This is a genomic window from Candidatus Electronema sp. JM (genome assembly GCF_048287415.1).
GTDB lineage: Bacteria > Desulfobacterota > Desulfobulbia > Desulfobulbales > Desulfobulbaceae > Electronema.
The window spans coordinates 1-56277 of the sequence record NZ_JBLWEN010000043.1; the positions used below are offsets into that span (position 1 = coordinate 1).

The 56277-nt window shown below is 52.7% G+C and carries 51 protein-coding genes, 2 tRNA genes and 1 pseudogene (1 of these 54 only partly in view); 17 read left to right on the forward strand and 37 right to left on the reverse strand.

What is annotated here, in order from left to right; all coding sequences use genetic code 11:
* The 4 genes and pseudogenes from ACNKH6_RS08835 to tviB all read right to left on the reverse strand — a co-directional run.
* Positions 1–336 (reverse strand): annotated as a pseudogene (locus tag ACNKH6_RS08835) (hypothetical protein); the annotation flags it as partial.
* Positions 337–792: 456 nt separating this feature from the next.
* Entirely contained in the window at positions 793–1107 is a 315-nt protein-coding gene (locus tag ACNKH6_RS08840; RefSeq protein ID WP_417915192.1) for a hypothetical protein, read from the reverse strand.
* 318 nt (positions 1108–1425) lie between these two features.
* Positions 1426–1674, reverse strand: a complete 249-nt coding sequence (locus tag ACNKH6_RS08845; protein ID WP_417915193.1) for a hypothetical protein — start codon at positions 1672–1674, stop codon at positions 1426–1428.
* A 1375-nt stretch (positions 1675–3049) separates the two neighbouring features.
* Complete coding sequence (gene tviB, locus ACNKH6_RS08850; RefSeq protein WP_417915194.1) at positions 3050–4327, reverse strand: Vi polysaccharide biosynthesis UDP-N-acetylglucosamine C-6 dehydrogenase TviB; 1278 nt, start codon at positions 4325–4327, stop codon at positions 3050–3052.
* Between the two features lie 451 nt (positions 4328–4778).
* Between tviB and ACNKH6_RS08855 the strand changes: the two genes are divergently transcribed.
* Positions 4779–5459: a hypothetical protein gene (locus tag ACNKH6_RS08855; protein ID WP_417915195.1), complete on the forward strand. Its 681-nt coding sequence runs from the start codon at positions 4779–4781 to the stop codon at positions 5457–5459.
* Positions 5460–5597: 138 nt separating this feature from the next.
* Here ACNKH6_RS08855 and ACNKH6_RS08860 read toward each other — a convergent pair whose 3' ends face one another.
* From ACNKH6_RS08860 to ACNKH6_RS08875, 4 genes are all read right to left on the reverse strand, one after another.
* On the reverse strand, positions 5598–6272 hold the full coding sequence (locus tag ACNKH6_RS08860) for a radical SAM protein (protein ID WP_417915196.1): 675 nt from the start codon (positions 6270–6272) through the stop codon (positions 5598–5600).
* On the reverse strand, positions 6269–6640 hold the full coding sequence (gene queD, locus ACNKH6_RS08865) for a 6-carboxytetrahydropterin synthase QueD (protein WP_417915197.1): 372 nt from the start codon (positions 6638–6640) through the stop codon (positions 6269–6271). The genes ACNKH6_RS08860 and queD overlap by 4 nt, the downstream gene beginning before the upstream one ends.
* A gap of 287 nt (positions 6641–6927) precedes the next feature.
* Positions 6928–8100 carry an RtcB family protein gene (locus tag ACNKH6_RS08870; RefSeq protein WP_417915198.1) on the reverse strand — a complete coding sequence of 391 codons (1173 nt, stop codon included), beginning with the start codon at positions 8098–8100 and terminating at the stop codon, positions 6928–6930.
* 79 nt (positions 8101–8179) lie between these two features.
* Positions 8180–8575, reverse strand: a complete 396-nt coding sequence (locus ACNKH6_RS08875) for a ComEA family DNA-binding protein (RefSeq protein WP_417915199.1) — start codon at positions 8573–8575, stop codon at positions 8180–8182.
* Between the two features lie 280 nt (positions 8576–8855).
* Here ACNKH6_RS08875 and ACNKH6_RS08880 point away from each other — a divergent pair, with 280 nt between their 5' ends.
* The 6 genes from ACNKH6_RS08880 to ACNKH6_RS08905 all read left to right on the forward strand — a co-directional run bounded on the left by ACNKH6_RS08880 (position 8856) and on the right by ACNKH6_RS08905 (position 12330).
* Positions 8856–9287 (forward strand): transposase family protein, encoded by a 432-nt coding sequence (locus tag ACNKH6_RS08880; protein ID WP_417915244.1) that lies wholly within the window; start codon positions 8856–8858, stop codon positions 9285–9287.
* A gap of 172 nt (positions 9288–9459) precedes the next feature.
* Positions 9460–9536 (forward strand) — tRNA-Ile (locus ACNKH6_RS08885).
* Between the two features lie 172 nt (positions 9537–9708).
* Positions 9709–10545: a Nif3-like dinuclear metal center hexameric protein gene (locus tag ACNKH6_RS08890; RefSeq protein ID WP_417915200.1), complete on the forward strand. Its 837-nt coding sequence runs from the start codon at positions 9709–9711 to the stop codon at positions 10543–10545.
* Between the two features lie 43 nt (positions 10546–10588).
* The gene (locus ACNKH6_RS08895; RefSeq protein ID WP_417915201.1) at positions 10589–11404 is read left to right on the forward strand and encodes a zinc ribbon domain-containing protein; all 816 of its coding nucleotides are present in this window, start codon (positions 10589–10591) and stop codon (positions 11402–11404) included.
* Positions 11401–11817: a ribonuclease HI family protein gene (locus ACNKH6_RS08900; protein ID WP_417915202.1), complete on the forward strand. Its 417-nt coding sequence runs from the start codon at positions 11401–11403 to the stop codon at positions 11815–11817. The genes ACNKH6_RS08895 and ACNKH6_RS08900 overlap by 4 nt, the downstream gene beginning before the upstream one ends.
* A 39-nt stretch (positions 11818–11856) precedes the next feature.
* Positions 11857–12330, forward strand: a complete 474-nt coding sequence (locus ACNKH6_RS08905) for a hypothetical protein (RefSeq protein WP_417915203.1) — start codon at positions 11857–11859, stop codon at positions 12328–12330.
* A 46-nt stretch (positions 12331–12376) separates the two neighbouring features.
* Here the strand turns inward: ACNKH6_RS08905 and ACNKH6_RS08910 are convergent, their stop codons facing one another.
* A complete protein-coding gene (locus ACNKH6_RS08910; RefSeq protein ID WP_417915204.1) occupies positions 12377–13924 on the reverse strand; it encodes an ASKHA domain-containing protein in 1548 nt (515 codons plus the stop codon).
* A 120-nt stretch (positions 13925–14044) separates the two neighbouring features.
* Here ACNKH6_RS08910 and ACNKH6_RS08915 point away from each other — a divergent pair, with 120 nt between their 5' ends.
* A complete protein-coding gene (locus tag ACNKH6_RS08915) occupies positions 14045–15130 on the forward strand; it encodes an LptF/LptG family permease (protein WP_417915205.1) in 1086 nt (361 codons plus the stop codon).
* Positions 15131–15220: 90 nt separating this feature from the next.
* On the opposite strand, the gene argB is transcribed toward ACNKH6_RS08915, so the two are convergent.
* A complete protein-coding gene (gene argB / locus ACNKH6_RS08920) occupies positions 15221–16105 on the reverse strand; it encodes an acetylglutamate kinase (protein WP_417915206.1) in 885 nt (294 codons plus the stop codon).
* Positions 16106–16276: 171 nt separating this feature from the next.
* Between argB and lptA the strand changes: the two genes are divergently transcribed.
* From lptA to ACNKH6_RS08940, 4 genes are read left to right on the forward strand one after another with little or no spacing between them, the layout of a single operon-like run.
* Positions 16277–16828: a lipopolysaccharide transport periplasmic protein LptA gene (gene lptA, locus ACNKH6_RS08925; RefSeq protein ID WP_417915207.1), complete on the forward strand. Its 552-nt coding sequence runs from the start codon at positions 16277–16279 to the stop codon at positions 16826–16828.
* Positions 16828–17550: an LPS export ABC transporter ATP-binding protein gene (gene lptB / locus ACNKH6_RS08930; protein WP_417915208.1), complete on the forward strand. Its 723-nt coding sequence runs from the start codon at positions 16828–16830 to the stop codon at positions 17548–17550. The genes lptA and lptB overlap by 1 nt, the downstream gene beginning before the upstream one ends.
* A 12-nt stretch (positions 17551–17562) precedes the next feature.
* Entirely contained in the window at positions 17563–18996 is a 1434-nt protein-coding gene (gene rpoN, locus ACNKH6_RS08935; RefSeq protein ID WP_417915209.1) for an RNA polymerase factor sigma-54, read from the forward strand.
* A 50-nt stretch (positions 18997–19046) separates the two neighbouring features.
* Positions 19047–19490: a PTS sugar transporter subunit IIA gene (locus ACNKH6_RS08940; RefSeq protein WP_417915210.1), complete on the forward strand. Its 444-nt coding sequence runs from the start codon at positions 19047–19049 to the stop codon at positions 19488–19490.
* Between the two features lie 103 nt (positions 19491–19593).
* On the opposite strand, the gene ACNKH6_RS08945 is transcribed toward ACNKH6_RS08940, so the two are convergent.
* From ACNKH6_RS08945 to ACNKH6_RS09040, 20 genes are all read right to left on the reverse strand, one after another.
* Complete coding sequence (locus tag ACNKH6_RS08945) at positions 19594–20427, reverse strand: purine-nucleoside phosphorylase (protein ID WP_417915211.1); 834 nt, start codon at positions 20425–20427, stop codon at positions 19594–19596.
* Positions 20428–20498: 71 nt separating this feature from the next.
* Positions 20499–21110 (reverse strand): hypothetical protein, encoded by a 612-nt coding sequence (locus ACNKH6_RS08950; protein ID WP_417915212.1) that lies wholly within the window; start codon positions 21108–21110, stop codon positions 20499–20501.
* A gap of 58 nt (positions 21111–21168) precedes the next feature.
* Positions 21169–22032, reverse strand: a complete 864-nt coding sequence (locus ACNKH6_RS08955) for a pYEATS domain-containing protein (protein ID WP_417915213.1) — start codon at positions 22030–22032, stop codon at positions 21169–21171.
* Positions 22029–22553, reverse strand: coding sequence for a hypothetical protein (locus ACNKH6_RS08960; RefSeq protein WP_417915214.1), 525 nt, complete (start codon positions 22551–22553; stop codon positions 22029–22031). Before ACNKH6_RS08960 ends, ACNKH6_RS08955 begins: the two co-directional genes overlap by 4 nt.
* Before the next feature lie 108 nt (positions 22554–22661).
* Entirely contained in the window at positions 22662–25574 is a 2913-nt protein-coding gene (locus ACNKH6_RS08965; RefSeq protein ID WP_417915215.1) for an MASE3 domain-containing protein, read from the reverse strand.
* 141 nt (positions 25575–25715) lie between these two features.
* The gene (locus tag ACNKH6_RS08970) at positions 25716–27986 is read right to left on the reverse strand and encodes an AAA family ATPase (protein WP_417915216.1); all 2271 of its coding nucleotides are present in this window, start codon (positions 27984–27986) and stop codon (positions 25716–25718) included.
* Positions 27987–28088: 102 nt separating this feature from the next.
* A complete protein-coding gene (locus tag ACNKH6_RS08975) occupies positions 28089–28874 on the reverse strand; it encodes a prepilin peptidase (protein ID WP_417915217.1) in 786 nt (261 codons plus the stop codon).
* A gap of 40 nt (positions 28875–28914) precedes the next feature.
* Positions 28915–30144, reverse strand: a complete 1230-nt coding sequence (locus ACNKH6_RS08980; protein WP_417915218.1) for a D-alanyl-D-alanine carboxypeptidase/D-alanyl-D-alanine-endopeptidase — start codon at positions 30142–30144, stop codon at positions 28915–28917.
* A gap of 7 nt (positions 30145–30151) precedes the next feature.
* Positions 30152–31216 (reverse strand): type IV pilus twitching motility protein PilT, encoded by a 1065-nt coding sequence (locus tag ACNKH6_RS08985; RefSeq protein ID WP_417915219.1) that lies wholly within the window; start codon positions 31214–31216, stop codon positions 30152–30154.
* A 164-nt stretch (positions 31217–31380) separates the two neighbouring features.
* Positions 31381–32610, reverse strand: a complete 1230-nt coding sequence (locus ACNKH6_RS08990) for a glycosyltransferase family 4 protein (RefSeq protein WP_417915220.1) — start codon at positions 32608–32610, stop codon at positions 31381–31383.
* A gap of 1 nt (position 32611) precedes the next feature.
* Positions 32612–33550: a hypothetical protein gene (locus ACNKH6_RS08995; protein ID WP_417915221.1), complete on the reverse strand. Its 939-nt coding sequence runs from the start codon at positions 33548–33550 to the stop codon at positions 32612–32614.
* A 13-nt stretch (positions 33551–33563) separates the two neighbouring features.
* Positions 33564–34604: a pseudaminic acid synthase gene (gene pseI / locus ACNKH6_RS09000; protein WP_417915222.1), complete on the reverse strand. Its 1041-nt coding sequence runs from the start codon at positions 34602–34604 to the stop codon at positions 33564–33566.
* Between the two features lie 9 nt (positions 34605–34613).
* Complete coding sequence (pseG, locus tag ACNKH6_RS09005) at positions 34614–35705, reverse strand: UDP-2,4-diacetamido-2,4,6-trideoxy-beta-L-altropyranose hydrolase (RefSeq protein WP_417915223.1); 1092 nt, start codon at positions 35703–35705, stop codon at positions 34614–34616.
* 11 nt (positions 35706–35716) lie between these two features.
* On the reverse strand, positions 35717–36412 hold the full coding sequence (pseF, locus tag ACNKH6_RS09010; RefSeq protein ID WP_417915224.1) for a pseudaminic acid cytidylyltransferase: 696 nt from the start codon (positions 36410–36412) through the stop codon (positions 35717–35719).
* On the reverse strand, positions 36409–37554 hold the full coding sequence (gene pseC / locus ACNKH6_RS09015) for a UDP-4-amino-4,6-dideoxy-N-acetyl-beta-L-altrosamine transaminase (RefSeq protein WP_417915225.1): 1146 nt from the start codon (positions 37552–37554) through the stop codon (positions 36409–36411). Before pseC ends, pseF begins: the two co-directional genes overlap by 4 nt.
* Complete coding sequence (gene pseB / locus ACNKH6_RS09020) at positions 37551–38552, reverse strand: UDP-N-acetylglucosamine 4,6-dehydratase (inverting) (protein WP_417915226.1); 1002 nt, start codon at positions 38550–38552, stop codon at positions 37551–37553. Before pseB ends, pseC begins: the two co-directional genes overlap by 4 nt.
* Positions 38545–39819 carry an ABC transporter ATP-binding protein gene (locus ACNKH6_RS09025; RefSeq protein WP_417915227.1) on the reverse strand — a complete coding sequence of 425 codons (1275 nt, stop codon included), beginning with the start codon at positions 39817–39819 and terminating at the stop codon, positions 38545–38547. Before ACNKH6_RS09025 ends, pseB begins: the two co-directional genes overlap by 8 nt.
* A gap of 4 nt (positions 39820–39823) precedes the next feature.
* Positions 39824–40702 carry an ABC transporter permease gene (locus ACNKH6_RS09030; RefSeq protein WP_417915228.1) on the reverse strand — a complete coding sequence of 293 codons (879 nt, stop codon included), beginning with the start codon at positions 40700–40702 and terminating at the stop codon, positions 39824–39826.
* A 137-nt stretch (positions 40703–40839) separates the two neighbouring features.
* On the reverse strand, positions 40840–41244 hold the full coding sequence (locus ACNKH6_RS09035; protein WP_417915229.1) for a Fur family transcriptional regulator: 405 nt from the start codon (positions 41242–41244) through the stop codon (positions 40840–40842).
* Positions 41245–41470: 226 nt separating this feature from the next.
* Positions 41471–42508, reverse strand: coding sequence for a thiamine biosynthesis protein (locus ACNKH6_RS09040; RefSeq protein ID WP_417915230.1), 1038 nt, complete (start codon positions 42506–42508; stop codon positions 41471–41473).
* Between the two features lie 188 nt (positions 42509–42696).
* Between ACNKH6_RS09040 and ACNKH6_RS09045 the strand changes: the two genes are divergently transcribed.
* The gene (locus ACNKH6_RS09045) at positions 42697–43299 is read left to right on the forward strand and encodes a Crp/Fnr family transcriptional regulator (protein WP_417915231.1); all 603 of its coding nucleotides are present in this window, start codon (positions 42697–42699) and stop codon (positions 43297–43299) included.
* Between the two features lie 53 nt (positions 43300–43352).
* On the opposite strand, the gene ACNKH6_RS09050 is transcribed toward ACNKH6_RS09045, so the two are convergent.
* From ACNKH6_RS09050 to ACNKH6_RS09060, 3 genes are all read right to left on the reverse strand, one after another.
* Positions 43353–44762 (reverse strand): GTPase/DUF3482 domain-containing protein, encoded by a 1410-nt coding sequence (locus tag ACNKH6_RS09050; protein WP_417915232.1) that lies wholly within the window; start codon positions 44760–44762, stop codon positions 43353–43355.
* Entirely contained in the window at positions 44756–46303 is a 1548-nt protein-coding gene (locus ACNKH6_RS09055; RefSeq protein WP_417915233.1) for a DUF2868 domain-containing protein, read from the reverse strand. Before ACNKH6_RS09055 ends, ACNKH6_RS09050 begins: the two co-directional genes overlap by 7 nt.
* 173 nt (positions 46304–46476) lie before the next feature.
* Positions 46477–46550: transfer RNA gene (locus ACNKH6_RS09060), tRNA-Met, on the reverse strand.
* A gap of 188 nt (positions 46551–46738) precedes the next feature.
* Here ACNKH6_RS09060 and ACNKH6_RS09065 point away from each other — a divergent pair.
* The 4 genes from ACNKH6_RS09065 to pyrF all read left to right on the forward strand — a co-directional run bounded on the left by ACNKH6_RS09065 (position 46739) and on the right by pyrF (position 51447).
* Positions 46739–48307, forward strand: a complete 1569-nt coding sequence (locus ACNKH6_RS09065) for a UshA-like (seleno)protein (RefSeq protein WP_417915234.1) — start codon at positions 46739–46741, stop codon at positions 48305–48307.
* A gap of 165 nt (positions 48308–48472) precedes the next feature.
* Entirely contained in the window at positions 48473–49825 is a 1353-nt protein-coding gene (locus ACNKH6_RS09070; protein ID WP_417915235.1) for a hypothetical protein, read from the forward strand.
* A 102-nt stretch (positions 49826–49927) separates the two neighbouring features.
* A complete protein-coding gene (gene lgt, locus ACNKH6_RS09075; protein WP_417915236.1) occupies positions 49928–50725 on the forward strand; it encodes a prolipoprotein diacylglyceryl transferase in 798 nt (265 codons plus the stop codon).
* Positions 50726–50730: 5 nt separating this feature from the next.
* Entirely contained in the window at positions 50731–51447 is a 717-nt protein-coding gene (gene pyrF / locus ACNKH6_RS09080) for an orotidine-5'-phosphate decarboxylase (RefSeq protein ID WP_417915237.1), read from the forward strand.
* Between the two features lie 9 nt (positions 51448–51456).
* Here pyrF and kdsB read toward each other — a convergent pair whose 3' ends face one another.
* The 4 genes in view from kdsB to ACNKH6_RS09100 are tightly spaced (at most 10 nt apart) and all read right to left on the reverse strand, a layout consistent with a single transcriptional unit that may run on beyond the window.
* Positions 51457–52215, reverse strand: coding sequence for a 3-deoxy-manno-octulosonate cytidylyltransferase (gene kdsB, locus ACNKH6_RS09085; RefSeq protein ID WP_417915238.1), 759 nt, complete (start codon positions 52213–52215; stop codon positions 51457–51459).
* 2 nt (positions 52216–52217) lie between these two features.
* Positions 52218–52985 carry a class I SAM-dependent methyltransferase gene (locus ACNKH6_RS09090; RefSeq protein ID WP_417915239.1) on the reverse strand — a complete coding sequence of 256 codons (768 nt, stop codon included), beginning with the start codon at positions 52983–52985 and terminating at the stop codon, positions 52218–52220.
* Between the two features lie 2 nt (positions 52986–52987).
* On the reverse strand, positions 52988–54403 hold the full coding sequence (locus ACNKH6_RS09095; RefSeq protein WP_417915240.1) for a glycosyltransferase: 1416 nt from the start codon (positions 54401–54403) through the stop codon (positions 52988–52990).
* A gap of 10 nt (positions 54404–54413) precedes the next feature.
* Positions 54414–56277, reverse strand: partial view of a hypothetical protein gene (locus ACNKH6_RS09100; RefSeq protein ID WP_417915241.1) — the 3' portion only. 14 nt of this gene lie beyond the right edge of the window; only the last 1864 of its 1878 coding nucleotides appear in the window; its start codon lies beyond the right edge, outside the window — the gene reads right to left on this strand; its stop codon occupies positions 54414–54416.

Sequence of the window (56277 nt, forward strand, 5' to 3'; positions counted from 1 at the left end):
CGCAGTTGCATAAAGGTTGATGTGATCAAGCGTATAAATGGGTTTCGCCAAATAGGCCCGAACAGCGTTGCGGATGATGGAAGTCTTTGCCTCAACCCAAGAAATTCCTTTGACAAAGCAATGGTGCTCTATGCGGAGAAAAGCCCTGACAGCCAGTTCAATGTAATTTCGTTGAGCTTTTTCTGACCTGGCCTGACAGCGTTCAATTCCGCAGAATTGTTTAACTCCGCGATGGCAGGTCTCAATCATCCAAGAAAATTCGGCATGCTTGAGCTTGAGCCGCATCAGGTCACTCATGGAAAGATCACTGCTGGCCCAGGCATTCAATGTCAGCATCCGTTCTGACGACCTTGAATACTTTGATCATGCCGCAGCCTTTGAGATGCGCCAAACAGTCTGCTTGAGGGATCTCAATCTGATGAATTGGAATATTTTTTGTCCTGTCTGGATTGACATGGCGGTTATGCTTTAAACGGGTCAGCCACTGCCAGCCGAACGAACGAATTTGAGATTCTCTAAACTGGCGTGCCAGCTATCAAACAAGACAAGCTCCGGCTGAAATCCGCGCTGACATGCTGTTTGCAGCATGGAGCGGAAATGGCCGTTCTTGGTCAGGTCATCTTTAACTTTATTATAGATGCGGCAGTCGGCAGGAATATGTCGTTCGCCATCAGTCCGCAATATCGAGACGAGTTAATTCCTGACACAACTCGTTGGTGGTGGGCCAAACCGGTTGACAGTCCCAGTCTGTTTCTTTGATAACAGATAGTTATCGCTTGCCATCAACGGGTTTCACCCACTACCAACTCGTTTGTGCTTGCCAGACCAATGCCGAGTCACCATATCAATCTTTTGACTGTAGAATTTATCTAACGTGCTGTCGTCAATGATCAGGACACCTTTGTTCAGATCAATATGCTCGCGCGCCTCTGACCAAAGCCGTTCAGTGGTCGGCACAAGTCGGTGGAGCTGGCGCGTATAGGCATCATGCGCAGCACCATCTTTCTCATGAGGGCAGACTCGCTCCGCTTCTGTGTTGCTGCATACCCGCTGTGTGCCGATCAGGAAATCAATGTAATCGTATTCAGTTATTTTTGATCTGTTCATCCTGACATATTAACTGTTTTTTTTATCAACTGAGTAATTCCTAATAGTGTAATATAAGAAAAATAAAACCTAGAACAGAAGATGCTCTCATGAATGCTTATGACATATCTTTAACGTTGGTTGCTTAAGTCAAAAACAATTTAACCATTGCCGGGTACGATGCCCGTTCGACTCGAAAAAACGTAAAATTCGACTAAGATTTTATGGATTTTAGAAGGAAAATTATTGAGATTTATGAGAGATAGCTAAAATAGTAAATGATTGCACTGTGTATATGGCCTGCTCAATAAATTTTCGATGAAAGGTTTTGGATATAAATTACGCAGTTGCATAAAGATTAACTGTCGTAAGGGTATAAATTGGCTTTGCCAAATAAGCCCGGACAGCATTGCGAACAATTGAAATCTTCGCCTCAAACCAAGAGATTAATTTGACAAAACAATGGTATTCAAGACGCAGAAATGCCGGCAGAGCCAGTTCGATATGATTGCGCTGCGCTCTTTCTGAACGCGCCTGACAACGCTCAATTCCGCAGAATTGTTTGATGCCGCGATGAGCATGTTTCAATCATCCAGCTCATTTCGACATGCTTGAAAGGCATCAGGTCATTCATTGTTAGATCATTAGTCGCCCAGTATTCAAAATCATCGTCTGTTCTGACATTCTTGAAGACTTTAATCGTGCCATAACCTTTAAGATGAACGACATCACATTTTTATGAATATCTATCTCCTTGACAGGCCGATTTCCGGTTTTATCAGGATTGATGTGCCGTTTGCATTTCAATCTTGATGAAAAATGAATAAATATAAATATTTTCAATATTTATATGTCTATGTGTCGAACAAGATGCGCTCCGGTGTGAAACCTCGCTCTGCAGTTTTTTGCAGCATAGATTGAAAATGATCATTTTTTGTCAGCCTGTCAGAAGATTTATTGTAAATTCTACAGTCAGCTGGCAGATGCACGCCCGCCATCCGTCCACAGCAGGGCAGTCAAATTGATGCCGGAAACGGCTCGTTTATGTTTTCCTGACCAATGACGCGTCACCAGCTCAATTTTTCTGCTGTAAAATTTGTCTGATGTGCTGTCATCGCAAATCAGAAAGCCTTTTGTCACATCAATATGATCCCGGACTTCCAGCCAAAGCCGGTCTGTGCCCGGAAAAAGCCGATGCAATTGACGGATGAACGCCTGTCATGCGACAGGCTGCCTGTTTCATCAGGCTGAACACGTTCCGCTTCCACGCAGCTATAGACTTTCTGCGTCCTATCTTGGGGTTATTCATTCCGCCATTTTACCAGTTTTTTGACAACTGCGTAACTCATAGACATCATTGATAAAGGCGGTGATTACGTGGCAGCAGCAAAAGGAAATCATTCTGATCTTTTTTAAATCAATCAGCATTTTTCAAAAGCGAAAAATGAGCAGCTAAATGGTTCTGATTTTGATTTTTTCAGCCGCAAAAAGGAAGGGCAGATATCAATGGAAAGGAGCGCAAATCCATATTTGCTGTTATTTATTATGTGACAATAAATGAAAAAATCACAGAGATATGCCGGTGTTATATTTCAATCGTAAAATCTGTTCGCGCTCACTGGGGCATTAAAATTCAGTTCATTGAGTTCTTCACATAGCTTTTCGTGAAGACGAGTCACGTCTCAAAAAAGGTCATAAAACTGAAAACTTCTCAATTTTTCGGCATATTGCGCTTAATCTCCTGAAACAAAAAAACGAACTCAGTGTAAAGAGCAAAAGGCTTAAAAATGGTCGGGACAATGCCTTCCTTGACAAAATATTTACAGGACTGTAAACGTCATGCGTTTGCCCTGGGTATTTTTAGCAAGTAAATGGGCAGTTAAGTCGAAGGATTCGCAATAAAGCAATTTTATGCAACTGCGTAACTCGCAATGTCATTCAAGCCCGGCAGATGCCAGTTACGTTATAAATTCCCGTCTGCCAGCCCCTTCTCCAGCACATGCTTGACATCGTAAATCACCGCCTGCGGACGGCAGACGCGGGCCAGCTCCGCCTTGCCCAAGCTGAAAAATTGCCGGTGCGCCACCGCTAAAATCACTGCGTCGTAGCGGCCCTCCGGCAGCTCCTCGATCATCGTCACATCGTACAGCCGCCGCGCTTCTTCCGTATCAGCCCAAGGATCATAGACCTCAATTCCGGCTCCATACGTTATCAGCTCATCAATGATATCTGTCACCCGCGTGTTGCGCAAATCCGGGCAATTTTCTTTGAAGGTCAGGCCGAGGACGAGAATGCGGGCATCAGCGACGTGAATGCGCTTGCGCAGCATCAGCTTGACCACCTCTGAGGCGATGTAGCGGCCCATGTTGTCGTTCAGCCGCCGTCCGGCCAAGATCACTTCCGGGTGATAACCGACCTGCTGCGCCTTGTGGGTCAGGTAATACGGATCAACGCCAATGCAGTGGCCGCCGACCAGACCGGGCCGGAACGGCAGGAAATTCCACTTTGTGCCTGCGGCCTTCAGCACCTCCATTGTGTCAATGCCAAGCCGGTTGAAGATCAGGGCCAGCTCGTTGATCAGGGCGATGTTGACATCGCGCTGGGTGTTCTCAATCACCTTGGCCGCCTCCGCCACCTTGATGCTGCTGGCCTTGAAGGTGCCTGCGGTGATGATCAGGCCGTACAGCCGGTCAACAAAGTCAGCAATCTCCGGCGTGGAGCCGGAAGTCACCTTGACAATGGTCGGCAGGCGGTGCTCGTGATCGCCGGGATTGATGCGCTCCGGGCTGTAACCGGCGAAAAAATCCTGGTTGAATTTCAAGCCGGAAACCTGCTCTAAAATCGGGATGCAGACCTCCTCGGTCGCGCCGGGATAGACCGTGGATTCGTAAATCACCACGTCGCCGGGCTTGAGGACTTGGCCGACCGTGCGCGACGCGCCTTCCAGCGGGCTAAAATCAGGCCGCTTGCTCTCGTCCACCGGCGTGGGCACGGCGACGATGAAGACAGTGCAGCCCCGCAGCTCGTCAAGATTGCTGGTGAATTTGAGCTGCTTGGCAGCGGCCAGCTCTTCCTCGCTCACCTCGCGGGTGCTGTCGTTCCCCTGTCGCAGCTCGGCGATGCGCTGCGCCTTGAGGTCAAAGCCGACGCAGGGCAATTTTTTACTAAATTCCACGGCCAAAGGCAGGCCGACATAGCCGAGGCCGATCACGGCCAGCTTGGTTGATGACAGATCAGGCATGGTCTTCGTTTTTTTCGGAGGAAACGGTTTCAGGTCAGCTTAGACAGTGGCAACAGCGGTGTCAAGGAGTTTTTCCGGCAACACGGCTTGAGCGATGAGGATGTCAGCCAATATTCTGTCCACTGACAAAAAATGTCACCAAGTGACAAATTTTGTCAGTGGAGCAAGGTGTATCAGCATAATCATTCTCTATTAAGAATAACTCTCATTTGCTTATAAGTTTTATTTATCTTTTATTTATGGTAAGTTAATTTTTTTTTTCTTATGGTAAGTTAATTTTTTTTAACAGGCATGAATTTTGCTTACAATGCAGTAGCAAGCCTTCCTCATAGAGGGGCTATTTTTTTTGTCGGCAATAGACGAGTTTATATTGCAATCAGTTATGTGCAATTGTTGCACATAGATACTGCCTGTTACTTAACAGGACAGAAAAATCAAAAGGAGAATAGTCATGAAAAGTGTTCAACGTGCCATCTTGATACCAACGGTAGCAATAGCTGCACTGTTTGCAGGTTCTGAGCTGATGTCGACTCCTGCGCAGGCAGCAACTACGTCCAGAAGCAAATATACTCAGTCCGGCAAAAGCGGTTATGTTTACGAAGGAAACGGCACAGACTGCGGCTGGGAATCCACCAGTCTCGATTTTTCTCAGTCGCTTTCCAAAAGCGGGTATAATCGCTCCACCAGTAACAGTGGGTATTTCTATTCGTACTCATACAATTGGTGCGATGGCAGCTACAAAAGCTGCTATGGTTATATTGACCTGAGCACCTTCAACATGTCAAAACAAGATGCTCAGGTGCAAGGAACAGGAGCTGTGCAGTGCTCTAACTCAGACTCCAATGGATATTGGAACTCATGGTCTGAGAACATTGCTGTTGATGCCAAGATAGCTTGTTCGGGAGATTACACTTCAACCAGCAAGTATAAAAATAGTTACTCTTATTCCGGGCCGTGGGGAACAACAAACTACAGCTACAGCGGCAGCGGCAGTTATTGTGATGCTAACGCCACTGGCACGATTACTGGGGATGGAGGCATGAACATCTCCCTTGGGCAGTCAAGCTCCAGCTCTGGCCAGCTTGGTGAATGGAAAAATAGAACCACCACCATTGACACGTACACGCCGTAAGCTGTCCTGCTGCGTAATGTGCAGCCCTTTTTGCAGTTCTGGGCTGCACATCAAGAGAAAAATCTGCCTTCAGCAGTTAGGGTTGAACAGGTTCACAAGCTTTCCCGTCCGCCATAGCCCTATCACCAGCAGCACGGCTCAAACGCCCCGACAAATTCCCGGCCAAATCTGCGTGTGCAGCTGGAGCTGCAAGCGCACTGGCAGTCGTTCGCGCAGCATGAAGTCCGCCAGCCGCGCCGGAGCAAGCCGATCAATGACCGGCGAGAAGAGCACGGGCAGCAGGTCAGTTAATTCATGCTCACGGACAACCTGTTCCGCCCAGAGCGCGTCGTCCTCCGAGCAGAGAACAAACTTGACTTCATCGCGGCTGCCAGCCGTCTTGCGCCGCCGGAGCAACGGAATATTTTCCCAGGCATTGTGGGCCATCATCCCGGAGTCCGGGCATTTGAGGTCCAAAATCACCCCGACCGCTGCTGGCACCCGCGCAATGCTCAGGCTGCCGCTGGTTTCTAACAGCACCTCGCGGCCCTGCTTCAGCAGCATGTCCATGAGCGGATACACATCCTCTTGCAGCAGCGGCTCGCCGCCGGTGATTTCCACCATGATGCCAGGATATTGCTCCAGCTCCGCGCATAGTTCGGCTGCGCTCATCAGCCTGCCTTCCTCGTTCCATGTATAGCGGGAATCGCAGTACGAACAGCGCAGATTGCAGCTACAAAGCCGGATAAAGGCGCAGGGCAGCCCGGCGCGGGTGGATTCGCCTTGGATGGAGTAAAACAGCTCGGAGACCCGCAGCAGTCCGCTCCCGCTCATGCGCCGTAATAAATCACGCCGCTGGAGTCGGTCTCGCGCACCTCAACCGCCTGGAGCTGGTACCGTTCGGTGGTCAGCGCACCTTTGAGCTGCTGAAAAAGAAACTGAGCAATGTGCTCGGACGAGGGATTGCGGTCTTGGAAAGCGGGATGCTCATTCAAATCGCGGTGATCCAATTCGTCCACCACCGCACTCACCTGCTGCTTGAGCACCTTGAAATCAATGCCCATGCCCAACTTGTCAAGCTGCTGGGCACGGACAGTCACTTTGATCTTCCAGTTGTGACCGTGAGGCCGCTCGCAGTTGCCGGGGTATTCGCGCAGATGATGGCCGCCGGAGAAATGGGTTTTGATGAAGATGTCGAACATGAGTGTCGTACTCCTTGGCAAAAGTTAGAGCCTGTTATGCGCATCAGACCTCTTGTATAACTGCCTTTGCTCAAGTTGCAGCTTCTGTAAAAGGTCTATTTGTCAAGCCCAGCATGATTATACTCCGATTATTTGGTAACAGCGAACCGTTAGTGATCAAGGAAATAAAATATGCTCATTATGATTATGAATAAATCTCCAGACAGATGCAGTCAAGTTCTCTATGCTTCTCGATAACGGCAATGTCTTCCTGACTATGTAAAACAATTGCCGAAAAATCGCAAGACCTATCCCTTGATCACCGCCAGCGGCAGCAGGCTGACCGCGATGTCCACCAGATCGCTCTGATTTTCCATCACCGTCTCAATATCTTTGTACGAACTAGGTGCTTCGTCAAGGTCTTTCTGATTGCGGATGCCGTGCACCACGCCGAGCGCATCCAGCCGCTCCACTTCGACCTGCAAATTCAGCTCGCGCTGGGCCTGGCCGCGCCCCATTTTCCGGCCCGCGCCGTGGCTGCATGAGCAGTAACTTTCCGGGTTCCCCTTGCCGATGACGATGAAGCTGCGGCTGCCCTGCGAACCGGGAATAATGCCGAATTCCCTGGCAAAAGCGCGGGTGGCTCCTTTGCGGTGAATCAGCACGTCCTTGCCGAAATGTTCCTCCATCACCGCGTAGTTGTGGGCAATGTTGATGAACTGCGGAAACTCGACCGGGCCGACAATCTCCTGCACTGCCGCCTGAACCCGCTCCATCATCAGCTTGCGGTTGGCCAAGGCGAAATCCACGCACCAGCTCATTTCTGCCAGATAATCCTGCGCCTCCCGCGTCTCCAGCGGCAGAAAAGCGAGCTGCCACGCCTTTGGCACTTCGCTGCGCCACCGCTCGTTCAGGCTGACCGCCAAGCGGTTGTAGTGCTCCGCCACTTTCAGGCCGATGTTGCGGCTGCCGGAATGGATCATCAGCCAGACATGGCCGTCGTCACCTTGCTGAATTTCAATGAAATGATTGCCGCCGCCCAAGGTGCCGATCTGCTTGCAGCCCGCCTCGAACTGCTGGCGGACGATGGATTTTTCCACGCCGTCCAGCCGAGCTGGATCGGGCATCAGGCTCCTGTCCTGCTGCCGCTTGTGATGGTCAAAGCCGACCGGCACCGCCGCCCGGATCAGGCCAAGAATTTTTTTCAAGATTTCACGGTCAAGGCCGGGCAGAGCAGTCTGCGCCGCGCACATGCCGCAGCCGATGTCAACACCAACCGCGTTCGGAATCACCGCGCCGTCGCAGGCCAGCACGCCGCCGATGGGCATTCCGTAGCCCTCGTGGGCATCAGGCATGATCGCAACATGGCGGAACGTGAAGGGATGATTGGCCAAATTGCGGGCCTGCGCCAATGCGCCCGGCTCGATGTGGTCAAGCCAGAGCTTGACTGGTTTCTTCTCTGATGAGATGACTTGCTTCATGATCTTGGCGGTTTCTTTGCAAAAAAAAGCAGGCTGCATTGCTGATGCAGCCTGCCGGAAAATCTGCCTGAACGGCGGATTATTTCTTCGTTGCTGCGGGCGGCGCGGTTTTCTCCGGCTCTTTGGCCGCTGCCTCAGGCTGCTTTTTCTCCTCCGGCTTGGCTGGTGCCTTTGCTTCCGGCTTTACCGCAACCGTTTCAGCAGGTTTCTCCGCCGGAGCAGCCGCGCCGACAGTGACCTCGTTTTTAATGCCTTGGAAAATTTTCTCGCCAATGCCGCTCACTTCCTTGAGCTGCTCAACGTTCTTGAAAGGCCCTTTCTCAGTGCGATATTGAACGATGGCCTCGGCTTTTTTCGGCCCGATTCCCGGCAGCGCGTCAAGCTGTTCTTTGGTCGCACTGTTGAGGTCCAACGCGGCAAACGCGGCGGCGGCAAAGAGCAGAACAAACAGCAGGGCAAAATAAATTTTCTTCACGGCATATCCTCTCAGGTGGTTGACTGCAAAAACAGACTGTTTTCTCAAGAGAAACTCAACTATAAATTCAGCGGCACCTGAACGTCAATGAAAAAAAATAGGAGCTACTCTGTGTGATTACCAACCATTTTATTTTATTAGATATAATAGACGCTATGCCGAATTTCAGGTTGCAATATTTTAAAATTTAAGCCCCAAAAAAAGGCAAACTGGCGAAGAGGACATAAAACGGAACGGAACGGCATATAAACCGACCAAAAGACAGCGGACGGCAGAAAGAATATCACAGCGGCAAAAAAAGACCTTTTCCGTCAAAAACAATATAATTGCAAACTCTTCGCGCATGATAATGTTTTTAACATTTACAGCGGATGGAAAAAAGCATGACAAAAAAATATCAAATGAAGCAGGATACGTCCTTCCGAAAGGAAGCTGTTTGCTGCAAGATGCCGGTTTTCAATGGTTTTCTGTTAAAAATATTTTTCTTTTTCAACCAATGAAAAAGAAACCAGGAACAAATTTAACTTATGACCAAAAGGAAATGAATAAAAATGTTTCAAGCATAAGAATCAAAACAGAGCATATTGCAAGCTTAATTAAAAGATGCAGGATTGTTAAAGATAAATTTAGAAACTGGCTGCGCGGGTTTGCTGAAACAGTCATGGAAATTGCTTGCGCGCTGCACAATTTCTGTTTAATATTCAGGCCTTGACAAAAAGTCAATGTCGATTGTTTGAAAAAATCGATATTACGGGGCTTGACATGCAGTGTCTTTGCATCCCAGAACAGGCTGCTTTGCCAGCGCGGGCATTTTCATCCGCGTTTCTGCTGTTTTTGATTGACCTGCGCTGTCCTGCTGGTAATATTATGCGATTCAGCGCAGCGGGCCTATAGCTCAGTTGGCTAGAGCCACCGGCTCATAACCGGTCTGTCCCTGGTTCGAGTCCAGGTAGGCCCACCAGCGCAGCCAAGCGGCAGGACAGCTTCCTGCTTTGATGACTTTTACGGTGCGGCATTGTTGAAATCCGAACGCATCCAGCTCCGCCAATCCTGTTTTCCCATCATTTGCAGCAGACAGCGGCGCAGCAGTTCATACCATAAAAAATCCTGAAGAGGCACATCCGGCAGCGGCTGTGCCTTTTTTTCATCCTGTGGCCAACGTTCAGCAATTTCTTAATATTCTGGAGAGGATCGCTCCTGCGTCCTTGGCGGCGGGCTGGGATAATGTCGGTCTGCTTGTCGGCAGCCCGCAAAGCCGGGTCAGCGCAGTGCTGGTCGCTCTTGACTCCACGCAGACCCTGCTGGCTGAGGCGCAGGCACTGGCCGCAGAGTTGATTATCACCCATCATCCGGCTATTTTCCAGCCTGTGCACCGCCTGCGCACCGACCAGCCGGGTGGAGCTTTTCTTGCTGCCGCGCTGCGGGCCGGGATCAGCGTCATTGGCTGCCACACCAATTTTGACGCAGCTTGCGGCGGCGTGAATGACTCGCTCGCTGAAGCCTTGGGGCTGGTGGACGCAGTGCCGTTGACAGCGGACAAAGCTGATGCAAGCTGCGGCATGGGCCGGATCGGCACGCTGCCGGAACCGCTTGCCGCTGAGGATTTTCTCGCCCGGCTGCGGGCGGCAGTGCCCCTGCCGTGGCTGCTGGAGGCTGGGCCGCGTCCGGCGGCAGTGGTGAAGGCCGCAGTTTGCGGCGGCTCCGGTTCTGAGCTGGCTGAGACTGCCTTGGCCGCAGGCGCGGATGTGCTGCTCACAGCGGAAGTTAAACACCATGCCGCCCGCTGGGCTGAAGAGGCTGGACTGTGGCTTTTGGACGGCGGCCATTTTGCCACGGAAAATCCCTCCATGCGCTGCCTGCAACAGCATCTCGCCGAGCGGGCGCGGCAGGCGGGATTGGATGTGCGGATACATTGCGCTGACCAGCGCCCGCCGCTCAAATTAGTGCCGCAGGATTTTTTCAGAGCATAACGACGATTACTGACATACCGACACAGAGAAAGGAGAGAAGATTTTGAACGAAGAAATCAGCAGGCTGATCGCCTTGCAGGAATTTGACAGCGAGCTGGCCGGGTTTGACCAGGAGGCGGAACGAATTCGCCAGACGCAGGCCGAGCGGGAAAAGGCGGTCGGCGCACGTGCGGCAGAGGCGGAATGCTGCCGCGCCAAGGCGGTTGAGCTGGAGCAGAGCCGCGAGACGATCAAAGCCGCTGGCGAAGAGGCAGCGGAGCGGATCAAAGAGCTGCAGGTCAAAATGATGCAGGTGCAGACCAGCCGCGAGCATCAGGCTTTGCTCAGAGAAATTGAAGACGCGAAAAAGCAGATCAAGGACACCGAGGAACAGCTTCTCCAAGTTATGGAGGATGCTGAGGCCGAGCTGAAAAAGGCTGACGAGCTGGATAATCTCTGCAAGGGCGAGCGGAAGCTGGCAGCGGCGGAAGCGGCCAAGGCTGAGGAGGCGGTGCGGCAGCTTCAGGCGCGGCGGGCCGAGGTGCTTGCCCGCCGCAACCAGTTGGCGCAGGAGCTTCCGACCACGCAGATGAAGCGGTATGACAAACTGCTGCTCAAACGGAAAGGGCTGGCGGTGGTCCGGGTTTCCGCCGGAGTCTGCCAAGGCTGCTTCATGACCGTGCCGCCGCAGTTGTTCAATCAGGTGCGCAAAGGCGGCGAAATCTGCTCCTGTCCGGCCTGTCAGCGCATTCTTTTCTATATTGCTGATGAAAATGAGTCGGTTCAGCCGGTGCGTCCCCGCCCTGTTGAAGAAGACTTCTATGAAGAGGCGGAAGACGAGGAAAACGAGAGCGAAGACGATTTGCTCAACGACGAATGAGCTGGACGCTCTTCACTGACGGCGCGTCGCGGGGCAATCCTGGCCCGGCAGGCGCAGGGGCCGTGCTCTTTGACGCGGAGGGCCGCGAGCTGGCGGCCCGCTCCCTGCATCTCGGCTGCTGCACCAACAACGTGGCGGAATATCGCGCTTTGCTCCTTGGCCTTCAAACCGCCGTGGAGCAAGGCTGCGCACGGATAGCTATCCGGCTGGATTCGGAGCTGATTGTCCGCCAGCTCCAAGGCCGCTATCAGGTCAAAAACGAAGCCTTGAAGCCGCTTTTTGCGGACGTGAAACGCCTGCTCGCCCGGCTTGACAGCTGGTCGGTCGCCCATGTGCCGCGAGAGCAGAATAAGCGGGCAGATCAGTTGGCGAATCGAGGTGTTGATGAGGGCATTTGTTGCCCTCGCAGTTAATTGGGTTGCAAAATTTAACAAAAAATCTGCGAAATGGAAATGGAAACAATTTTTACTTCGATAGTATGTTCAATCATTGCAGCCCTTGTTGTTCATATCTTAGCGATGCAACGAATGAAAAAGAACGAAATTGAAAAATTCAAATTAAAGGCATATTCCGATTTTTTAGGGGTATCATCAAGGTTAGCTGTTCGCAGACGAACAGGAGATATAGAGCATGACATCGAAGAGATGTCAAAACTCAACGATGCAAAAAATAGAATTTTGATATGCTCTAATCATGCCCTTATTGCAGAGTTGATAGAATTTTGGAAAAAAGGCGCAACGTTAGAAAAAGAAAGTGAATTACAGCCTTACAAAAGGCTTTTGCAGTTGATGCGTGAAGATTTGGGTTATAAAGAAAATGACCTTTTAAGGCTTGATGTGTCAGGTGCCCTTGCCCTTGGATTGTCAGATTTTTTGTTTAAACTTGAACCTGCGACGTGCTCTTACAAGGCAGGAAAACTTGAGTGATTACTGTTCATAGTATTAATTTACTCTAAATAATAGCCGGAGTTATTTAAGGTAGCTTTGAAAAATTCGGCACCGAAGGAAACAAGCTGGGATCGGTGTGCGGAATGAAGCGCGAGCCGGAAAAGCGGATCATGAAGTCCTGATTCACGTTCAGCTCAAGATAGGTGATACGGTGGCAAACCTCCTGCGCCCGCGTCCAAAGCGAGCTGTCGCGCAGGAGCAGTTCGGCTCCGGCCAGCGAGGTGTTGCCGACCGGATTGAAGACCGCCAGCGGCAGATCCGGCAGCATTCCCAGCGTGATGGCTTGGCGCGGGCTGATGTGCTCCCCAAAAGCGCCGGCCACATGAATCCGCTCCAGCTCGGCGAACGAGATGCCGACCTGCGCGGTCAAGGTCTCCAAAATCGCATACATCGCCGCCTTGGAACGCATCATCGCGTCCAAATCGGTCTGACTGAGCGCCACGCCGTCTGCGACTGTGAAGGCCAGCTCATCTCTGCGCTGCCGCAGCCGCTCGCGGACAAAGCTGCGCTGCGCCTCGCTCTGCCCTGCGAACTCCGCCTGAAATTTGCCGCGCAGGTCAATGATCCGCGCCAAATACAGCTCGGCGGCCAAGTCAATCAGGCCGGAGCCGCAGATGCCGACCGGCGGCGCATCCGCGATGCTGCGCCAAGTCAGCTGCCAGTTCTCGCGGTTAATGCTGACCTGCTCAATCGCGCCCGGAGCGGCCCGCATTCCCATCCGCGCCACGCCGCCTTCCAAGGCCGGGCCAGCCGCGCCCGCGCAGGCAATCAGCCAGTCGCGACTGCCTATCACCACTTCCGCGTTCGTGCCGACATCAATCAGCATCGCTGTCTGCTCGGCCTGATCAAGGCCGGTGGCAAGTATGCCGGAAATCAAATCGCCGCCGAAGTAGCTGCCCCGACTCGGCAAAAGCCAGAGCATCGCCTGCGGATGCAGCTTCAGGCCAATCTCCGCCGCTGGAAAGGGATCAGCGGCGTTGAACAGCGGCGTGTACGGCTCGCGGCAGAGATGATAGGGGCTGAGGCCGAGCAGCAGATGCGCCATCGTGGTGTTGCCCGCCACTGTCAGAACGTAAATTTCTTCCAGCGAAACAGCGGCCTCGTGGCAGAGCCGAGCAATCAGGCTGTTGATGGAAGCTGCCGCCGCCCGCTGGAGTTCCCGCAAGTCATCCTCTTTCGCCGCATAATGAATGCGGGTGAGAATGTCGGCCCCATATTCCACCTGCTGATTGAGGGCCGTCTGCCGGGCCAGCACCTTGCCCGTCAGCAGGTCAATCAGGCTGGCTTCAAGGTGCGTTGAGCCTAAATCCAAGGCCACGCCCGGCAGCAACTTCGGCTTTTCCGGCAGAAAATCAAGCAGTTCCAAGTCGCCAGGCAGATTGTGCGCTATCGCCCAGCCCTTGAATCCGGCGGCGCGGAATTTTGCCGCCAGCTCCGCCATGCCGTTGAAGGGAATGCGCACCGGCTGCGGCAAAGCCGCCCGCAGCCGGTCAAGGTCGGCGGTGTTGTCAGCCAGACTGGGTGGCGCAGTGGTGACGGGCAGGGCCGCAGTCAGAGGCAAAGCTGCTGTCATGGGACACGAGGTTTTCGGGTAATGCTTGACTGAAGCGGGCACAGAGGGTAAGAAATATTGCTGCAATATCGTAAGGGCGAAAAACTTTTCGCCCCTGCAATCTCCTTGCTACTTTTTACCATGAACCTCCTCAACCGCTACATCCTGCGCCAGTTCGCCAAGAACATTCTGTTGCTGGTTCTCAGTTTCATCGCTATTTATATTCTGATTGATTTTTTTGAGAAGATAGACAATTTTGTGGAAAAAGGCAAGCCGATGGCCTTAGTCGCCAAGTTTTTTCTGCTCTCCATTCCCTTTGTGGTCGAGCAGATGGGGCCGGTCTGCATCCTGCTTGCCGGAGTGGTGACGCTCGGCGTGCTCAATCATTCCAACGAGCTGACCGCGCTGAAAGCAGGCGGCGTGTCCCTGCGCAAAATCATCATGCCAGTCATTGCCGCTGGAGCTGCCGCCACGTTGTTTCTGCTCGCCCTGTCCCAGTTTGTCCTGCCAAGGACAGCAGCGCAGACCAGCAAAATCTGGTATCGCGAAGTAAAAGGCCACATGCCGCTCGGCATCTACCGCAGCGGTCGCTATTACTATCAGGGCGACAGCAATTTTTATTCCTTTGCCCGGCCTGATCCAAGCAAAACCGAATTTGGCTTTTTCTCCCACGCTTCATGGAATAAGCAGTACGAGCTGCAAGCCTTAGTGGCGGCGGAGTATGCGGTCTGGCAGAACGGCGAATGGATGCTTTACAACGGCCAAGTGCAGTTTGCGGAAGGCAAGGGTGCATTCCGTACCGAAGTGTTTGATGTCCGCAGTTTTCCCTTCAAAGAAAAACCGGCGGATTTTTTCCTGCCCAAGCTCCGCAGCAGCGAGATGTCCATTCTGGAGCTGTATCGGGAAGCGCGGCGCGGCAAGCAGAGCAGGGAGGAACAGGCCGCTGCTTGGGCTGATTTTTACGGGCGCGTTTCATACATTCTGCTGGGTCTGCCGCTGCTCCTGCTGGGTCTGCCGCTCCTGCTCATGGTCTATCGGAAATGGGGCCGTGACCTTTCGCTGGCTGTGCCGGTGAGCTGCGGCATGGCCTTTGCCTGCTGGGGTATTTGGGCGATTTTGCAATCCTTGGCCAAGGCAGCGTATTTCAATCCGCTGGCAGCGGCCTTGTCGGTGCATCTGCTTGTTGGCCTGAGCGGACTGTTTCTGTTACTGCGGGAGGATGTGTGAAATGACTGGCAACGAACTGGTACGCAGTTGCCAGAAAGTTGGTGAGTTTTCAGGGGCGATTCATGAATCGCCCCTGAAAAAATTTCATTATTACGCCGTGATCTCCGTGCCGATGCCCGCATGAGTGAAGATTTCCAGCAGGATGGCGTGTTCTTGCCGCCCGTCAATGATGTGGGCCTTGTTCACGCCGCCGCTGATGGCCGAGGCGCAGCAGCGCAGCTTGGGAATCATGCCGCCCTTGATCGTGCCTTCAGCAATAAGCTGCTCAATCGAGCTGACCGCGATGGAGGAAATAAGCTGGCCGTCCGCGCCCTTCACTCCTTCCACGTCGGTGAGCAGGATGAGCTTGGAGGCCTTCAGTTCGGCGGCGACAGCTCCGGCGACCAGATCGGCGTTGATGTTGTAGGCTTGGCCGTCCTCGCCTACACCAACTGGCGCGATCACCGGGATGAAATCCTTTGCGGCCAAGGTGGTGAGCAGCTCCGAATTGATCCGCGTCACCTCGCCCACCCGGCCCAGATCAATCAGCTCCGGCGGCGCGTTTTCGCTTTCCTGCTTGCCCGGCACCTTCATTTTTTTCGCCTGCACAAGGTCGCCGTCGCGGCCTGACAGCCCGACCGCCCGACCGCCGCAGTGGTTGATCAAGCCGACAATCTCCTTGTTGACCTTGCCGACCAGCACCATTTCCACCACGTCCATGGTCGGGCCATCCGTGACCCGCATTCCCTGCACGTAGCTGGAAGTGATCTGCATTTTTTTCAGAAATTCATTGATCTGCGGCCCGCCGCCATGGACGACGACCGGATTGATCCCAATGTATTTGAGCAGGATCACATCCAAGGCGAATTTTTTCTTCAGCTCCTCGTCAATCATCGCGTGGCCGCCGTATTTGATGACCACGGTTTTTCCACTGAACTCGCGGAGATAGGGCAAGGATTCAATCAGCACCTTGGCTTTGGCGATCTCGTTCTGCATGACTGCGTTCCTTTTACGTTGCATTGGCCGCGCCCCGGCGGAACGGGGCGGCAGCAGCGGCAGTTTTTCATCTGTGAACAGGGAGATGGAAAGTCTTTACATTTTCCAGTGAACCCTGTATCCTGTAGGCTCCGCGCAGCGTGACTCCGATGCGCAGCGTTCTTATAAAACATGATTGCGAGAGAGGCAACAATGTATTTCTTCTCATCCTCCGCCAAGCGGCTGCTGACCGCCGCTCTGGCTGCTGTCATCATGGCTTCGGCCACCGGCACGGCTTTCTGCAAGGGAAAAGAAGAAAAAGACGACGCGCCAATCAATATTGAGGCGGACCGCATGGTTTCGCAAGAGGCGAAAAATTCGGTCGTCTTTATTGGCAACGTGGATGCCAGTCAAGGCAAAGTCACCATCCGCACTGATGAAATGACGGTCTATTATGATCAGAGCACTCCGGGCACACCGAAGAACAAATCCGGCAAAGTCAAGCGGCTGCTCTGCGTCGGCAATGTGCAGGTGACGCAGGACGACTGGCTCGGCACCGGCGAAAAAATGGAATATTTCGCTGATGAGCGCAAGGTGGTGCTCAGTGGCAATGCCAAGGCTTCAGAAGGGCAGAGCATGGTCTCGAGCGACACCATCACCTATTTTCTTGATGAAAAGCGTTCGGTGTTTGAGCAGCAGAACAACAAACCGGGCCGGGTCAAGGCCACCATCCAGCAGCACTGATGAGCCTGCTTGAGACCAGAAATCTGGTCAAGGAATACCGCGCCCGCCGGGTGGTGGACGAAGTCAGTCTGCAAGTGCGGAGCGGCTGGATAGTCGGGCTGCTGGGGCCGAACGGCGCAGGCAAGACCACCACCTTTTATTCCATTGCGGGCTTCATCCGGCCCAGCGCAGGGGCGATTCTGCTGGACGGCGAAGAAATCGGCGAGCTGCCCATTCATGAGCGGGCTGGCAAAGGCATCACCTATCTGGCGCAAGAATCCTCAGTTTTCAAAAAATTGACGGTGGAGGAAAATGTCCGCATTGTGCTGGAGCCGCTCGGTCTGAGCCGCAACGAAATCCGCCAGCGCATTCAAGAGCTGATGGCCGAGCTGAAAATTGAGCATTTGGCGAAAAACAAAGGCCATGCCCTTTCCGGCGGCGAGCGGCGGCGGGTGGAGATCATGCGCGCTCTGGCGGTGCGGCCTCGCTTCATTCTGCTCGACGAGCCGTTTGCAGGCGTGGATCCGCTGTCGGTGGCGGATTTGCAGCAAATCATCCGCGCTCTCAAAGCCAAGGGTCTTGGCATCCTCATTTCCGATCACAACGTGCGCGAAACGCTGCAAGTCTGCGATTTCGCCTACATCATGAACGAGGGGCAGATACTCACCAGCGGGGCGGCAGGCGACATCATCCGCAGCGAGCTGGCCAAGAAGATGTACCTTGGCGAAAACTTCCGCCTGTAGCCGCCTGCCGCCATGAGCATTGAACTCCGCCAGCACATGAAGCTGGCCCAGAAGCTGCTCATGACGCAGCAGCTTCAGCAGGCGATCAAGCTGCTCCAGCTCAACCGGCTGGAGCTGGCCGGAGCCTTGCAGGCCGAGCTGGAGCAAAATCCGCTGCTGGAAGAAGTGCAGCCGGAAGCTGGCAGCGCGGACCTTTCACAAAGCGAAGCTGATGGGCTGGGCGAAGAACCGCCAGTCACAGGCCGGGTGACAGGCGACGATCCGGTTGCGGTCGCTGAAGTGAACTGGGAGGATTACAGCAACAATTTTGACGCGGATTTTTCCTTTGCCCACGAGGCCCCTGCGGCGGACGCGCCGTCCCGCCTTGATTTTCTGGCCGCGCAGCCCGGCTTGGCCGCCTTTCTCGCCTGGCAGCTCACGCACCTGCGCCTGAGCGAACCGGATTTGGATATCGCCCGCTTCATCATCGGCAATTTGGATGGCCACGGTTTTTTTGATGCCGACATTGCCGACATCTGCCAGCAGGTCGGCTGCTCGCAGGAAGAGGCCGAGGCCATGCTCCGCCTTGTCCAGAACCTCGATCCGCCGGGCGTGGCGGCCCGCAGCATTCAGGAGTCTCTGCTCCTGCAATTGGAGCGGCAGGGGCTGGAGGACAGCTTGGCCTGGCGGCTGGTCGCCGAGTTTTTCAGCGAGCTGGGCAACCGCAATCTTGTCGAAATCGCCCGCCGCGCCAAAGTTCCGCTGCGCGAGGTGCAGGCTGCCGCAGCCCTTGTCGCCGAGCTGGTGCCGTATCCTGGCAACGAGTACAGCAATGAGCCGACGCAGGACGTGGTGCCGGATGTGTATGTCTTCAAGATTGAAGATGAATTCATCGTGCGCATGAACACCGACGAGCTGCCGCAGCTTCAGCTCTCCGCCGAGAATCAGAGCCTGCTGAACGGAGGCGAGGCGGCAGCCAAGAACTATCTTCACGAACAGAAACGGAACGCCCAGCTGCTGATCAATGCTTTGGAGTACCGGCACAGCACCATCTGCCGGGTGATGGAGAGCATCATCCGCTTGCAGCGTGATTTTTTCGAGCTGGGGCCGGGGCATATCCATCCGCTCATCCTCAGCGATGTGGCCCAGGACGTGGGCGTGCATGAGTCAACCGTCAGCCGGGCGACAGCCAACAAATACGTCGAAACTCCGCACGGCATTTACGAGCTGAAATATTTTTTCTCAACAGCGGCGGCGGCTTCGGACAGCGGCGAGGATCTGACAGCGGAGACGGTCAAGCAGCGCATCGTCCACTTTGTCCGGCAGGAAAACCCGGCCAAGCCCCTCAGTGACGGCGCGCTGGCCGAGCTGCTGGAGAAGGACGGCATCAAACTGGCCCGCCGCACTGTGGCCAAGTACCGGGAGCAGCTGCGGATTCCGACCGTCAAGCTCCGCCGCAAAGAATAAATTGGGCAATGTTACGCGGATTCGCGTGAAAAAAAACAGACAGGGGAGAGATGGCAGAGCTGACCGAAGAAGGGATCATTCTTGAGCTGAAGGCGAAAAGCAAGGACGAGCTGCTGCGCGAGCTGGCGGCGGCGGCGCAGCGGCTCTGCCCAGATTTGCAAGCGGAGACGGTGCGGCGGGTGCTGCTGGAGCGCGAGCAGATCGGCTCCACCGGCGTGGGCAATGGCATCGCCATTCCGCACGGCAAACTGGCCGAGCTTCAGAATCTGCTGATTTGCTTCGGCAGATCAGCCAAAGGTATCCCTTATGAGGCCAAAGACCGCCTGCCGGTGCATCTTTTTGTGATGATCCTTTCGCCGGAAAACATGGCGGCGGAGTATCTGCAAACCTTGGGCCAGATCAGCAGGCTGCTCAAGGACGAAAGCATCCGGGGCAAACTGCTTCAGGCGGCGAGCGCGAAAAGCGTGCAGCAGCTTTTCAGCCGCGCCGGATAATGGTTCTGGCGGGGCGTTTTGCGAAACGTCCCGCCAAAACCTAACTTTTCCTTCAGCATCTCCGCAGATTGCTTCACCTTGCCCCAGTCCATCCACCTCACGTTCACATTTCCCGGACAATCTCCACGACAAGCTGCTGCAAGCGCGGTTCAGCCTGTTGTGCGGCGGCGACGATGTCCTCAATGCGGATTGGCGCGAGCTTGTCTGGATTATTGACATTGGCGATTACGGACAGCGCAAGCACCCGCAGGCCGCTGTGCAGGGCGGTGATCACCTCCGGCACTGAAGACATGCCCACTGCATCCGCGCCGAGCAGGCGCAGCATCCGGGTTTCCGCCGGAGTTTCAAGGCTGGGGCCGGGAATACAGACGTAGGTGCCGGAGCAGACTTCGCTAAACCCCAGCCGATGGGCTGCTTGCTCGGCAAGGCTGCGCAGCTCCGCGCAATATGGCTGGGAAAGGTCAGGGAAACGCGGCCCCCACTTTTCCACATTCGGGCCGCGCAAGGGGTTGTCCGGCAGCAGATTGAGGTGATCTTTACAGATCATGATCGCGCCTGCCTGCCATGCCGGATTGAGGCCACCTGCGGCATTGGTGATGATTGCGGTTTTCACGCCGAGCAGCGAGAGCACCCGAACCGGAAAGCCAACCTCGCGAGCCGAATAGCCTTCATAATAATGAAAACGGCCTTGGAGGACAGCAGCGGGTTTCCCGGCCAAAGTGCCGCAGAGCAGATTGCCCGCATGGCTGGTGACGGTAGCGCGGGGAAAATGCGGAATTTCTGCATAAGGAATGCTTACGCTCCCGGTCATTGCGTTGGCGAGGCCGCCCAAACCGGTGCCGAGCTGGATCAGCACTTCCGGCGTGAACGGCAGCCGGGCGCGGAGAAAGGCGGCGGCTTCTTCCGCCTGCTGTTGGTGAAGTTTGATGTCAATCATGGCTTTTTTCTGCGCAGAAAAAAATAAGGCAGGCTCACGCCTGCCTCTTCAATCAACTCGGCTTGTTCATATCACTGCCGCCTGCGATAGCCGTCATCATCCCGGTCTCTGTCCCGCCAGCTCTCATCGGCGCGGCGATCATTATCAAAGCGGCGATGATGACCGCTGTGGCCATAGCTTGGCCGCAGAGCGAAATAGGGCATGAACACCACCTCGCGCCGCCCGTAATCCCGATTTTTGTCGCGGTACTCAATCACCCCGGCTTTGAATTCAATCGAACCCAAATTCAGCACCTGTGCACCCGAAGTGCGGCTGCCCAGCAGATCGCGGATGGTTTCCACGCCGAAACGCCGCGCATCGCGCTGCTCGTCCCGGCTGAATCTGTCCGCAATCTCTGTGCCGCGCGCGTTGCCGCTCACCATCAGGGCGATGGCTTGACGCAGCATGGTGTCCGCCCAGGTGCGGATGGTCTCACGCTCGCTGTTTTGCAAGGAAACCCACGATTCGACCGCGCCGCGTGCAGCTTCCTCCTCGTTCAGCTCATTGCCATAGGCCACGTACCAGCCGCCCGCTTCGACTTCCTCTTTGGCCCGCCAGCGTCTTTGCGCGAACACATCTTGCGCCATAGCCACAAGCAGCAGCAGCGAGAGTGCGGCCAGCACGATTCTCGATCCTTTCCTCATGATGTCCTCCTGTTGGTGGTTTGATCATCCGGCCCGCGTTCCGGCAGGCCGTGGTTTTTTATCTGAAACGTAAGGTGTGCTCGTAAATGCGGCGGGTGCCATCGTCAAGCGCGACTTCTGCCCGGAGGGTGAACGCACCCCACCCGGTCGCGGTCAGCGGATGGCCGAGCTTGGAGCTGTCGCCGAGCTGGGTGCTGGGCTTGAAGGTCGGATGCAGATAATAGGTCACTGCGCTGATCCGACGGAGAAAATGCTTCGGCCCGTCTATGTAGGCCGTCCACTGCCAGCGTCCGCCGCCGATGTTGCGTGCGGTGTTCTTCAGCGAGAACGCGTTCATGATGTCCGCAGAGCTTTGCCCGCTCGGATCAGATTGGATCATCGGCGGTTGATACGACGGATTGTACGGCTCCTGCTGCGCTCCACCATTCCAAGAGGCTTTCATCCCCACATAGGGCACAAAAACGGTCTCGGCGCGACGACCGCCCCAGCTGTCCCGGCTCCAATCGCTGTACTCCAGCAGGCCCGCTTTGACTTCAACGTTCCCCAATGTGGTCTGATCTGAGCCAGCACGGCGGTTGCGGATCAGTTCGCGCACCGTGCGCACCGTGAAGCGCATGGCCTGAAAGCGGTCTTTTTGGTCAAAATTACTGATCCTCGCCCGGCTTGCCGCTTCGCCCAGCAGCGCATCGGCCCAGTCATGCAGCCGCCCCATCTCCGCCGTGCCCCGTGCGGAAAAAATGGACACGCCGCGCTGCACTTCGCCGCGCTCCATGTCCCGCCCGGTCAGCTCATTGCCGTAAGCCACCTGCCAGCCGTCGGCTTCAGCCTGCCGCTCCGCATCTCTTCTGCCACCTTGCGCCTGCGCTGCTCCGGCAGCAACAAGCAAGGCCAGCACCATCGCCACGGTCTGCCACATCTTCATGGTGTTTTTCCTCCTGATTTGAGTTCAACCGCTTTCTGCCGAGCCACGGCAATGATTTTCTGCTCCGTCTCGGCAAAGGCCGAAGGACGCGGCTCCGCATCTGGACGGCTGTAATAAGTCACTTGTTGTTCTTTATCCTCATTCCAAACAGTGATGCGATACGGGTAACTGCGTTCCTGCGGGCCGCCGCCGTAGGCTGCCTTGAGCTGAAAAAAGCCAGACGAACGGATGAAACGGAGCAATTCCGTCGCTTCGCCCGCCGTGAGCTGACCTTCTTTGCGCACGGTTTGCACCGCTGACGGCTCTGCCGCCACCGGATTGCTGTATGTAGCCACCTCCTCAATGTCGGCAAGGCGCAGATCGCGGGTCAACACCACCCGGCGCATGGGCGCAGTGTAGGAGAGCAGCACGTCAGTTCCTTCAGCCTGAGCCGCGAGATCAGCACCGGCCTTGCTGCCAGAAGCCAGCGACGGCCCGGCGGCAAGCACCAGCAGCATGATCAAAAAGCCTGCGCAATTCATCTTCGCCATACTCCTTATGCAGAAAATTCATTCAGTTCCGCAGTTCGGCCTGCTCCGCTGCGCGTTATGGCTACAGCATAAAAGATTCTGCCAAAAAATCAAAGCAAATCAATCGCCGCTGCAGCCAGACGCGGCTGAATCCAGCACCTCCCTGACCGCGCAGGCCAGCTCGGCTTTGGTGAAGGGCTTCATCAGCAGGCGGCGGATGCCAATGGCGGCAGCTTTTTCCTCGTCAATCAGCGCGCTGAAACCGGTGCACAGGATGATCGGCAGTGCTGGGCGGCTGGCGAGCAGCCGTTTCGCCAGCTCTGCGCCGGTCAGCTGCGGCATGGTCATGTCGGTGAAGACCAAATCGAAGGCTTCCGGCTGACTGCTGAACACGGCCAGCGCCTCGCTGCTGTTAGTCAGGGCAGTGACGTGATAGCCAAGGCTTTGCAAGATGCTGCGGGTCATTTCCGCCACATTCAAATCATCATCAACCGTGAGTATCCGCTCAGTTCCTGTCGGCAGGACGGCGGCGTTCTGGGGCGTGCTGCCTGCCGTGCTCTCCTTGATGACCGGCAGATAGACATCAAAGACTGAGCCGCGCCCCAGCTCGCTGGTCACGGTGACATCGCCGCCGAAATCAAGGGCGATGCTCTGCACCAAGGCGAGGCCAAGGCCTGTGCCTTCGCTTTTCGCTCTGGTGGTGAAATACGGCTCGAAAATTTTTTCTAAAATCTCCTCCGGCATTCCGCAGCCGGTGTCCCGCACTTGCAGCTGGAGATATGGGCCAGGAGGCAGCCGCAGCCTGCTGTGCGCATCCGGGCGCAGCTCAATTTGGCGCAGGGAAACTTCCAGCAGGCCGCCAGTCTCGCGCATCGCGTAGTAGGCGTTGGTGCAGAGGTTCATCACTACTTGATGAATCCGGGTCGGATCCGCCAGCACTGCGCCGCAGGCCGGATCCAGATGCTGCCGGATTTCAATGGTCGTTGGAATGGAGGCCCGCAGCAGCTTGAGCGTTTCCTTGATGATCGGCTGAATGCGGACCGGCTGGGCTTCCTGCTCGTTCTTGCGGCTGATGGCAAGTATCTGCCGGACTAGTTCCCGCGCTCTGGTACCAGCCCGCCGCACCTCTTCCAGCCACGGCGCAATGCTGCTGCCGGACGGCAGGGTTTCCAACGCCATTTCCGTGTAGCCGAGGATTGGCCCAAGAATATTATTGAAATCATGAGCGATGCCGCCAGCGAGGGTGCCGATGGCCTCCATCTTGCGGGACTGGCGAAGCTGCGTCTCCAGCTTTTTCCGCTCCTGCTCCTCTTTTTTCCGCTCGCTGATATTGCGCATGATCGCCCGCACGGACACCACCCTGCCGTTCTCCAACTGCGGCACCGCGCTGACTTCCACGTCAATTTGACTGCCGTCGCGGGAGACTAAGGCGGTTTCGTAGCTGTTCATGGCAAAGCCGGTGCTGAAAATTTGCTCCAGCACGGTGGCGGTGTTGCGGCGGAAATCAGGATGCACAAACTCCAGCAGCGGCATACCGATCAGCTCCTCGCGGCTGGCGCAGCCTAATGTGCGCACTTCCGCAGGATTCGCATCCACAATTTTTTTCTCCAGACTGACAATATGAATCATATCTGGCGCATCGTTGAACAGGCTGCGGTATTTGTGCTCGCTCCGGCTCAGGGACTCCTCGGTGTGCTTGCGCTGCACCGCCAAGGCAAAGACAGCGGCAAGACGCTCGGCAGCAGCAAGGTCGTCTTGGGTGAAGTCGCCTTCTTTGTTGGCCAAGGATATCCGTCCGACTGCCCTGCCGTCAATCATCGCCGGGACATGCAGATAATTGCGATAGCGGAGCTGTTCCAGCGGAATGCTGATCGTGCGCTCATGCGCGGCAAGCGCATTGGTGTAAAAGCTCTGGCGGGTGTTGAGGATGTTCTCCCACGGCGCACCGGGGCCGCCGACGCAGCTTTCGTCCTCATGACAGGCCGCCTTGGCTGTGCCGTATTCGCAGCCGCTCAATTCTTTGGCCGCCCGGCCCACCAAAGTTTCAATCTCCCGCACCGACAGCGAGCGGGAAATGAGCGTGTCCGCCACTTGTGCCAAGGTGCGGTTGACTGCCAGCTCCCAGAGCAGCTCTTTTTCTGTCCGCAGCCGCTCGATAATTTCCTCCTCCAAGATGTCCCGGTTTTCCTGCAAGGCGGCGGTGCGCTCCAGAACTTTCTGCTCCAGCTCAGTTTTATGGGCATTCAGCTCGCGGAACAAGGTGCTGAAGGGCTGGGTCAGGCCGGTTTCAATCACCGCCCGATAAATAGCGTAAAAAGAAAAAATACGGAAGCAGTGGCCGAAAAAATCAACTAAATCGTGGCTGTTTTCATAAAAGGTGAAAAACAGCTCGGCAGCAATGGCAAAAAGAATCGCCGCCTGCATCAGACGGAGGATTTCAAGATCAAACCGCCGCCTGTTTTTCTGCAAAAGGAGAAAAGCGCAGGAGAGAAAAAAGGAAATAACATATTCGCTGCTTTTTTTAAACACAGTTATTCCGTTCTGTTGGTCATAGCAAAGCGGAAAAACTGGCCAGATAAAAATACTGACCAGCAAGAGGCTGGTGACAGCTAAATAAATGGCGACAGTGCGGTATGGACTGAACCTCTTGCGGAAAAAAAAGAAGGCAGTTAATAAGGAAGCACTTTCCATATATCGGGCGGCGATCCAGAGCTGACAGGAAATGTTGTCTGTGCTGGCCTGAGGAAAAATGTTCATGCCTTTGTAACTCAGACTGTGCAGCAAATCTATCATGCCCGTGAAGAGGCAGGCGACACCGAGAAACAAAAAACATTGTGTCCGCTGCATGTGCTTGGTGTTCCAAGCGAAGATGAAAATCGCGCAGGAAATGGCCGCGCTGAACGTCTCAGTGAGGGTATGAAAAAGGAGATAATTGTACAGGCTGATCAGATGCAGGCCCAGCACGATAGTCAGCAGGGCGGCGCAGGGCGGAGACAGCGGATGAGTAGGAAGAATATGCGCTCTGGCGTCCATGTTCCTGAACAGGAAAGCTGCCGCAGGCTTCAGCACAGCGGTCATGCGGCACAGCAAAAACGTGCCGCATACCACATTTGACCAGTCCGCCGCCTCTGCTGTCAAGGGGTTGGCCAGGCTTTTTTTCTTCCTGCTTTTTTCCTACCAAACTGCCCGCAATCCCTTTGACTTGCGGAACTGGTCAATCTTCCGCTCCAAATCCACCCGCCAGTCCGCATGAATGCGGGCGGCGGACGGCGCGATCAGTTCCGGCAGGCCATAAACGAGACGGTCAGCGGCGCGGCTGGCCTCAATCACCGCCTCAATGGAGCGCGCTCCGAATTTATAATCCGCCAAAAGCAGGCGGAGGAGCAGGCCGGAGGTCTTGCGGGCTGCGCTTTTCCAATGAGTTTGCATCTGGTGGGCGATGATGAAGGCCCGCTTGAGGAGAATGCGCCGCAGCTCCTCAAGCTCCTCCTGCGAAGCAGAATCTTTCAGCAGGTACTCCGGCACTTCAATGCCGTCAATATCCAGCACTACCCGCAGCCGGCTCATGAAATCCGGTATTTTCAAAGTCTTGGCCAATTGAAGGTCTTTCGGCTTCTTGGGGGTGAGCAGCCGTTCCATGCCCTCCCAGCTCGCTTTCACGCCGCCAGCAAAGACGAAAATCGCCCGGCCTATGTGGTACGGAATGCCCTGCACATAGGTCACGCCGTCCTGCATCGCGGGCAGAAAATAGCGCAAGTAGCCGAATTCATGGCCGTCATAGCGGCAGTCGAATTCATCCCAGAAGGCGATGGGCACCTTGCCCTGCGCCACTGAGGCGCGGATCGGGTCAATGGCGGCGTTGATTTCGTCCGGGCTGGCGAACTGGGTCAGGTTGAATTCAAAAAAAACAAAGGGGCTGTTGTCGTAATGCCGGGCAATTTCGCCAGCCACCTGCTTGACCGCAAAGGATTTGCCGGAGCCGGGCGGGCCGAACACGCCGATGCAGAGCGGCCGCAGCACGGTCTCTTTCGAGACGTAGGAATCCATGACCTGATGCAGGGTGATCACCGGGTCAATCTCCGCCGGGTCAGTGGTGCGCAAATGACCCAGTTTGAAAATCGACAGGCTGTCAAAGCCGGTGCCCCGGTTCACTTCCTCCTTCAGGCAGTGCAGCACCGACATAATGACATCAATATAGCAAAACTGCGGCACCAGCCCTTCTTCCGCAGCAGGGTACAGCACGGTATATTGGTGCCGGAAGAAAGAGCGCAGAGCCTTTTTCTTTTTCTCTCCCCAGACCTGTCCGGCAGCCAGCTCCAAGGACTCCTCAAACTCCGGGGTGAAATAGGGCAGCTCGATGAAGGCAGGATCCTGCGCATCTTTGTCCGCGCAGGAACAGGGCAGGCCGCTCAGGCAGGCGGAAGAGCAGTCAAGCGTCGGCAGGCGCAGGCCATTTTCATCAAAATGATAGCCGTGACCGTCCAGCTTCTTCCAGTTGCAGAGCACCTGCTTGGAAAAATCTGAAAAGGATTTTTTAGAGAAATCAAGGCCGCCAAAGCGCAGCGCCCGCATGGCCAGCATGGCTGTGACCATCGTGTCGTAACAGGGCACGGAACCGCGCTTGCGGGAGGAGCTTTTTTCCGGCAGGCTGCCTTTGCGGTAGCGAAAATATACTGCGTCTGGGCCGACATAGAGAATGGCGTGCGGATACATCTCAATGATGACCCGGCAGAGAAAACGGTGCCGCTCGTTGTCCCAAAGACCGACTTCCGGGGTGCGCAGGGCGCGCAGGCACATGGCGACGATGGTCTCCCAGTTGACCGAGGAGTCCATCTCCATCCGGGTGGTCTCCAGATCGGAGAGGCGGCAGAACAGGGTGAAGCGGTCGCCGAGCAGACAGGCCCAGTGCTGCCAATGGGCCACAGAAATGCCCAAAGCGATGCACCACATGCCGGGGTTCAGCTCGCTCATCTCATCGCAGATGTGCGGCGGCATCCCGGAATCGTCAATCAGCACCATGCCGTTGTTGCCGCCAGCCAGCTCGTACTCGTAGGCGCTCAGGCTGAAGGGTGCCGCCTCATCGCCCCGCTCTTCCGCAGGCAGGAGCTGTTTGACCATGAACCAGCCTTCCTGCCTGCTGTCCCGGCCGCTCCGCCTCTTGCGGAACATCTGATAAACCTGTTTTTCGCTGCCGTAGGACAGGGAATTGATCTTCGGAGACAGATCGGAGCCATTCAGGTAGGCACTAAGCCACGCTAAACACTGCTCCAGCCGTCCTTTTTCTATGGTTGCCGGTCCTGCCAAAAGAACGATGTTGTCGCCCGGATTGTACCCGTAAGCGGGCAGGCTGCCTTCCTCCAGCAGACTGACCTCCTTCATCGGCAGATTGGTGATTTTGACGTTGGAGCCAAGAAAGAGAATTTTGGTGCTGTCGGCGGCGGTCATGGGCTGTTGCGTCGAGGCGATGGACTGAGAATTGATGTTCCCACCATTTACCGCAGAACGGATTCTTCTGTCAACAGAAACTTGAGGGAAAAACGCAGAGTTTCATCCGTGCAGTCCACGCAGATACCACAGCCACACCGCCAGAATGCCATCCTGAAAAAAGAGCCACGACAAAGCCGCCAAAGAAAGAAACGGCCCAAAGGGAATACGCGTCTGGCTGTCTTTCTTTTGCAATAGCAGGGATAGGCCGCCGATCACTGAACCAGACAGCGAACTGGCGAAAACCACGTACAGCAGGCTCTGCCAGCCGAGAAAAGCTCCAATCATCGCCAGCAGCTTGATATCACCGCCGCCCATGCCTTCTTTGCCAGTCAGGAGGACGTAGCCAGCAGCCACGGCGTAGAGTATGCCGCCGCCGATGAGCACACCCAGCCCGGCCTGCTGCCATGTCACCAAGGGATTGAAAAAAGAACCGGCAAAACCGATGACTATGCCCGGCAGGCTGATCACGTCCGGGATGATCTGATGATGCAAATCTATGAAGATGATCGCCAACAACGCGGCAACAAAGAGGAAATAATAAATTGCGGTGAAAGTGGGGCCGAAATGCCGGTACAGTGCACCGGAAAGCAAGGCCATTGCCAGCTCCACCACGGGATATTGCACTGAAATCGGGGCCTTGCAGCTGCGGCATTTGCCGCGCAGAGCCAGCCAGCTCAGAACAGGGATGTTCTCAAACCAACGCAGTTTGGTCTGGCACTTTGGGCAATGCGAGGCCGGAAAGATGACAGATTGCCCTTCTTCCGGCAGGCGAAAAATGACCACGTTGAGAAAAGAGCCAACCAACGCGCCGAAAATAACGCTGTATATGAAATAGACCGTATCCATCGCAGGTTGTATTGACTAGAGGTTTTTTTTCAGAAAACTGCTATTTTTTCGCGCCGCCCCGCAGCAGCATTCTCAAAATGGGGATGCGCTGGTTGCCAGCTTGGTTAAGCAGGATGACATACGGCCTGCCGTCCGCAAGATAACCGGCATAATTCCAAACCCCTTTCATGCTGCCGGATTTGGTCGGCACTCCCTCGTGGTTGCGCATCAGCCCGGCATACGGACGGAACGCCCGCAGCACCTCCAGCATCGCCCGCGCCGTCACCCGGTCGCCCCGATACAGGCCAGAACCGTCCCGGTGGACTATGGCGGCAGCAGTCTGTGCGCCAAGCTGCCGTGCCAGCTCGTGCTGCACCGCTTGATCAGCCTTAGCCCATGTGGCCGGCCAGCCCAATTTCTCAGCCCCAGCGGCTAAATAGACCAAATTGGCAATGAAGTTGGAAGAATACTTGAGAAAGGATGCCGTCAGCTCCTGCACATTTTTGCTGCTGCGGTGCTCATACAGCAGACGGGCTGTTGCTGGAGTCGCCTTCAATACCAACGCGCCGTGGCCGGGAATGCCTGCCTCCTGCTGGAGAGCGCGAAAGAGCTGGGCGGTGTAACGGGCCATTTCCCGATTGGCATTGCAACGCCCTTGGCAGATGTTGATCCGCGTTTGGCTGCCGCGCGAAACGCCTGAGGCCAGTTCGGTCATCATGGGCAGCAACGGTGTGAGTTCTTCGCCAGAAAGCACCTGCCCTTGCGGGGTCACCCGCACCGGCACACTGTTGAAATTCACCGCTGTCGGCCCGACCGGCGCGTCGTAGGGATTGTCGCTGAACTCGCTGCCCGGCGACTGATATTCGAGAGCAAACTGCGAGACATCAACAACAATGGTGTTGACCTGCCGCAGGCCGCGCTGCTTCAGCTCGTGGAAAATAAGGCGGATTTCCTCTGAAGTCAGCATCGGATCGCCAACGCCTTGAATATACAGGCTATCCTGCGCGTCGGTGTAAAATTTGGTTTTGAAGCGGTAGTCCGGTCCCAAGATGGCCAACGCGGCAAGGGCGGTCGGCACCTTGAGGATGCTGGCTGGAACATAAGGCGTGTCGAGATTGCAGCCTGCAATCACCTTGCCTTCAAGATCGCTGACTCCGTAGGCGCCATTTTGAATCAGCCCGGCAAAAGGCGGCGGACAACCTGCGCCAAAAACTGCTTGCGAAGAAATAAAAGGCGCAATGAGCAGAAAAAATAATGCCAGGACAAGGTTCATGGTGCGATTTTTGGCCATCAGCTATTCAGGCTTTCGGCGCAAAAGGCTTAAGCATCTCTTTCTTGTCAATGTTGGCAAAAGCAGTCTGGTAGCTGATCTTTCCTGCTTGCAGCAGTTCGAGAATGGAGTCATCCATCAGCTTCATACCGGTCGTTTTGCCCATCTGCATAATGGAGCGAATCTGAAATGTCTTGTTGTCCTTAATCAGATTGGCAATGGAAAGGTTGCCGATCATGATTTCCACAGCTAAGTGCATGGCTGTGCCGTCCGCGCCGGGCAGCAATCGCTGGGTGAAAACCGCCTTCAGCGACTCACTAAGCATGGCCCGAACTTGGTTCTGCTCGCCCGCTGGGTAGGAGTCAATGATGCGGTCAACCGTTTTTGGGGCACTGGAAGTGGAGAGCGTGCCGATGACGAGGTGGCCGGTTTCAGAGGCGGAAATAGCCAGCGAGATAGTGTCCAAGTCGCGCAGCTCGCCGATGACGATCACGTCCGGGTCTTGGCGCAATGCGCCTTTCAGGGCGTTGGCGTAGGCCAAGGTGTCGCGGCCAAGCTGGCGCTGGTTCACTGCGCCTTTTTTCAGCGGGTGGATGAACTCAATCGGGTCTTCAACAGTGAGGATGTGGTGGGAATGACGGCTGTTGACATAATCAATCATGGCCGCCAAGGTGGTGGTTTTGCCGTGGCCAGTCGCACCGGTGACAAGGATGATGCCCTGATGGTTCTCCAAGATGCGGTGCATCACGTCTTCGGGGATGCCCAGTTCCTTGAAGGAAGGAATCTTGTCTGGTATGACCCGGAAAATGCAGCTCATGCCGTTGTTGTGCAGCATCGCGCTGCCCCGGAAGCGGCCCAGCCCTGCAATCGAATAGGCAAAGTCGAGCTGCATTTCATCGCGCAGGACACGCTGCTGCTCCGGAGTGAGGATTTCCATGATCACCTTGCGGCAGCTCGCGTCGGTGAGCGGCTGGCTTTTCAGCCGGATCATTTTGCCCAAACGCCGGACCATGAACGGCTCGCCGGGCAGCACGTGAATGTCGGAGGCTTTGAGGTCAACCGCCGCCTTGAACACCTTGTCTAAGATCGCCATCGCAGCACTCCTGAAAATATGGGAAATAGGTGATCTGGGCTGACATGAAGAACCATCTGCACGCTGCCGCCAAGCCTCTATTTTTCAGTATGAAACTGCTTCCGGCAAACCGCAAGTGATTTTTTGAGGATTGTCAAAGCTGTTGATCAGGGGCTGATTAATAATCAATTTGACGATAAAATCTTGTTGTAAAGAGATTTATATTTCTCTGCTATTATTATTTGACTATAGGTTTCAAGAACTTTTTTTCTCGCAGACTCTCTTATTTTCTTATAATGTTTTTCTTCTTGATCAAGAATCCAAGATATGCCTTCAGCAAGACTATCTGTGTTAAACGGTTCAGCGATGAAACCATTTTCTTTATGATCAATCATATCAGGAATTCCTCCTATATCAAAGCCGACACATGGAGTTCCGCAACTCATGGATTCCATAATAGTATTTGGTAAATTATCTATCAGGGATGGCGCAACAAAAACATCAGCAGCACTATATATTTCTGATAGCAGCTCATCGTTGTTAATTTTCCCTACTTTTACTACAGTAACTTCATTAAGTTGACATGTCTCAGATTCTTTATCTTCTCCAAAAATTACCAAAAATATATCTTTTTTGGCTATCTTTTTTAAGGCTTCTGTTAATAAATGATAACCTTTTAAGGGGTTTGAGCATCCTCCGTCCGCTCCGAATAAAACAATTTTCCCCCCTGATGACAGCTTGTTTTTTACAGGTACAACATTTTTTTGTTTAAAAATTTCTGTATCTAAACAATTTGGAATAATATCTATTTCTTTCTTTGAAAGAAATGAACTTTTATTAAAGCAATCCACCATCCAACGACTTGGAGCAATAAAATTTATTTTTACATTACTCCAATATTTTATTTTTTTATTTAAAATCCACCTGTTCAGATCAAACAAATTTTCTTTGTCAAAATTTTCTCGATACCCATCTTGATAAAGAAATGGCTTCCTAATAACATCATGACAATGCTCGGCACCACAGAATGCCCACATGTCATGCAATGTCCAGACTATTGGTATTTTTATTTTTTTTACCTCAGGGATACTTATCAAATCATCTCCAATCCAATGAAAATGAACAATATCTGCATTAGATTTGTTTATTTTCCTGTGTATACAGGAAGGAAATACGTTACAGCTATGATGCGTGTTATTTTTCTGCTTTTCAACTCCTAATATCTCACGATAAAACCATTTTCTTCTTTCTTTAAAAGAAATATTGTATTTTTTGACAGTATCATCTTGACTTTCTTTTTGAGCAACAAGCATTTCTGAATCAATTCCATTTTTTCGTAAAGCATGATGTATCCTATAGACAGCCCTTGCTGCTCCGCCTCGAATATCAAATGTATTTAAATGAATAATCTTCATATTATTTTTTTGATAAAAAATAATACACTTCACTTTTTATTAACAATAATAATAATAAATATTTATTCACTATATTTGAATATCCGAGAAAATCTAAAGTGATTTTTCTTTTTTTGTTATCGTCGATATTTTTATTAAAAATAAAATTTCTTAATAAATCCACGTGAACATCATCCATTTTCGCCACATCTCTCTTTACAATCTCTTTGCTTGCAGAATAAATAACTTTTTCGTTCTCTATAAAAGAGCTACAACAGCCAGCATATTGCGAAAAAAACAAATGACTTCCAGGACTGTTTGACATGGAAAATTCATGCTGTAAACATAGATAATACAATCTGAAAAGGAATAATTTATCAAAAATATGTCCTGCGGAAACAATACGAAATCCTTTTTTTTTAAAACATTCACCATGTCCAAGGTTTATATCTCGCCAATACATACAAATCGTGACAGGATGATATTTTTCATCAAGATTTTCAATAAATTCAGATAATCGTTCGTAATTCATCACTGCTGTGACATGATGCGTTGAATGAGCAGGAAAAAAAATAGTTCCTTTTCTATGCACAGAAGGGATACTATTTATAATATATGGAATATATGTATATGGTGCTGCAATATGTATTACATATTTTTTTTTATAAAATTTTTTTTTATAAAAATCATACCTGCTTTTTTGATAGCAAGCTATTGTAGGTATAATACTTTTTTCTTCAGCTTCCCAAATTTGAGAACTATTAAAAACTATTCCGTGAGGAATAATAAATTTTAGAGGATAATTATGCTTGATTCCGATATATGACTTAACAATAAAGTCATTTCCATAAAATGCATTTCCAGTAAAAATTTCATTGGTTACCAGCTCTCTGTCTGAACATAAGATATCTATCTTTTCTTGTTCTTGAGTAACATCTTCAAAGGTTGGCAATTTATTCATTTGTCAAAAATGATTAAATCATTTCAAATGTCAACAGCGAGCCGCGTTTAGTATCTTCTTTTATTTTCTTTCCAAGAAAATAAAACAAAAATTTAGCAGAAATTCCATACCCTGGCCGCAGTACACGAACATTCTTCTCTGTAATTTCGTCTCCTTTTTTTATATCTTTAACAATATAAAGAGAACGTCTATATCTTAATGAATCTGCCTCATTCCCCTCAACACCATATTTTATTTGACCAAGAGCCTGCCAAGCCTGTTGTGTTTCCTGAACAAGTTGTTTCAGTTCATCAGGCTCAATGGAAAAGGCCGCATCAACTCCGCCTTCACTTCGCTTGAGCGTGAAATGCTTCTCAATTACCGTCGCCCCTAAAGCCACGGAGCAAACCGCTGCGCCTATACCTATAGTATGATCAGAAAGACCTGCTTCACAGGAAAACAATTCTCTTAGATGCGGAATTGTTCTTAAATTGCTGTGTGCTGGAGAAGCTGGATAGCTGCTCGTGCATTTCAGCAGGATAACATCTTTCGCGCCAGCTTCGCGGGCTGCCCGGACCGCATCGTCCAGCTCGGCAACATTCGCCATGCCGGTGGAGATCAGCAGCGGCTTACCAGTTGCAGCTACCCGGCGGATCAACGGAATATCGGTATTTTCAAACGACGCTATTTTATAGCACGGAACCGAAAGATTTTCAAGAAAATCAACAGCAGTTTCGTCGAAGGGTGTGCTGAAGGCAATCAAACCGAGTTCCTGCGCCCGTTTGAAGAGAGGTTCATGCCATTCCCACGGCGTGTGCGCTTCTTGATACAGTTCATAAAGAGTTTTTCCATGCCAAAGACTCTTGGGATCATCAATAAAAAAATGCCCTTCTTGCAAATCAAGGGTCATCGTGTCGGCAGTATAGGTTTGCAGCTTTATGGCATGGGCACCTGCGGCTGCGGCTGCCTCAACGATTTGCAATGCTCTTTCTAACGATTGATTATGATTCCCTGACATCTCGGCAATAATAAATGGAGGATACTCCTTGCCGATTGAATGCTCTCCAATTTTCATGACTATATTTTATTGCATTATATGCTGAATAATTGCTTCGCTTCCTTGCCAACCATCCATGATATCTGCTGCGGAGCGGCTCATTTTTATGACATACTCTGGCTGCCGAAGAAGAGATTGAAAAATAGCGGTGAATTTTCCGCAATCAAAGCTGTCGCCTCTTCCCATATAACAGGCCGCACCGCGCTGGGAAATGAGTTCAGCATTTGCGGTTTGATTGTCGGCCATTGAAAAAATAATTGCTGGCAAACCAAAAAAACAGCGCTCCCATGTCGTGCCTCCTGCTCCGCCGATCGCAAGATCGGCATCAGCCATCAGCTTACTCATGTTGCTTACTTGACAATAATAGCGCGTATTAGGCATCTGGCTGCAAAGTTCCTGCACTTTTTCAGCATGAGGATTTTGCCCTCCGGCAACGACATCAAATTCTATCTTCTGAATATTCATAATCCGAATTGCTTCGAGCACCTTGCTGGTAAGATCATACAGATCAGCCCCGCCGAAAGAAAGCACAACACGATGAACTGAGCCGTCTCTGTGACGGAGATGCTTCTGCATTTCTATGAATTCTTGGCGAAGCACGGCATATTTTGGCCCAATGAGCTGAATGCAGTGATTTGGCAGCAATCCTTGATACTTTTTCTCTGGATATTCATCCAAATTTTGATCAAGCAGCAGATCACAATCGTGTGCACGATCGGCAAGATCATCTATCACTATGATGCGTTGTGCAAACGGTCTTTGCCTCTGTTCCCAGTTTTTTTCTATCGCGTAATGATCAATAATTAGACAATCGATATCGCCGCGCTTCTGTAAATATCCGACTGTTTCATCAGCATCTTTCTCCCACGGCACTTCCAGCCATGCCGCATGGAAATTCCAAGTAAATTCCTGAGATATTCCTTTATGTTGCGGTGGCGGCAAAACGCAGAGATCAAAACCACGATCTGCTATAAAATTATTCAAATTACCTGTAAGATTTCTGCAAAAAAACAGCACATCCACATTTTTTTTCCGTAGCTGCTCTGCCAAGGTCAGACAGCGCATGACATGCCCAGAGCCAATTGCAAAAGAAGCATCTGTACGGATGGCTATCTGCATAACTGTGCGCTTCAACGTCGGCTGATTGCGTGAAACATCAGCTCGGCTTGCTGCCAGTCTTCTTCGGTGTCAATATCCTGCACTAAATAGCGCGGTAAAATAACCGGAATGGAAATTGGCGAATATGTTACGGCATCATACAGGAATGCAGCGGCAGTTCCCCAATAAAATTGCGCAGCATCATGATATATTGGCTCAATATCCTGCGAGCGGACAGCAATATTTTCAGGATAAAGAGCCTTGACGCATCCATCTTTATCTATGCGGAGCGCACGCTGCACCGGAAAGGCGTATGAGGTCACAGAAAATGCGAACATCTTTTCTCGCGAAAGCAACAGGTCAAGGCCTTGACGCAGATACGTCTCATTGAGAAAAGGTGCTGTCGCGTAGATGCAGCAAGCAATGTCAGCAGCATAATTTTCTTCCTGCCGCAGCCATTGCAGACAATGCTTCACCACGGCATTGGTTCCACAGAAATCATCAGCTAAAGCATCTGGTCGAAAAAAAGGCACTTCCGCCCCAAACGAACGGGCAACAGCAGCAATTTTTTCATCATCTGTTGAAACAATAACTCTGTCAAACAAGCTGCTGCCCTGCGCTGCTTCTATAGAATAAGCAATAATCGGTTTTCCTGCAAAGAGCCGGATATTTTTATGCGGAATACGTTTGCTTCCACCGCGAGCAGGAATAACAGCGATTATTTTCATCGTTGTTCTCCGCCGATGGTCTCTATTACAGAAGAAATTATTTTATTTAGCTGCGCATCAGAAAGAGCTGGGTAAATCGGCAGACTGATAGCCTCCTGATAATATGCTTCCGCTATCGGAAAATCTCCTCGTTGACACCCGAACGTTCTCTGATAATATGGATGCGTATGCACTGGGATATAGTGAACATTCACACCAATTCCCTTTTCACGTAACGCATCAAAGATATATTTTCTCTTTGCTCGATCACAACGAATAACATATAAATGCCATGAAGAATTCGTTCCTTGTTTTGGCAAGCGAATAACTGTCTTAGAGAAAGCTTGGTTATATATCGCAGCGATACTTCTTCTTCTACAGGTAAATTCATTCATTCGTTTGAGCTGCGACAAACCAAGAGCACATTGAACATCTGTGATGCGATAATTAAAACCGAGCTGCTGTTGTTCATAATACCACGAGCCATCATTACCGTGCATCTGCTGCTGCTCTCTGGTAATGCCATGATTTCGTAGCATTAGGATATTTCTGTATAACTCTGGATTATTAGTAGTAATCATCCCCCCTTCACCAGTAGTGATATGTTTTACTGGGTGAAAAGAAAAAATTGTCATATCTGAATGAGCGCAGCTGCCGACCTTATACCATACTCCATGTTCTTCATAGCTTGCCCCCAGAGCATGGGCAGCATCTTCAATGACTATCAAATCATGTTCACGAGCCGCCTCCGCAATTTCTGCTATATCGCAAGGATTGCCTGCAAAATGAACTGGAATGACACCTTTCGTTTTTTTAGATATTTTTTTTCTTAATTCTTCGACATCAATACAGCAAGTTGTATTGTCAATATCAGCAAAAACTGGTCGTGCGCCGGTGTAAGCAATGCAATTAGCTGAGGCGGCAAAAGTGATTGGCGAGGTAATAACCTCATCGCCAATTCCGAATCCTGCTGCCAAAGCCGCTATATGCAGTGCCGCAGTGCCGCTGGAAACCGCCACCGCATAGCGTGCGCCGCAATATGCAGCCACAGCTCTTTCAAAGCGTTCCACCATCGGCCCCTGCGTCAGCCAATCTGAACGCAGAACGTTAACAACTTCTTGTATATCTTCTTCAGAAATGTCTTGATGGCCGTAAGGAATCATGCCGTCGCGCATTTGTTACACTCACACAGTTCCTGAATCGTCAAGAAATGGCTATTGCTGCCAGAATTGTATTCAAATCCTTGCACTACAGATTTTCCCTGTTCACCTAATTTGTTGACAGTAAAATGATTACTGGAATTGCTGAAGGTGATGCTTGGCCGGATAACAAAATGATCCCTGAATTCTAAGGTCAAATGCGAATCATCCGCTGGACACATCACTTCATGCAGTTTTTCTCCTGGACGAATGCCAATGATGTTCATGCCAATATCCGTGCCAAAAGATTTTACTAAATCGGTGATTCGCATGGAAGGAATTTTGGGCACAAAAATTTCTCCTCCCTGCATTCGTTCAAAATTTTTCAGGACAAAATCCACACCTTCTTGAAGAGTAATCCAAAATCTGGTCATCTCAGGATGCGTGACCGGCAAGGATTTCGCTCCTTCAGCCAGTAACTTTTTGAAAAGCGGCACAACAGAACCGCGTGAGCCAACAACATTACCATACCGCACCACAGAAAAACGGGTCGGATTCTTGCCGACCATGTTGTTGGCGGCGACAAAAAGTTTGTCTGAAGCCAGTTTAGTCGCGCCGTAGAGATTGACCGGATTAGCTGCCTTGTCCGTTGACAGAGCAATGACCTTCTGTACTTTATTTTTTATTGCCGCCCTGATGACATTTTCTGCGCCGTGGATATTAGTTTTTATACACTCCATTGGATTATACTCGGCGGCAGGAACTTGCTTCAATGCGGCGGCGTGGATGACGTAATCAACGCCTTCCATTGCCTGTTCGACGCGGGCATAATCCCGGACATCACCAATAAAATAGCGCATTGCTGGACCGGAAAACTCCTGCGCCATCTCAAATTGCTTCAGTTCATCGCGAGAAAAAATGATAATCCGCGCGGGAGTATAGCTGGCCAGCAAATTTTTTGTATATTTTCTGCCGAACGATCCCGTGCCGCCGGTGATCAAAATACTTTTTTGGTCAAACATCGGCAAGCCTCCATTCGAGCAAAGTGCTGAAGAAACCGCCCCGTCTGTTGCCGCGCTTGGAAGCGGTATCATCAAGATGAAAACAGCAGACGGTTCCGGGACTGTCAACATTGTCACCCGGCTGCTCAGGGCTGGTGAAATTCAAATAAATATAATAATCCCCAGGAGCCAGTGTGCGTGCAGGCAAGGTTATGGAAAGCTGATGCCTTCCTGTTCCCAGCATTTCAAAAGGATTGCTGCCGCCATCAAAGCTGTCAGAAACCAATGCAACGGTCTGATCGCCGGTTGTGATCTGGAGATAACCATACAGCCCGCGCAGCATTTTGCGGATTTCATAGGTCAGAAGGATCACTATCTCCTGATCACAGCTATAATGTTCTGTGGTATTGCCGCTCTTATCACTCAACTGAAGACGGAGCAGCTGAGAAGCCTTGTTTGAATCAACGTTAGCCTCAAAAAGCGGCCCCAGTTTGCGGACAAATGTTTCTGCGAGATAGGCATCCACCGTTTCTTGGATGGTGCCAATTTTTTTCACGCCGCCCTGATGCAGCCATGCGCCGGAACTGCAGAGTTTGCCCATCATCCCCATGTTGTGACTGACAAAAATTACTGTCCGTCCTGCATGAGCCACGTCGTCCATCTTGCCAAGGCATTTTTTTTGAAATTCCGCGTCACCGACTGCCAGCACCTCGTCCACCACCAAAATTTCCGGCTCCAGATGAGCGGCCACGGCAAAGGCCAGCCGGACATACATCCCGGAAGAGTAGCGTTTCACCGGAGTGTCAATAAAATCCTCAATTCCTGAAAAATCAATGATCTCATCGAGCTTGGCATTGATCTCCCGCTTGGACATGCCAAGCACGGCCCCGTTCATGAAAATGTTTTCCCGGCCTGTCAGCTCAGGATGAAAACCAGTGCCCACTTCCAGCAGGCTGGCAATTCGGCCTTTGATTTTGATCTGGCCTTTAGTAGGGGCGGTGATGCGGGAAAGCAGCTTCAGCAAAGTGGATTTGCCTGCTCCGTTGCGACCAATAAGACCAAGAATTTCGCCTTGTTTGATTTCCAGACAAACATCTCGCAAGGCCCAAAACCGGTCGCCCTTGATCTGGTGCTCTTGCCCTGCTGCTAATGGGTTGATTTTGCTGTTCGGGTCTTCTTTGCCGCGCAACTTGGCCCACCACGATTGCAGATCGTGCGTCAAGGTGCCGTGGCTGATGACACCAAGGTGATATTCCTTCCAGACATGTTCTATCTGAATGACATTCATTCGATCAAACGGTGTCCATGAAGTTTTTTTCAATCCGGCTGAACAGCACCACGCCTGCGGTCAGGAGCAGCAGGGTGATCAGCCAGCTGATGCCGATTTGATGCCATTGCACCGCGCTGCTGCCAAAGAACATATGCCGGAAGCTCTCGACCACAGCGGCCATTGGATTCAGCTCATACCAAGGCAGCAGCCAAGATGGAATTTGACTGAGCGGATAGACCACCGGAGTTGCGTACATCCAAAGCTGCACTAAGAAGGTCATGACAAAGCGCAGATCTTTGTATTTGGTGGTCAAAGAAGAAAACAGCACCCCCAGTCCAAAACTGAGCAAGGCCATTTGCAGGAGCAGCAACGGTAAAAGCAGCAGCCAGCCGCTGGGCCGCAGCTCTTCTGCGCCGGGCATAAAATATCCATAAAACCCAATAAAAAGGATGAGCTGGATCAAGAACTGGAGAAAGTTGACAATCACGGTTGCCAGCGGCACGGCCAAGCGGGGAAAATAGACTTTGCCGAAAATATGCGCGTTGGCGGTGAAGGTGTTCGAGGTTGCGGTCAAGCTGGCGGCAAAATAGCCCCAGACCACGTTGCCGGCCAGATAAAAAAGAAAAGGCGGCAAAGAATCCGTCGAAATTTTGGCAACTTTACCAAAAATAATTGTGAAAACAACGGTGGTGAACAGCGGCTGGATAATGTACCACAACGGCCCCAAAATGGTCTGCTTGTAGTGGGTGACAAAATCTCGGTGAACAAACATGAACACCAAGTCGCGGTAGTGCCACAGCTCGTTCAGATCAATGTCAAACCAGCCAGTTTTCGGCCTGAGAATCATGTCCCAGTGTTCAGAGCCGTCTGTTGCTGTCCGTTGTTTTTCTTCTTTAATCATGCGCTCAAAAGCGATCCGCTGCGGGTCAGCAGCGATGGGAGGTGTCTCTGCGGCGTTTGTCAGCAATGCCTACAGACAAATACACCATGCCCAGCCAGAATGCAAGGAGCTTGTTCCGAACCGCTGCCGCGTGTCTTTTATTTGCCTTTGCGCTGGCATTCCGGGCAGTCACCAATGAATTCAATGTGATGCCCGATAATATTATACGAAGTCTTCTTTGCTGCCGCCTGAACGATGTTCTGGATGATATCCATTTCAATATTCTCAACTTTGCCGCAGCGGCAGCAGCGGATGTGGTAATGCGGCTCCAGTTCGGCATCAAAACGCTTCTGCGAGCCGCCGACCTCCAGCTTGAGAATGAGACCGGTGTCGGCCATCAGCTCCAGGTTTCTGTACACCGTGCCCAGTCCGATGCGGGGCAGCCGTTTCCGCACTATGTCATACAGTTCGCAGGCTGTGGGATGGTTTCTCGCCTTGCCGAGTTCCTCCAGCAGAATTTGCCGCTGGATGGTTCTGCGGTTCATAGGGTCCGGTGCATTCATATCGCAGCTCCCCGAAAAAGTAAAAGATCATGACTCCTTGCCTGCACGGGCAGTTCAGCGGCTGACTCCCGAAGCTGCGGAACTGCATTTCTTGAAAAGGATATTGCGAATTATCAGCAGTTGCGAATCGTTCACAATAACGAACGATCATAAGCCGATTCAAATAATTGTCAAGTCTCATGCAGCGAATGCGCATTTTTTTCCGCTTGACAAAAAAATGCGGCATTTAGATGATCCATTTTTGAAAAACAAGGTCGGGCAGCGGCTCCACACTATGGAGCACTTGGCCGTCACGATGCCGTTCCAGAAGCACATCAGCCGGATCAAGAAAACCAGTTTCGCTTTTCCGTCCGTAGCGCACTGCCAGCCCGGCTGCCGCAGCAGCAAGTTCATCATTGCCGTGTTGCTCCGCTCGGCGGAGCAGAGCCAGCGGCCCGGAACGCTCCGGCATATGCAGCAGCCAGTCGTCCGGGCCGCGCAGTGCAGCCAGCCGCTCGTTTTCGCGCTCGTTGCGGCCCAGCACCAGCCAAAAACCGCCCGGCAGCCGGAACTGGCGGCCCAGCAGCAGCAGGCTGATGTCGTCCGTCGTGATTTCTTCCGGCTTGATGGCGAACAGTCCGTTGTAGAACCGTTCAATCCGCGCCGCCAAGATCGGATCGGTGAGCACGCAGCCGCCAGCAGGCGCGGGAAAATCGCTGATGCCCAGATCTTTAGCCAAAGCAAGCTGCCCCTTGCGGCTCCGTCCAGCAAAGGCGTGCAGCCGCTCCCGGTCAACCCAGCCCTGCTGCTCCGGCAGAGTGGGCGGCAGCAATTTGGCGGACAAAGGCCGCAGCAGAATGCCTTGACAGCCCGCTTTGTTTTCGATGAGCTGGAGGGTGTCAAGCTGCTGCGACATAGGCCGCTGGCCGCGCACTTCGCCGCTGATCAGAAAGGAAGCCCCGCGTTCGGCCATTAACTCGCGGGCGCGGCGCAGCATGAGAATTTTGCAGTCAATGCACGGGTTAAAATTCTTGCCGAAACCGTGTGCCGGGCGGCGCAGCAGCTCAAGATAGCCTGCGCTCAGATCAATCAGTTCAGCCTCAATGCCGTATTTGCGGCGCGTTTCCTGCCGGAATTTGTCCTCATCCGCCAGCAGCTCATGACCGAAAAACGGGGTGACAAACTTCAGCGCGCAGACGCTGATTCCTTGCGCGGCCACCGTGCGGCAGGCGAGAATGGAATCCAGTCCGCCGGAAAACAGAGCCAAGGCGGTGACGGTTTTCATAAAATTTTTACCTCGCAGAAAAAAGAGGTTGGTTGCGGACAAAGGGCATGTTTATAATCAACATGATGCGTTTTCTTTTTTTCTTTCAAAGCTCCAGTTTGGGGAAACGGACTTTTTTTATGGACTTCGTTCAGCTCTTGGGATATTTGGCTGTGTCGCTGATGTTTTCGACATTTTATATGAAAAATATGATTCCGTTGCGAATCGTCGGCATCATCAGCAATATCGTGTTCATCGCTTACACCTCGCAGGCCGGGATATGGCCGATTCTCCTGCTGCATTCGGCCCTGCTGCCGATGAACAGCCTCCGGCTGATGCAGATGCTCCGCCTGATCAAACAGGTGCGCAAGGCTTCTGAAGGCGACATGTCCTTTGAATTCATGATTCCGCACATGAAGAAAGAAATTTTCCAAGAGGGCGAAGTCGTTTTTCATAAAGGGGATCGGGCTGAAAAAATCTACCTCCTCCAATCCGGCGCACTGTCGGTGGATGAGCTGGATGTGGCGATCCGGCCTGGAGAAATTTTCGGCGAAATGGGGGTGTTCGCCAGCGAGCAGGTGCGGAGCGCGACCCTGAGCTGCAAAACCAATGTTGAGCTGCTGTCCATGACCGACACCCAGATTCGCCAGCTCTATTATCAGAACCCGGATTTCGGCTTCTATCTGATCCAGCTTTTGCTCAAACGGTTTTCGCAGAATGAGACCTGCGCCGCCGCAAACGGCGCAGCCTGTCATCTGGATATGAAACCGCTGCAATCAGCCGGATGCTGCCGTGCAGATATCACTTCCTGATTTCAATAGTGGAAATGAAATTTTTCGGCAAGCCTTCAATCAGCTTGTCTGAATTAGCTGTTTGCCATTCCTTTCAGCTTTGCCTGAATCACAGCAGCTAATTCCTTTTCCGCCAGCTCCTGCGCCGCCGCGTCCTCTTTCTGCACGGCTTTGAAAAAGCGGTCGCAGATGAGCAATTCTTCACGCTCCCATGTGGAAGTGCAGCCTGCTTTTTCTCCTGCTTCAGGAGACTGCGCCGTGCCGTAATCGCGGCGGCCATGCGCCCAGCTCGTCACATGGCGATAATAGAGCAGGGCGCGGTCGAGCAGAATATACAACAGCTGAATGTTTGTCACCGGGCCGACTTGCAGCAGCTGCTTGTCCAATTTCATGCCCAATAGCCTGCTGCCGGAAAGCACGTTTTTGCCCTTGAAGGCCGCGCTGACCGCGCCGATGGCCCCGCCGACCGCCGCGAAAAGGCCGAAAGAGGTTCCGGCGGTGAGCGCGTCCACGCCTACGCCGAGAGCCGCGCCGCTCACCGCTCCGGCCCAGATCAGGTCTTCGTTGCTCAGGCCGAGAAAATCCCAGGTTTTGGCTGCGAACAAATCTTCCTGCAAAATCGACTGCTCCGGTAGCTGGATGTTGAAGAGATTGTGCTTGAAGAGCTTGCGGATCTGCTGATGCGCGGTGCGTTCGCGCTTAGTGACGAAGTCTGTGTATTCGCGGTGCAGTTTGGCCCGCAGCCGCTCCTCGTCCGCGCCCGGCGGACAGGCCGTGCTGGCCCGGTAGCGCAGGCTGTCGGCAAGCATGGCCGTAAGCAGGGCCGCACTTTGGCGGCGGCGGTTCTCCCAGTCCGCGCTGAAGGCTTGGATGACCGTTTCCAGCACCGTTTCCAAATCCTGATCAATCGCTTTCAGGCTTTGCAGCAGGGCGATGCGCTGGCTGTAGGTCGCCTTGTTGGCGTTGAAGAAGCGGATTGAATTGAAATGCTTGCGGAACTCATTCTGCCAGTCAGCAAGGAAGCTGCTGTTCTCGTCCTTGCAGTTGATGACCGCCATGCGCGGCCTGCCGGTGAGGCGCAAAATTTCCATTTCCGCCTTGTCCATGTTGCGGAGCGGGCGCGAGCCGTCGACGACAAAAATGATCCCGGCTCCGGCGGCCAAGGGCGCGAGCAGGGCGCAGTCATCGTGCATGGCCGGGTCGTCGCGGTGGGTGCGGATAAATTCGTGGAGCATTTCGCGGTCATCGCCCTGCCAGGCCCGCAGCCAAGCCAAGGTTTTGCGCGGATTTTGAAAACCCGGCGTGTCAATGAAGCGGATGACCTCGCGTCCGTCAATCAGCACGGGAAAGGCGCGGCAATCCGTGGTTTCACCGGGAATCGGGCTGACCCGCACCGAGTCGTCCTCGCTCAGTGTGGAGACGACCGAGGACTTGCCTTCGTTCGGGTGGCCGACTATGGCGAATTCAGGAATCTGCTTCAGCATAATTCGAGCACTTGCAAGCCGGAATCACCGAGCGCGGCGGTCTTCTGCCGCCAGATGCGAACCTGCTCCGGCTGCGGCGGTGTGAGCAGATTGTCCGCCGCCGGTCTGCCGATCAGGGCGATGCGGATCAGGGCCTGCGGGCCAAGGGCGCGGCGCAGCCCGGCCAGCCAGGTCAGCAGCTCCTGCACCGGCGGCTGCCACGCCTCGTGCAGAATGATGACATCCTTGCAGCCCTGCGCAGTCATCGCCGCTTGCAGGCCCGCCAGCTCTTCAGCCTCGCTTTTGTCCAATGTCCAAAACGGGATGGTCTGGCGTAGCTGATACCCGGCCTGGCGGATTTGCTCAGTCAGCGCGGCAATCGGACAGAGAGCGTACAGCTCATCTGGCAGCAAAACCACAACCGGCGTGATTGCCTCATTTGACGGCAGCTCGCTTGCAGGCGGTGCCGTTTCCTCCGGCAGCGGTGCCGCCGCGTTTTTTTGCGCAGCAGCAGAGGCGGCAGTTGCAACCAAGGGCGTGCGCATCCGGTGGAGAATCTGGCGGAAGCGGCCTTGCTGCGGGTCAAATTCAGCCAAATCCCGCCGCTGCTGGAGCAGGCCGCAGGTCAGCAGCGCAAGCCGGGGCAGCAGGCCGTAGCTGAACACCGCGAGGCAGAGAAAGGGCCACCATGAGGCGAGATCGCGGCTGGCAAGATGATAGATGCCGTCCTTGAGGATCAGACGCGAGCCTTCAATCTGCGCCAAAGTCGGGACGCTTTCCGGCAGCCAGAGCCAGGGCAGGCTGATCCAGCGGGCCAAGGCGTGCACGGCGGCTGCGTCAATCTGGAGCGTGCTCTGCCAGCCGAAAGCGAGATCGGAGCCGATCACTTTCAGCAAGGTGGCGGCCAGCACGCCGATGTTGAAGCTGATACCGAAAAGCTGGGCAAGCAGGAAGAAAGGCCGGAGCAGGAGCAGGCCGTGCCGCTGCCGGAGACTTTTCACACTGCCTGCATGCGCGGCCCAGCTCAGGCGTTGTTCCGCTGAGATGCGCGACGAGGTCCGCCGTCCTGCGGCCAAGCATTTATCTAAGAGCCAGAAAAAAAGCCGCCCTGCCAGCCGGTAGAGCAGCGAGGAAGTCAGAATGTTGCCGCCCTGCCATTTGCTGCACAGCACAGAGCCAGCCAGCAGCAGATACAAGCCGAGCTGGAGGAGGACAAACATAGCGAAATAGGCGGCCACATTGACCGGCTCGCTGCCGGAATAGGCAAGGAAGGAAAAGGCCAGCCCGCCGCCGCTGATCAGCCCGGCCAGCCCTGCGGCAAGGGCGAAAAGCAAAGTCAGCTCCTGCCAGAGGCTGCCGGGCAAAGCGACGCTGTCTTTTTCTGCATTCTGCTTCCGGTGCTCCAGCCAGCAGCGGAGCAGCCGCGCGTCATCCTGCTCCGGCAGCGCGGCGAAGATCTCGCGGTCGCGGGCAGCCAGACGGGCCATGTCCTCGCCCTCGTCCTGCTGGACGAGGAATTCAAGGTCGAGGAGGTCGGCGGTGTTCCAGCGTGGTTGCGGCATCTTGGCGGCGGAGTTGGAAAAGGCGGCAAACTGCTCCTATGATAACGGCGGAAAGAGCGGCGGTCAACAGTGCTGTATGTGGAGGAACTAACGAAGAAGAGCGTGCGGCGAAAAAAAATGAAAAGGCATTGATATTTGTTCAATATCAATGCCTTGCTATAAACTGAAAATCGTGGCGATGCAGGGACTTGAACCCCGGACACTACGGATATGAGCCGTATGCTCTAACCGGCTGAGCTACATCGCCTTGATGATGAAGCGATTCATTTAACCGTATTTTACGGCCTCTGTCAAGCGGGAAACATCAATCTTGTGCGGCAGAGCTGCGCTTTTGCTTGTGTCGCCTTGAAAAAAGAGGAATAATGGGCAGATGAAAAATCAGACCGCGAGCTGCCAGCGCGGTCTTCTCAACTGCGCAACCAAGGTGCTGCAATCATGCTGAACAAAAAACTGCTGCCGATGCTGCTTTGTCTGCTGCTTTCCGGCCTCTTGGCCGCTCCGCTCCGGGCGGCGGATTTCCTCTTATTTTATAGCAACGACGGCCACGGCGAGACCGAACCCTGCGGCTGCCGGGCACGGCAGCTCGGCGGCCTGGCTCGACAGGCCCTTCAGCTTAGTCAAATCACGGCGAAAGAGCAGCGGCCCGCCCTGTTTCTCAGCGGCGGCGGCCTGCTTTTCCGGCAGACCAGTGTGCAGGAGGAGCAGAAGCGGCAGGAGCTGATCAATGCCGAAGGGATAGCTGAAGCGATGCGGGCAATGGACTGCCGTGCGCTGGGGCTTGAGGCGCATGATTTGGCAGGCGGCATCGCTCTGCTCAAACAATGGCAGGAGAAGCATCAGTTAGCTTGGCTTTCCATGAACTTGGTTGATGCCAAAAAGAAGCAGCCGGTTTTTGCGCCCTATCTGCTGACCGAGCTTGCAGGAATACAAATAGCCGTGCTTGGTCTGACTGGCAGCTTGGATGCGGCCCCGGACAAAGCAGATTATCTCCTGCTGCCATGGAAAGAGGCTTTATCGAAAACGCTGGCCCAAGTCAGCGGCAAGGCGGATATGATCATTCTTTTGTCGAGTTATCCGTATGAAGTGAATAAAGAAATTGCCGAGGCCAATCCAGGGGTGCATCTTTTGCTCGCTTCCGGCCCCGGCGCAACCGGCAATAATCCCTTCATGGTCGGCAGCACGCTTTTTGCCCAAACCGGCGCACGCGGCAAAACGCTTGGCATGATGCGGGTTGCATGGACTGAGGCTGGCCGCTGGGAGGACAGCGACCTGACAAAAATTCGGCTGGAGCAGAGCAAGCTCGACCAGCTCAACGCGCAGCTCGGCAAGCTGAAGCCGGAAGACAAGGAACGGCAGCGGCTGCTGGCGGAAAAACAACAGATCGAAAAAAACATCAAGCTGCTGCGGGAGAAAAAAAAGCCTGAAGGCGAAGCCCCAAACCTCTGCCGCTTCAGCAACGACTTTATTGAGTTGGATGCTGCGTTGCCGGAAGACCAGAAGGTGCGCGGCATTCTTGATCAGGCCAAACAGCGGCTGGCCGATCTCAATCAAGAGCGGGCGGCGGCGGCGGAACGGGCTGTGGTTATGAACACCCTTGCAGGCTGGGAACGCTGCGCCGTCTGTCATCCGGCGCAGGCGGAATTTTGGCAGAAAACCCGTCACGCGGCCAGCTTGCAGCCCTTGGAGAAAAAAAAGCAGCAGCTCAACGAGGACTGCCTGCTTTGTCATGTCACCCTGCCGTATTACGAGGCCGACAAAGTCAAAGCCGAGAAGCTGCTCCTTCAGGTGGCGGAACAGCACCGGCGGGTGAGCTGTGAAAGCTGCCACGGCCCGGCAGCGGCTCATGCGGCCAAACCGAATGAAATTCCTGCGCCACGACCGAAACCGGCTGCTCCGGTTTGTCTGGGCTGCCACACGCCGGAGCATGACGGCAACTTTGTTTTTGCCGACAAGGTGGAAAAAGTGCGCTGCCCGGCAGGAAGTACCACAGAGCGGCAGCGTTGAGGAAATCTTGGCCGGCAGTTGAACTGGAGCAAGAAAAGGAATACACTTGAATAGAAACTCCTTCTGATGCAGAACCGCGCAGAGAGGAACGCCGCGTTGTTGCCGAGCTGGAGGAGGCCCGGCGGCGGAGTTGCTCTCTAATCGTGCAATTCAGGAAAGAGCATCATGTACCAGCAGTTCTCGTTCATGCTGGCCCTGCTTTTGGTGATCATCGCCGGTGTCACGGTGCTGATCATGCTGGAGATGGGCACCACCCCTTCGCAGAAGCGCGAGCGCAAAGGCGGCTGTTCGGCCCTGCATCGCCTGCTCGGCTATGTTTTTTTAATGTTATTCGCGGTGCTGCTGGCGTGGATGGTCTTCCGGGCGGGCAGCTTTCAAGAAGACATGCCCGCTCCGGTCATGATCCTCGCCTTGCTGCTGGTGCCGCTGATCATGATCAAGGTGGTGGTGGCCCGGCAGAAAGCTTTGGTCAGCACCCGACTGATCCTGCTCGGCTTGGCGATTTTCGGCCTGTCTTTTGGTCTGACCGGCATGGCGGCGTATTATTACGGCAAGCAGCGCGGCGTTGCCAGACAAATGCCGGGCGGCGGCGGCCTCAGCATGGAGCCGGGTCAGTCTGTTGTCAGCAGAAAATGCAGCAAATGCCACACGCTGGAGCGCCTCTACAACCCAAATATCGCCGATTGGACACCAACAGTCAAGAAAATGGCTGCGTTTGATACCGCTGACATCAGTGGTTCAGATGAGGAAGTTATTATCAGCTACCTGACACAGCAGAGCAAGCGGCTGCAGGTGCAGAAGCAGCGCGGCGAGGCCGAACAAGGACGGAGGCTGGTGGCAGCCAAATGTTCAGTCTGCCACGGCTTGGACAAGGTGTTCATGGCCGTCGACAAAGATGAGAAGGATTGGCGGCAAACTGTTAAGGACATGATCAAACTTGAGGGCAACCAAGATTACCTCAGCAACGAGGAGAAAGAGCTGGTTATCAAATTTCTCAGCAGCCGCCAAGTGATCCGGGCAGGCGATGGGAACCCTTCTGGGAACGCGGGAAACGAGCTGAACGGAGTGCGGCGTTTGGCTGCCCGCAAGTGCAGCGCAGGCTGCCATGCCTTGGAACGGGTGCTGCGCACTAAAAAAACGCGGGAGGCGTGGACAGAAACCATCAACAGCATGATTGAAATAACCGGCGATCCAGGGTATCTTTCCGCTGAGGAAAAAGAGGAGCTTATCAACTTCCTCAGCCTGCCGCCGGAACAGCGCGGCAAAGAGCCGGAGAAGGAAACCGCTCCTGTCCAGTCCAACTCAGCAACTGCGGACACTTCGCTGATCAAAGATAAGTGCAGCAGGTGCCACGGCTTGGAACGAATTTATCAGGCGGCGAAAAGTAAAAAGGCAAAGAAAGAATGGGAAGAAACGGTCATCAGAATGGCTGAAGCTTCCGGCCAGCCCGATTATCTTACCGAACAGGAAAAGAACGAGATCGTCAACATCATCCGCAGTTGGGAAATAGTAAAATAATCCGCTGCGCGCTGCCGGAGCTTGCGTTTTCAAGCAGCTTCGGCAGTGTATTTTCGCCTCTTGACAATATTTCAGATAACGAAATGATTTTCCTTATTTTTTATGATTCACTATCCTGCCATTGACCCCATAATTTTCGCCATCGGCCCCTTTGCAGTGCGCTGGTACGGGCTGATGTATGTGCTCGGCTTCACCGCCGCATATCTTTTAGTCAGGCGGCAGGCCAAGCAGTTCGGCTGGCAGCAGATGCTTGAGCAGTTGGACAATCTTAACTTGGCCTTGATCGTCGGCGTGATTCTTGGCGGGCGTTTCGGCTATGTTCTGTTCTACAACTTGCCTTATTATCTGGAGCATCCGCAGCACATTTTCGCCACTTGGGAAGGCGGCATGTCGTTCCATGGCGGAGTGATCGGGGTGCTGCTGGCCGGACTGCTCTTCTGTGGCCGCACCAAGCTCGACTTCTGGAAGACAGCAGACAGCTACACCGTCACAGTGCCTATTGGCCTCGGTTTGGGCCGGATCGGCAATTTCCTGAACGGCGAACTGTATGGCCGGGTCACGGAAGTGCCGTGGAGCATGGTCTTTCCTGGCGGCGGCGAGCTGCCCCGGCATCCGTCCCAGCTTTATGAAGCCCTGCTGGAAGGGCTGGTTCTTTTCTGTATCCTCTGGCCGCTGCGGGCCAAACCGTGGATCAAGCAGTGGCCGCACGGCTCTTTGCTGGCCTTGTTTCTCATTTTGTACGGAACCTTCCGCTGGCTGATTGAATTCTTCCGCGAGCCAGATCCGCAGCTCGGCCTGCTGCTTTTCGGCCTGAGCATGGGCCAACTGCTCTGCGCGGCGATGATCGCCGCAGGACTGCTCCTCTACGGCATCCTGCGGAAACAACAACAAAACACTTGAGCATCATGCCTAAAAATATCCCGCTGGATGAGCGGATCATCTTCGCCCTTGACGTGCCGACCCATGAAGAGGCCATGCGCCTGATTGAGCGGCTGGACAGTGAAATTCGCTTCTTCAAGGTCGGCTTGCAGCTCTTCATGGCTGGCTGGTTCAAGACCATTGACGCGCTGGTCGAGCGCGGCTGCAAGGTGATGGTTGATCTGAAATTTTTCGACATCCCGGAGACAGTCAAGCTGGCGGTGGAGCAGCTCTGCGGTCGGGGCGTGACCTTCGCCACCGTGCACGGCAATGACCCGATTCTGCGGGCGGCGGTGCAGGCCAAAGGCGACCTGAAGCTGCTCGCGGTCACTGTCCTGACCAGCTTCGGTGAGGAGGACATGCGGGCGATGGGAATGAGCGGCAGCATCGCCGAGTTGGTGCTGCTGCGCTCGCGCCGGGCACTGGAGCTGGGCTGCGACGGCGTGGTGGCCTCCGCGCTGGAAGCCGGGCCACTGCGCCATGAGCTGGATAAGAATTTTCTGATCGTCACGCCCGGCATCCGTCCTGGCACGAATATTGATGACGGCAGCGACGATCAAAAGCGCATCGCCACGGCCAAGAACGCCATCCTCAGCGGCGCGGATTATGTGGTCATCGGCAGACCGATCCGCGACAGCAAAGACCCCATTGCCCTGATCCGCAGCTTGCAGCAGGAAATTGCCGCTGGGCTGGCAGAACGGTAAGACTTCACTTCAAAACACGTTCAGCAGCTCCGCCTCGGCCCGCAGCGCGTCCTGCGGGGTGTCCACCTCAATCGAGTCGTGCTCGGTCAGCACCACTTTAATCCGGTAGCCATACTCCAAGGCGCGGAGCTGCTCCAGTTTTTCAAAATGCTCCCACTCGCCTTCGGGCAGGGCGACAAAAGTGAGGAGGAAGCCCTTGCGGTAGGCGTAGAAGCCTAAGTGTTTATAATACGTTGGCATTCCGTCAGCCGGATTGCGCTGGTGCGGTATCGGCGAGCGGGAAAAATACAACGCGTTGCCGCTGCGGTCGAACACTGTTTTGACATGATTGGGGTCTGTGATCTCTTCCGGGCGGATAATTTTGTAGATCAGAGTGGCCATCGGCAGCGCGGGGTCGTCGAGGAGCGGCTGCGCCACCTGGCTGATCACCTCCGGCGGGAAGAGCGGCTGGTCGCCTTGGATGTTGACCACCACGTCCTGCTCGGCGATGCCCAGCAGCTCGGCGGCCTCCGCCAGGCGGTCGGTGCCGGAGACATGGTCGGAGCGGGTCAGCACCGCCTCGCCGCCGAAGGAGGCCACGGCCTCGGCGATGCGCTCATCATCTGTGGCCACCGCCACCCGCGAGAGCAGCTTGACCTGCCGTGCCCGCTCGACCACATGCTGAATCATGGGCTTGCCCGCTATCAAGGCCAGCGGCTTGCCGGGAAAACGGCTTGACTGCCAGCGGGCCGGAATGATGGCAATCACGCCGGGCTGCGTTGTGTTCATCGTCATTCCTTTTCAAGGACTATGATCGCAAACATAGCGAGATGTTTCATTATTGGCGACAGCAGCCGTTCCATCTTGCGAACTAATGGGTAGCTGCGCTCAGGCACCAACGTTTTCATAGAAACGCCCCCAGAGAGCAGATAGACAAATGGCCAGTCAATTCTGATAGTTTTTATTTTAAGCGGACTGTATCTGTCAAGATACAAGTTTCGATCCCGTTCAAAGACAATCCACGGCAATGCCAGATTGGCACCAGACAGCGGGCCTGTAGTTGGAAAATCCCAGCTTTTCCTGTCGGGGAGACAAGGTTCGTGATGGAGATGTTTGTAAATTACCGCTGACAACGTGGTAATCCAAGGTTCAATCATGATAATGCGGCCTTTTTCAGCAAGACATCGTATACTTTCTTTGAAAAATTTATCCACGTCAGGAAGATGATGAAAAACGTCAACCATGACAATGGCATCAAGCGATGCTGTCGAAAATGGCAAGCATTGTCCATCAAGAACGATATTGACGCTTCCGGTTGGATGAATATTGGAGGTTATGATATCCGGCAGTATATTTTGCAGATTCCCTCCGCCAGAACCAAGCTCTATAATATTTCTTCCTGGATGATCAGGAAGATTTCGTATAATTTCCTGATACCATTCTTGATAGATATTCTGTAAAAAAGGCTTGCTGTTGATTATCTGACGATGAATTAACGGGGCATCTGGCGAATCAAGATCAAGATTTGCCGCCAAAGGATGCTGAAGGAAATTTTTCATCTTTAGATGAATTTAATTTTTCTTGACGCAAACACAACCATCTTGAGCAGCGTCCAGCCATTGCGCCATCTGCTGATATTCGTTGTTCCATACCGGCGCGATTGATACCTGATTGGCAGGTCAATAATCTTTAGATTCATTTTCGCTGCGCCAAAAATAAGATCAAAATCACCAAATGGATCGAAATCGCCAAAATAATGCCGATTTTTCGCCAATACCTCGTAGTCTTTTCTCCACATGACTTTAGTGCCGCACAAAGTATCCTTGATCTGCTGATTCAGCAGCCAAGAAAAGGCGAAACTGAAGAATTTATTGCCAATAATGTTAAAAAAACGCATCGCTTCATCCTGCATAGGATAAACTAACCGGACACCATTGATAAATTCTCCTTTTCCATCGGCAATAGCTTGGACAAATCTCGGTAAATCCTCTGGCCGCACGGTTATATCTGCATCAAGGATGAGCAGAATATCGCCAGTCGCTTTTTCAAATCCGAGCCGAACGGCATCGCCCTTTCCTTTGCCTTGCTGTCGATAGAGCAAGATATCATTTGATATTCTCTTGTCAATTGCCTGTTCGATGGCTTCGTAAGTGTTATCAGAGGAGCCTCCTTCAACAAAGATGATCTCGGTTTTTTTGCCAAGCGGCGGAATTCTTTCCAGCAGCTCTTCGATATGACCGGCTTCGTTCCTCGCTGCGATAATGACAGACACTGTCAATTCTTCTATTTTTTTCTTTTCCGGCACAGGCCGGGAAATCGAAAAATTGGTCAAAGCGAACAGGCTGAATGGAAAAATATGGATGACAAAGCGGTTCAGGAAATTCGTTACAAGAGGAACTGCGACAGGAAGCGCGATAAAAGATTTTTTAGATATCTCCTCAAATCCTGAAAGAGTGAGAAGATTTTTTATGTCTTGAGGCGCAAGCCAGTTTTGCTCCAAGAGTGGCCGGGCCAACTTCAAACGACGCGCCAAAATCAGTGGAACGCGCCATGTGTTATTAAAATAGTTTATTATAATTCTTGTTCTGTCGTGGCAGTTTCTCCTGATATGCATCAATATTTTTTGCACGTCTTCACAGTCGTTCAATATATCAGACAAAATGATAACATCAAACTTTTCATCAATATTTACATCGTGAATGTCAGCGCAAATAAATTCAAGATCAGAATATCGGCAGGATGCCTCGCTGACAATCTTTGCGCTGAAATCAACACCAACACCTCTGCTTGGCCGCAAGCTGTGGAGCAGGCCTCCTTCTCCGCAACCCAATTCAAGAATTCTCAATCCATTAGGAATAAAGAATCTATAATAATGGCAAAGTGATTTATGATAAAATTTACTAAAAATGCTTCTTGGATATTTTCCTGAGTTTCTATCCCAAAAAGCAATTCGTTCTACAGCATATTTGTTTTTCATTTATAAAATATCAGTGAGGTAAAGAAGAAACTTCGTGCCACGTTACAGCACCATCTCTAGTTGGCACTCCGATATGGCTGACTAAGAGTGCATATCCGGTGTCATATTTCCATTTTCTTGGAATACCAATAATCTTTCCAGCAACATAAATATAGCTATTGTTAAATCTTTTTAAAGACTCTTTGCCTGTGTTTGGAAAAATGCACCAAGAACGAACGTGTACAGTACGCGCCATTGGCGGATCAAATTTACCCATTGGCCAGAACTCTGCCATTTGGACAGATACCCATTGCTTACTATCTAAAAATAGAGCATCACGGTCTGTATATCTGATAAGATGACATGCTGCCTTTCCGTCAATAGTCTCATAAGAAGGATCAGGCCACTTTTTTCCTATGGTATCTAATTCCAACTTTGATAAAGCATCCGGCAAAGGAGCTTGCAGTGGCAGACGTTCTGTTTGAACAGACAGTGACTTCTGTTCGTGCTGCCGTTTTCCATTCAAAAAAATCAGCCAAGGAAAAAAGATAAAAAAAACAAAACAGACAAATAATGCTGCCAGCGGCACCACATTTTTTTGTTTATTTTTATCGAAACCAGTCACCCCAAGTTCTTGAATTGGGTGCAAAAAATGCTGAAGACCGAATGCGCATAGAAAAAAAATAAAGATGTCGCTTGCTATTTTAACCCTGCTGCCGCCATCAATGCCAACAAGAGGCAAGGAGGCAAGAATGCCAAGCAGATAAAGCAATCCAAAAGCCCCTGTGTTTTGCTGCCTTCTTGTAAAAAAGAAAAATATTCCGTAAAGTGCTAAGAATATAAACGCAAATCTGCCAAGGTTTAAAACTGTTGGAAATAAAACAGCAAGGCACTTAATCTTATTAATTTTTTCATATTTTTTCAAAATTAATATACACCATAATACCAAAATAATCGGATATAAGTATGTATCATCAGCAAAAGCTGATGGAATCTCCCTAAAATAGAGCGTGTACACCTTGCTGAACGAAAACAGTAATAATAATGGGTTAGCAATGAATATTTCCCAGCAACGCTGATAAATAATCGTGTTCAATAAAGCAGGGGCCGTACCTTCCTGTAGATGTTGTGCTATGACAGGATCAAGGGAGGCTGCTCTCCAGCTTAAGGTGTTTGAAACGAGTCCATACAATGTTTGAGGATAATTAGACGCTGTTATCGGAGTCGCGAATAAAGCTGACACGATAAAGTTAATGGCAAGCCCTGAAGCGACCAGAAAGCTGAAAAAAAATAAATGCTTTGCCTTGTATTTAAATTGTTGATTGATTGTGAATGGAAGCAAAGGAAGCGTCAGAAGACAGCCAGCAGCCCATGGCCGAGCGGAAAAAGACAGCGACAACAGAAAAAGGCCTGTCCCATACAATGGGATACAACCATCCGAAACGCCTCTCCATAGAAATCCGAAAGAAACAATAAGAAGTATTGCGCCAAGATTTTCAGTAAGAAATAAAGATTGCGTTGATGGCAACCAAAGTGACAGACAGGTAAGAAAGAAAGCTACAGCATATTTTTCATTGCTGTTTCTCAGTAAATAAAAACATGCGATTAAAGCAGAAGAAAATAAAACGACCTGACAGATAATCGCCGCAAGATATGTCCCACCGGTCAAGGTAAACAACAAGGAGAGGAATGCCGGGTAAAGAGGTCTGCGTGAAGGGAATTCAGGCATGACCTCACCTCTTTGAATATATTCACTGCCTTCGGTCCAGCCAGCTGCGTCAGACCAAGGAATGGTTGCAATAGAACTTCCTCCTATGGAAACAATATTCTCAATATTCGTTGAAAATCGAAATGTAATCAACCCAATAAACAAAAGAACGAAAATGTATATCTCC

What these genes read in the sequence shown, in the direction of transcription:
- ACNKH6_RS08840 (WP_417915192.1), bottom strand. Translation starts at nt 1,107, where the DNA reads ATGAACAGATCAAAAATAACTGAATACGATTACATTGATTTCCTGATC.
- tviB (WP_417915194.1), bottom strand. Translation starts at nt 4,327, where the DNA reads ATGCCTGATCTGTCATCAACCAAGCTGGCCGTGATCGGCCTCGGCTAT.
- ACNKH6_RS08855 (WP_417915195.1), top strand. Translation starts at nt 4,779, where the DNA reads ATGAAAAGTGTTCAACGTGCCATCTTGATACCAACGGTAGCAATAGCT.
- ACNKH6_RS08860 (WP_417915196.1), bottom strand. Translation starts at nt 6,272, where the DNA reads ATGAGCGGGAGCGGACTGCTGCGGGTCTCCGAGCTGTTTTACTCCATC.
- queD (WP_417915197.1), bottom strand. Translation starts at nt 6,640, where the DNA reads ATGTTCGACATCTTCATCAAAACCCATTTCTCCGGCGGCCATCATCTG.
- ACNKH6_RS08870 (WP_417915198.1), bottom strand. Translation starts at nt 8,100, where the DNA reads ATGAAGCAAGTCATCTCATCAGAGAAGAAACCAGTCAAGCTCTGGCTT.
- ACNKH6_RS08900 (WP_417915202.1), top strand. Translation starts at nt 11,401, where the DNA reads ATGAGCTGGACGCTCTTCACTGACGGCGCGTCGCGGGGCAATCCTGGC.
- ACNKH6_RS08905 (WP_417915203.1), top strand. Translation starts at nt 11,857, where the DNA reads ATGGAAACAATTTTTACTTCGATAGTATGTTCAATCATTGCAGCCCTT.
- ACNKH6_RS08910 (WP_417915204.1), bottom strand. Translation starts at nt 13,924, where the DNA reads ATGACAGCAGCTTTGCCTCTGACTGCGGCCCTGCCCGTCACCACTGCG.
- ACNKH6_RS08915 (WP_417915205.1), top strand. Translation starts at nt 14,045, where the DNA reads ATGAACCTCCTCAACCGCTACATCCTGCGCCAGTTCGCCAAGAACATT.
- argB (WP_417915206.1), bottom strand. Translation starts at nt 16,105, where the DNA reads ATGCAGAACGAGATCGCCAAAGCCAAGGTGCTGATTGAATCCTTGCCC.
- lptA (WP_417915207.1), top strand. Translation starts at nt 16,277, where the DNA reads ATGATTGCGAGAGAGGCAACAATGTATTTCTTCTCATCCTCCGCCAAG.
- lptB (WP_417915208.1), top strand. Translation starts at nt 16,828, where the DNA reads ATGAGCCTGCTTGAGACCAGAAATCTGGTCAAGGAATACCGCGCCCGC.
- rpoN (WP_417915209.1), top strand. Translation starts at nt 17,563, where the DNA reads ATGAGCATTGAACTCCGCCAGCACATGAAGCTGGCCCAGAAGCTGCTC.
- ACNKH6_RS08940 (WP_417915210.1), top strand. Translation starts at nt 19,047, where the DNA reads ATGGCAGAGCTGACCGAAGAAGGGATCATTCTTGAGCTGAAGGCGAAA.
- ACNKH6_RS08945 (WP_417915211.1), bottom strand. Translation starts at nt 20,427, where the DNA reads ATGATTGACATCAAACTTCACCAACAGCAGGCGGAAGAAGCCGCCGCC.
- ACNKH6_RS08950 (WP_417915212.1), bottom strand. Translation starts at nt 21,110, where the DNA reads ATGAGGAAAGGATCGAGAATCGTGCTGGCCGCACTCTCGCTGCTGCTG.
- ACNKH6_RS08955 (WP_417915213.1), bottom strand. Translation starts at nt 22,032, where the DNA reads ATGAAGATGTGGCAGACCGTGGCGATGGTGCTGGCCTTGCTTGTTGCT.
- ACNKH6_RS08960 (WP_417915214.1), bottom strand. Translation starts at nt 22,553, where the DNA reads ATGAATTGCGCAGGCTTTTTGATCATGCTGCTGGTGCTTGCCGCCGGG.
- ACNKH6_RS08965 (WP_417915215.1), bottom strand. Translation starts at nt 25,574, where the DNA reads ATGGACGCCAGAGCGCATATTCTTCCTACTCATCCGCTGTCTCCGCCC.
- ACNKH6_RS08970 (WP_417915216.1), bottom strand. Translation starts at nt 27,986, where the DNA reads ATGACCGCCGCCGACAGCACCAAAATTCTCTTTCTTGGCTCCAACGTC.
- ACNKH6_RS08975 (WP_417915217.1), bottom strand. Translation starts at nt 28,874, where the DNA reads ATGGATACGGTCTATTTCATATACAGCGTTATTTTCGGCGCGTTGGTT.
- ACNKH6_RS08980 (WP_417915218.1), bottom strand. Translation starts at nt 30,144, where the DNA reads ATGGCCAAAAATCGCACCATGAACCTTGTCCTGGCATTATTTTTTCTG.
- ACNKH6_RS08985 (WP_417915219.1), bottom strand. Translation starts at nt 31,216, where the DNA reads ATGGCGATCTTAGACAAGGTGTTCAAGGCGGCGGTTGACCTCAAAGCC.
- ACNKH6_RS08990 (WP_417915220.1), bottom strand. Translation starts at nt 32,610, where the DNA reads ATGAAGATTATTCATTTAAATACATTTGATATTCGAGGCGGAGCAGCA.
- ACNKH6_RS08995 (WP_417915221.1), bottom strand. Translation starts at nt 33,550, where the DNA reads ATGAATAAATTGCCAACCTTTGAAGATGTTACTCAAGAACAAGAAAAG.
- pseI (WP_417915222.1), bottom strand. Translation starts at nt 34,604, where the DNA reads ATGAAAATTGGAGAGCATTCAATCGGCAAGGAGTATCCTCCATTTATT.
- pseG (WP_417915223.1), bottom strand. Translation starts at nt 35,705, where the DNA reads ATGCAGATAGCCATCCGTACAGATGCTTCTTTTGCAATTGGCTCTGGG.
- pseF (WP_417915224.1), bottom strand. Translation starts at nt 36,412, where the DNA reads ATGAAAATAATCGCTGTTATTCCTGCTCGCGGTGGAAGCAAACGTATT.
- pseC (WP_417915225.1), bottom strand. Translation starts at nt 37,554, where the DNA reads ATGATTCCTTACGGCCATCAAGACATTTCTGAAGAAGATATACAAGAA.
- pseB (WP_417915226.1), bottom strand. Translation starts at nt 38,552, where the DNA reads ATGTTTGACCAAAAAAGTATTTTGATCACCGGCGGCACGGGATCGTTC.
- ACNKH6_RS09025 (WP_417915227.1), bottom strand. Translation starts at nt 39,819, where the DNA reads ATGAATGTCATTCAGATAGAACATGTCTGGAAGGAATATCACCTTGGT.
- ACNKH6_RS09030 (WP_417915228.1), bottom strand. Translation starts at nt 40,702, where the DNA reads ATGATTAAAGAAGAAAAACAACGGACAGCAACAGACGGCTCTGAACAC.
- ACNKH6_RS09035 (WP_417915229.1), bottom strand. Translation starts at nt 41,244, where the DNA reads ATGAATGCACCGGACCCTATGAACCGCAGAACCATCCAGCGGCAAATT.
- ACNKH6_RS09040 (WP_417915230.1), bottom strand. Translation starts at nt 42,508, where the DNA reads ATGAAAACCGTCACCGCCTTGGCTCTGTTTTCCGGCGGACTGGATTCC.
- ACNKH6_RS09045 (WP_417915231.1), top strand. Translation starts at nt 42,697, where the DNA reads ATGATTCCGTTGCGAATCGTCGGCATCATCAGCAATATCGTGTTCATC.
- ACNKH6_RS09050 (WP_417915232.1), bottom strand. Translation starts at nt 44,762, where the DNA reads ATGCTGAAGCAGATTCCTGAATTCGCCATAGTCGGCCACCCGAACGAA.
- ACNKH6_RS09055 (WP_417915233.1), bottom strand. Translation starts at nt 46,303, where the DNA reads ATGCCGCAACCACGCTGGAACACCGCCGACCTCCTCGACCTTGAATTC.
- ACNKH6_RS09065 (WP_417915234.1), top strand. Translation starts at nt 46,739, where the DNA reads ATGCTGAACAAAAAACTGCTGCCGATGCTGCTTTGTCTGCTGCTTTCC.
- ACNKH6_RS09070 (WP_417915235.1), top strand. Translation starts at nt 48,473, where the DNA reads ATGTACCAGCAGTTCTCGTTCATGCTGGCCCTGCTTTTGGTGATCATC.
- lgt (WP_417915236.1), top strand. Translation starts at nt 49,928, where the DNA reads ATGATTCACTATCCTGCCATTGACCCCATAATTTTCGCCATCGGCCCC.
- pyrF (WP_417915237.1), top strand. Translation starts at nt 50,731, where the DNA reads ATGCCTAAAAATATCCCGCTGGATGAGCGGATCATCTTCGCCCTTGAC.
- kdsB (WP_417915238.1), bottom strand. Translation starts at nt 52,215, where the DNA reads ATGAACACAACGCAGCCCGGCGTGATTGCCATCATTCCGGCCCGCTGG.
- ACNKH6_RS09090 (WP_417915239.1), bottom strand. Translation starts at nt 52,985, where the DNA reads ATGAAAAATTTCCTTCAGCATCCTTTGGCGGCAAATCTTGATCTTGAT.
- ACNKH6_RS09095 (WP_417915240.1), bottom strand. Translation starts at nt 54,403, where the DNA reads ATGAAAAACAAATATGCTGTAGAACGAATTGCTTTTTGGGATAGAAAC.